The organism is uncultured Actinomyces sp., assembly GCA_900541895.1.
Classification (GTDB): Bacteria; Actinomycetota; Actinomycetes; order Actinomycetales; family Actinomycetaceae; genus Pauljensenia.
Genome location: UWSI01000012.1, coordinates 1 through 46854, shown reverse-complemented (window position 1 = coordinate 46854; position 46854 = coordinate 1). Strand labels below are relative to the sequence as shown.

Below are 46854 nucleotides of genomic sequence, written 5' to 3'. Positions count from 1 at the left end.
TAAATTATCGTTTTGCGCCGACCGAACGACCATCCACCCGGCAGTCACCGCGCAACACGAAGAACAATTCGACGCCACGCTGTACCTTTTGACGGAGTCACCGCGCATTCGCCTCCGTGGGTGGATGCGCACCTTCAGTAACGGGATAACCGAACGACGGTACAAGATTCGGTGGCGTATCGACTCATCGGATCAGAACGATGATCCCCTGGCAAAGTTCCACTTCGCCGTGCTACCGCGCCAAATCAGGCCACGAGCACATACTCCGGCACACCGTCACTTTGTATCAACTGGCGCGTACTACGTTTCATGACGATGACCGTGATTGCGGAATCCTTCTCCGCCTTCGCGCGCTCGTTGTTGGTGGTCAGGCCCTCGAACTCCTCGGTGATCGTGCCGTCGCCCTCGTGGAGCTGGAAGGGGTCCGTCAGGGGCATGCCCGGGAATTCGACGTAGCCTTTGTCCACACCCTGCTCGGCGCGCACCTGGTGCTACACCTGCTCGATGTTGATCGATGCGGTGTAGGACATCAGGACGAACTCGTTTGCGAAGATGTTGTTCTTGTATTTCTCTTCTAGGGCCTCGGGTGTGATGACGCCCAGCTGCAGCAGGCGTGCCACGAACGTGCCCGTCCCAACGAAGGGCTCGATGAAAGCCACGCCCGGATCCCCCAGGCTCTGCCCAAACGCTGTGCGCATTGCATCATCCGCACTGCGGATGATGCAGTCCACGCCCTCGCTCAAGCAGTGGGCATTTGAAAGAATCCGACAAATTGGCTCTTCATCAGTGCCCGCGCCTTCCTTCAGCCATTCCATTTCGCGTGCACGCACCGCCGCGTTCATCGTGCCGTCCACGTGCCTGCACTCAACACGAAGATTGTCGGTTGTATCGTCATTCTCCAGATTGCTCAGTCCATCGACCAAATCTGGGAATTGAGCTGCGACCTGTTTTGAAGCTTTGATGTCGCGGCAGAACGCAACCGCGCGACGCATGGGGGAGAGGTCGTCGCCGTAATCGGTGTCTGAGTCAGGGTGTTTCCTCTTAGCAAGCGCATTCCAGCAGCCCGTTAGCTTTGCGGCCGTATCGAGGTTCAGTTCGCCGCCCATCTCTGCAATTGCCTGGTAGTGCTTTGAAACTTCATCTTCGCTGACGGTGAGAATGATGACCTTGTAGTCGGTGAGTAGTCCTTCCTTCACAGCCTGACCAAAGCCCAGACGGAAGAACACCGGACCAAAGGTGTTCTGATCATCCATTGAGGTCAGGATCGCGTCCTTCTCCGACGCCTTATTCTTTGCGTTCTCCGCGAAAATACGCGGTGTCGCCGTCATATACAGGGTCTTTGAGCGGCGGATGAACTTATCGCTGTGGATCTTCGTGAAGGCGCTTTCGTCCTCGCCGGTCAGCGTTGCGCCTGTCGTGCGGTGGGCCTCGTCGCAGATGATCAGGTCGAAGTCACGCCAACTGTCACCAGTGATCTCTTGTGCATCGTGGATGAACTCGATGGATTGATAGGTCGCGAAAACAACCTGCAAACCCTCGGTTGCGTTATTTGCACACAGTGAATGAGCAAGGCGCTGTGCGTCAGTCGTCGCCGGGATCGGTAGATCGACCGTGGAATCGGCAGCAGTATCGTTTCGCGCGGCTGACGATACTTTCGTATCCGAACACACTGCCCACGCGGTAAACGCGCCATCGGCCTCGGCAGCCTAATCATCCAGCGTCTGATTGAGGAGTGCGAGCGAGGGGACTGTGAAAAGAATCCGCGCAGTGCCGCCTTCTCACTCCATGAACTCGCGAGCGATGGTGAGCGCAGTGAAGGTCTTGCCGGTGCCGCAAGCCATGACCATGGTTCCGCGGTCGTGTTTGGTGAACCCCTCCATGACTGCGGAACCTGCGCGTACCTGGTGATCTCGAGGAACTTTGCGCTCGCGGGTCTTGGGTGCCTGCATCGAGCCCAGTGAATACGTGCGCCAGTCGATGTCTGAATCGCGCAGATCCGCCAAGGTGATACGCGAGACAGGGATTTGCTGGCCTTCGATCGCGTCTTGGCGTTCTTACCCCAGTCGGTGCCAGAAGTGTCGACAACGATGCGGCGAGCGAAAGGTTCCTTGCCTGAAGCAGATAGGAAGGTGTCGATATCTGCTTTGCTGACCTTATGGCCCGGTGCGTAGAACTTGCACTGAATGGCCACCGGATCCTCGCCGTCGCGGACCGGGATCGCGACTAGGTCGATGCCAGTGTCACCCGTGCGGCGCTGGGGCTACTCTCCCCACAGGTAGACCTCTTTGAATTGGTGAGTGAAACGCGCGTCATGTAGCAGGAACTGACGGGTGAGTTCCTCGAAGAGCGTGCCCTTCGCGCGCTCGCTTGTCGCGCGCGCACGGTATTCGTTCAGCAGCGTGTCCAGTGCACTGGCTGAAGAAGATGGGGGAGCGGAAGGCTCAGTGACCGCCGATGCAGAAGGGGTAGAGCTCTCGTTGGGCGCTGGAACGCCATCAACGTCAAATGCGAGCTGGTCTGCGTTGGGATCACTGTGCATGGAGATGCCCTTCTGTGTGGCGGATAGGTGCCGGGTGAACATCGCTGATCACTGGCTGCATTCTTAGGGATTTCCCCGAAGGAGTGCTGCGTATTCTCAGATTAATGCATCTGAATGACGTAGATGTAATTTTTGCCTGCTGTATTTTGTACTTTTCGTATTGGGATTGCGCGGATTTGCACAGGTGTCAATCGCTGTTGTCAGCCGGATCAATCCAGCTGGTCATACTTCACGCTGCTCCCACGCGACTTTTCAACCGGATACTTCTGCGCCGTGACAGCAAGCTTTTCCAGCACGATCTGATCGGGCTCAAGCCCGACCTTCATTGCAAGGAAATAACAGTAGGTGAGGACATCGGCGAGCTCTTCCTTGACAGCCTGAGGATCTCCATTGGGCGTCCATTGGAAGCACTCTAAGAGTTCCGCTGCCTCGATCGAAATAGATTTCGCCAAGTTTTCGGGAGTGTGGAACTGGTCCCAGTCGCGCTCCCCAGAGAACGCGCGTAATTTCTGTGCAACCGCATCGTCAAGCATGCTTTCACTTTACTGCGCGCCACCCACATCTGCGGGCACGCGCACGATTCTTCTACTCAAAGACTAGTTGGTATCTTTTTCTTCGCGGATTTCTGAACGCGTCCTCGCCATAGAAATCGATTTGTCTGTCGCCCCACCAGGCAAGAAACTCCTCAGCGGTTTCGCCGTTGTATTTTTCGTCAGATTCGCAGTCAAATGAGGCGATGATTCCTTCGGTTGCTTCAGCCAGAGCTGCACAAACCAAACCGTAACCGGTTGAGGCAACAGGAGGGCCATCAGAGTTATTTTCGTCAAACCAGTAGTGGTCCTGTGCCAGAATTTTTGAAAGTCGAGTTGGGGGAACAATATCTTCGAGCTCTTCGACGATGTACCGATCGTCAGCTTCGATACAAGAACAACTATGCCAGGAATTCGAATCCCAGATCCCATCAATCAAATATTCGAAGCCTAGATACAAATCCGGCGTCCACACCGTGTCTTTTTCGACGTCCTTAATTGGTACCTTCGACGGAGAGGGATAGAAAGCTATAACCTCTATTGTTGAACCGATACCGTGACGGTTCAATAAAGTTTGAAATAACTCTTGTGTGCGCCCACGAATCTCCTCAACAAGAGGCAGGGCATTTACTGTCGGATAAACATCAATGGCTGTCGACATGGGATTATGCTACTCACCCCCGCCTTCAATTCGCGCCTGTTTGGCTCACAAGCGGAAAACAGATTTTAAGTCCAGCTTCCATCCGCTCCATTCGCCCCATGCCACCCGTACCCCCGAAAGCGCCGTCCTTCACCATCACAACGCTCGCTTGGAGGCTCCCACAACAGCACGTAACGAGCGGGAATAGGCTTAGAGGCCACCCCGATCGCAGCGCTAATTCGTCTGCGCAGCGCTTCCCAGTCATTGAAATCTAGCCAGTTGACTCGGAGGAAATGCCAGCCTTGGTCTTGTAGCGCCTGTTCGCGTTGAACCCACGAGCGTTTCGCGCGGTCGAATTCTCCCTGTGTCGAGCCCAGTTTCTCGATCCCATCGAACTCGATGACGAGTTTGCACTGCGAAATCGCGATGTCGGCAAAGAAGCGTCGTCCACCTGCAGATAGCTCATACTGCGTCGAAACTTCGTAGGGGCATAGCGCGCGAACCACCCAAGTCAGTGCGGCCTCGGCAGGATTGCTACACCCAGGATCGATCGTGGTCAGTATCCGTCGCGCGCGGGCAAAACCTCGACGTCCTTTCGCGTGTTCCAAGCGCGAAAGAAGCTTTTCGCGTATGACTTCGGCGCGCCCTCGGCACACATCTTGCGAGAAATTACTGAATCCAGACCACTTGTGGAGGGCGCTGCATCCCAGTGCAAATGCTTGCAGCACGTCATCGTGCATCGTGCAGCGGATCAACGCGTCGTAGGGGTGTTCGGTAAGCAAGCCTGAAACCTGCGTGCGTTCCGAGGTAATCGGGGGAGTGCGCCGATAGACTCGCAGGGCTGCGGGCACAGAAATTGTCTTGCATCTGCACGGAGGAATGAGCTGGCTTGTACGGCGCCCCGGCTGGTACAACTCAACGTTTGGGTTTGAGATCCAGCCTTGCACCCCGTGGAGTAGAAGCGCGGAGCTGCCAACGACAAGTGGTGTTGCTTGTCCTCGCTGTACTGACGCAATGATGCGTGCCAGCGCAATTGATTCCCAGATCTCCCAGGGCTTTGCTTGGCTGAGGTCGAATGGCAACCGGACGTAGGCGCCGCGGTGTAAGCGCAATTGCCCCTTGAGATGGGAACTTCGGCAGGAGCTCCCGCGATAGCTCAAGGTCACGTGCGGCAGTTGCATGCTCATAGTGGACAGTGTGGGGCGGGGGAGAGGGCTGCGTGTTTTCTGGCTGAAAACATGTGGATGAATCGTTGCAAACCCGCATTGTGGAAAAGTTTGTTGCGTGCGCAGCGGGTATTTCGAGCGGTGTTGGGTCGGTTTAGAGCTGTTTCGTGCTTCGTGTGTGGTGTCTACGGCGGAATGCGGTGACCTCGACTCAGATTGACACTGTTTGGCGCGATTGACACCGTTTGGAGGACGGGCATTGCGGTTTTTGGGCTATGCGATGCCGCCGAGTGGTGTCGATGCTGCCATGTGGTGCCAATGCTGCCGAGTGGTGTCGATAGGGGAGGCGTGGGGAGCTGAGTTCAGGAACGAGGCCCCGCCCCACAACCACCCCGAAATATGGACACCTTCTGCTGACCTGCCGCCCCCGCGCAACAATGGCAATATGACAAATCTGAAACTCGCAGTAATCCCCGGTGATGGCATCGGGCAGGAAATCGTCCCCGAAGGCATCAAAGCTCTGGAAGCTGTCATTCCCTCTGACGTCACGCTGCAGTACACAGAATTCGATCTTGGCGCACGGCGCTATCACCGCACCGGTGAGATCCTCACCGACACGGACCTCGAAGTTATCGACCAGCACGATGCCATCCTCTTGGGCGCGATTGGCGATCCCTCGGTCCCCTCAGGTGTCCTTGAGCGCGGCCTGCTCCTCAAGCTCCGATTCTCGCTCGACCACTATGTCAACCTGCGCCCTTCGCACTACTATCCGGGCGTCCCGACCCCGCTGGCTAACCCCGGCGACATTGATTTCATCGTCGTGCGAGAGGGCACTGAAAGCCTTTACGCCGGAAACGGCGGAACTCTGCGCAAGGGGACAATTCACGAGGTCGCGCAGGAGATCTCCGTGAACACAGCCTTTGGCGTTGAGCGCCTTGTGCGCTACGCATTCGAACAGGCAGCAGCTCGTCCGGCTCACCATCTCACGCTGGTCCACAAGCATAATGTTTTGGTTTTCGCCGGTGGCCTGTGGAGCCGTATCGTCGAGGAGGTGGGCCGCGAATACCCGCAGGTCCGTGTCGACTACTGCCACATTGACGCCGCAACGATCTACATGGTGACCGATCCGGGCCGCTTCGACGTCATCGTCACCGATAACCTCTTCGGCGACATCTTGACCGATGAGGCGGGAGCTGTCACCGGCGGCGTTGGCCTTTCGGCCTCGGGAAATATCAACCCCGAAGGTGCGCACCCCTCAATGTTCGAGCCCGTCCACGGCTCCGCGCCCGACATTGCAGGCCAGGGTAAGGCGGACCCGACCGCAACGATTGCTTCTGTTGCGCTCATGCTCAATCATCTCGGATACGCCGATCAGTCGCGCGCGATCATGGACGCGATTGAAGAGGACATGCGTAACCGCGCGGCCGCTAACGCTGCTGGTGATCCCTTGGTCCGTACGACCGAGCAAATCGGCAACGACCTGGTCGCGCTGATTCGCCGCTGACGAGGCCATGGCCGGGGGAGTGGGTGCGAAAGGCCCACCCCACCGGCACCGAGCACGCCGCCCCGGCACCGCGCACCCCACCCCAACTGGTCAGATGGCGGACCACCTAATGCCTGACCCCCGCAAGGGGAATATTCTGAATGTACTTCAGCTTTTGAGGAGGATACGATGACAGAAACGCAGCACACTCCCACCGAATTGGAGCGATTGGGGGAGGAGCCTCTGCCTTCGGCAGATGAACTGGCTGGTCGTTTCCCGCTGACCCAGAACCCGAATCCGACTCCGCAGGCGGATTACGAAAAGGCTATGGAGGAACTGAACTTCGGAACAGTTTTTACCGACCACATGGCACACATGCGTTGGACGCCCGAAACCGGATGGGGCCAGCGTGAGGTCATTCCCTTCGGTCCCCTTGACCTGTCTCCCGCGGCCGCTGTCCTTCACTACGGCCAGTCTGCTTTCGAAGGCATCAAGGCCTACCGTCACTCCGACGGCAGCATTTGGACCTTCCGTCCCGGCTTCAATGCCGCGCGCATGAACCACTCGAATTGGCGTCTGGCTATGCCACAGATGGATCGCGAGGACTTCGTGGGCGCGCTGGTGAACTACGTGCGTGCGGACGAAAAGTGGGTTCCGGGTGCTGAAGGATCCTCTCTCTACCTGCGTCCCTTCACTTTCGCCTCCGAGCCCTTCCTCGGCGTGCGCTCCGCTCACCAGGTTGATTTCTACGTCATCGGTTCCCCGGTTGGCCCCTACTTCAAGTCGGGCACTCAGACCGGCGTCTCCATCTGGGTTGAGAAGCACTATCACCGTGCCGGCCCCGGTGGAACCGGTTCGGCAAAGGCTGGTGGTAACTACGCGGCTTCGCTGCTCCCGCAGAACTTGGCCGCTGAGCGCGGTTTCAAGCAGGTCTGCTACCTGGATACCTACGAGCACAAGTACCTCGAAGAGCTCGGCGGTATGAATATGTTCGTCGTCATGGCCGATGGGAGCGTGCGTACCCCCAAGCTCACCGGCGTGATCCTCGAGGGTGGCACCCGTAGCGCGATTTGCCGCCTCCTGCGTTCGCGTGGTGTGCCGGTAACCGAGGAATCTATCGCTCTTGCCGACTTGGTTGAGGGCATTAAGAACGGTTCGGTCGCTGAGATCTTTGCCTGTGGTACCGCCGCTGTCGTGACCCCGATTGCGCGCCTTGCCTCGGATGATTTCGACGTCGAGCTTCCCGCGGGTCCCGTCACCCACCAGATCTGGAAGGACATCACGGACATCCAGATGGGCCGCGCAGAAGATCCCTTCGGCTGGATGTACCGTCTGGCCTGACCCGATTGCCGAGGCCGTGGCCACCTTCCCGCGCTGCTGAGCATGGGTGAATCCGCGGTTTTGCATCGTAAAACTTTAGTGTGAGGGGCGTTCGGAGTGATCCGAACGCCCCTCACACGTCTTCGCTATGTAGCTTTCCCTTCTATATGACTTTCTGTCATTAAGAAGCTAAGGTAGTCCTAAGTAGCGTCATAATGAAATGACGTCATATAGCCGAATGAGGAGAGCGAATCGATGGGACCCGAGCTCAACGCCTCGCCAAGCGCACTACCGCAGCCTTATCCCAAACAGCGGATATCGAACGTCATTGAGATCATCAAGAATCTGCTGCCTGCGATGTTCCTGATCATTTTCTACATCGAGCTCGGTTCGGTTATTGACTCCCTGATCAGTGGTAATGTCACTTTTCTGTCACTGGGATACCTTTCACTCTTTGCCTTAGCAGCAGGAATGATGGCTTTTAGCGCTTCCTTCTCGAGCGGTACACGCCTGCGCGCAGAAGAACCTCGTATTCGCCACGCCATGGTTGCCCAAGTTTTCCGCCTCGGAGTCAGTGAGCGGACAAAAGAACGCTCGGGTCGCATCGTCAATACCGCAACCGATGGTGTTGAGCGCAGCTCGAATTATCGCGGTACTTTCATCGCACCCATGCTGGCCTCGCTGATCACGCCGATCATGGTTGTTGCAGTCGTATGTGCTTTCGACTGGGTTTCTGCAGCGGTCCTGGCAATTTCCATCCCCGTTGTGCCCCTTACCGTTGGAGCTTTCCAAAAGGCATTCCGTTCGGTGTCCACCCGCTATCGCAGGGCCTCGCGCGCTCTTGCCGCCCAAGAACTTGACGCGATCCAAGGACTTTCAACGCTGTCCTACATCGGCGCAGGGAAGCGTGTGGGCCGCACCCTTGCACAGGCGGCGGAGAATGTTCGCCGCAAAGTCATGCGCTACCTTGCCGGAAACCAGATGGTCCTGCTGGTTGTCGATGGTGTCTTCTCACTGGGAATGATCACCGGTGCGACCGCACTTGCCTACTGGCGTCTGAGTGACGGTTGGTTCAGCGTCGGCCAAGCCATCACCCTTGTTCTGCTCTCCTCGATCATGCTCGACCCTCTGGATCGAATCGGCCAGTTCTTCTACATCGGCATGGGCGGTATCGCTGCAACCCGCGAAATTAAGCGCTTCACCAGCGAAACTCCTGAGGTCGTCGACCCGGCAGAAGGTGGTGCTTGTGCGCCCGCAGTCCTTCCCGCACCCGGGGAAGTGAGCATTGACGGCGTTTCTTTCGCTTACGAGGCCGACACCCCGATCCTGCGCGGAGCTACACTTCGCCTCGCCCCCGGTGAGCACATTGTAATCACCGGTACCTCGGGCGCCGGAAAGTCAACGCTCTCAAGCCTGATCCAGGCGAACCATCGCCCCAATAAGGGATCCATCTGCATTAATGGCGTTGACATCTCCCAGGTACCCCTACAATGGCTTCGCTCGCAAATCGCTGTCGTCGAACAAACCACCTACCTTTTCTCTGACACTTTGCGTGCGAACATCCTGATCGCCAACCCCGCAGCCAGTGACGAAGAGATCCTCACAGCACTGCGCATCGTCGGCCTCGACGATCTTCTGTCGCGACTTCCCGAGGGCTTGGATACCCGCGTTGGTGATAAAGGGCTGGCCCTCTCAGGAGGTGAAGCGCAGCGCGTCGCACTTGCTAGGGCGTTTGTCAAAGACGCCCCAATCCTTTTGCTCGATGAACCCACTGCGCATGTCGATCTGGAAAGTGAAAGACAGATTCTCAACGCTATCGATACCATCGCTCGCGGGCGTACGACCATCACGATTTCTCACCGAGGAGCAACGATCGCCCATGCAGACCGCCAAGTTGAACTGAAGGAAGGGGAACTTCGATGAACCCCCAGAGCTTCACGCGCATGGACCTCTCGCGCCGTCTCATTCGCGTCGCTCGTCCTGTCCTTTTCCCGCTTGTTTTCTCTCTGCTTGCACGCATTGTTGCTTTGGTTTTGGGGATCGCACTCTTTGCGGTGGGAACATGGGCATTGGGCTCCTATGCCTCGGATCCTGCTTCGCTCACCCTGTCAGGGGTGGTCTGGGCGCTGGTGATTATGTCCCTGCTCAAGGCCTTGTTCCGCTATCTCGAGCAATACGCGGGGCACTATGTGGCCTTCCGTTCTTTGGCCCTCCTGCGTAACTATTTCTTTGACTCTCTTGAGCCTCAAGCTCCGGCGATGACGGAAGGCGCCGATACCGGTGACCTGCTGTCGCGAGTCACGAAAGACGTCGATCGTGTTGAGGTCTTCTTCGCTCACACTCTGGTTCCTCTGGCAACGGCTGTGATTGTCCCGATTGGAACTGTTGTGTGGATGGGCGTGGCAATCTCGCCGCTTAATGCTCTTGTTCTCGCACCTTTCCTGATCTTTGTGGGGCTTTGCGTTCCGACCTTAGGTAGTAAGACCACCGACGAAGCTGCGCAAGTGCTTCGCGCAACACGTGGCAGGCTTTCGCACCACGTCACCGACTCGGTTCAGGGCGTGCGCGAAGTCATTGCTTTTGGAGCGCAAGAACGCCGAATCACCGAAATGGCTGACGAGCTGGAAGAGTACATTTTCCACGCTCAGTACAAGACGTCTTTCTGGATTGCTATTCGCCGAGGATTGAATCAAGCGCTGCTTCCCCTCGCAGTTGTTGCCCAGCTTCTTGTTGCCGTCTTTTCGCTTCGTTCGGGTGCTTTGAGCATTGCTCAGGTCACCATGTCTGTGGGTGTTGCTCTTGCTTCTTTCGCGCCGGTGTTGGCTGTCGAAGATCTGACGGCGGATTTGGATCAGGCATACGCCTCGGCAGCGCGGATCTTCGCTGTGACAGACCGCGAAGCACTGGTTCCTGATCCGCAAATCGCTCATTCCATCGACGGACACGGTGATCTTCAGATTACGGGCGTGGACTTTACCTACCCGCAGGTTGCTATAGCTTCAGGCCTTCACGATGATGCGGAGGAATACGAACACCTTCGTCCCCAAGTGCTTCACGACGTGAGCGTCACTATTCCTGCCGGCTCAACAACCGCAATCGTTGGTGCGTCGGGCTCGGGCAAGTCAACCCTTGCCGCGCTGCTTGCCCGCGTGTGGGATCCGGACTCCGGTTCGATCCGCATCGGGGGAGTAGACCTGCGTGAGGACACTCAAGATCACATTCGCTCTGTCATCACCTTGGCTCCGCAGCGTGCACACGTCTTTAACGACTCAATTCGCGCAAACCTTCTGCTCGCGCGCCCTGACGCTACCGATTCCCAGCTCCGCGAGGCCCTGGATGCGGTCGACCTCAGTGAATGGATCGCCGCGGAAAGTGAAGGGATTGACACCAAGGTCGGCGAAATGGGGGAGCGCATCTCCGGCGGACAGCGCCAGCGCCTGGCCCTTGCCCGCGCGCTCTTGCGCGAAACCCCCATCATGATCCTGGACGAGGCCACCTCCCAGGTTGACCGCGAAACCGAAGCTCGAGTTCTGGCGGGGATTCGCCGTCGCACCAGCGATAAGACCGTGATTGTTGTTGCACACCGCCTAGATACTATTCACGATGCTGATCAAATCATCGTTATGGATTCGGGGCGCATTGTTGAAGTTGGAACTTGGGACGAACTTTATGAATCCGGCGGCGCCCTGCGCGCTTTGGCGGACCGTGAAGAAGGTGCACGCTAAACTTTTCACAGATATCACGCGTTTTGTGAAGAGATAACGCCATAGTTCATCTGTGACAACTCGCGGATACGCCGCTGTTACAGAGAAGTTGAGGAGACCGGGATGCAGCAGCTTCAGGGCTGGCGCAAGTTTGACGATTGGGGCTCGCAGAGCGCAATCGCCGAATTCTTGGGTGAAACTCCAGGGCCTCGGCCTGTTTCTGAACTCTGGTTCGGTAATCACCCAGATGGTCCAACCCTCCTCCACGACGGTTCAACTCTGGGCGACCTCATCGCACAAGATCCGAAGAAGGCCCTGGGATCGGGAATCCTCTACGCCTTTGGAACAAATCTTCCCTTCCTGATGAAGGTCATCGCACCCGATGAGACGCTCTCTCTTCAGGTTCATCCCACAAAGGAAATCGCTCGAGAAGGCTACCTACGCGAGGAAGTGCTGGGAATCGAGCGCACCGCTCCCAACCGTTCCTATCGGGATATGAACCACAAGCCCGAAATGCTCTACGCCCTGACCGATTTCGAGGCCCTCATTGGTTTCCGGGTCCCTCGAAAGGCGCGCCGGCTTCTGGAAGGCCTCGAGGGTGAGCTGGCTGAGCTTCTTCGCCGACGACTCAAGCTCTCAACTGTGCGCGGGGGCCTGCGTTCCTTGGCCTCGTGGGTTTTCGATATCGACTCACCCGTCACCCCAGCCCTGGTTGAGGAATTCGTTGATGCTTGCCGCAGGCGTCTGGAATCGGGTCATTCCCCCTCGCTTCGCGCCGATCAATTGGTGTGCGAGTTGGAAGCAGCACACGGTGGCGATTCTGGAATTATCTTGGCATTCCTGATGAATCCCGTTTCGCTTCGTGCAGGTGAGGCTGCGTATATTCCGCCGCGCCAGATCCACGCCTACCAGCGCGGTCTAGGAATCGAGGTTATGGCGGCCTCGGATAACGTCATTCGAGCGGGACTGACCCACAAGCATGTTGACAGTGCACAACTCGTTGAAATTGCCGAGTTCTCTGCGCTTCCTCCAATTCGTCTGGCTCCCGAACATCCCAGCCCGCATTCGGATCGTTTCTTGGCTCCCGCTCAGGAATTTGAACTCACCGTGACGACCTGCACCCCTGACCTCAGCAATCTTCGAGTTCCGGGTGAGGGGCCTCGAATTGCCATGGTGACGCGTGGGCGTTTGAGTTTGTCGACCGAGGCCGGGGAGTGCACCCTGGGCCGCGGAGAGGCAGTGTTCATCTCCGCGTCCGAACATCAGCTGCGTATTGCAGGCGAGGGCGAACTGGTTCAGTGCTCCGCGCCGTGATTGGCTTTCACAGCTCACGCAAAGGGTGAGCAAAACTCTTCCATGCCTTGCGCCGTGATGCTACAGGCATGAGTAATCTTCTTGAACCTATTGTCCAAGCCGTTGTTTCGCTTGTGGGTGCACTTGGCGCCCCAGGAGTTGGAATTGCCGTCGCGGCAGAAAACCTATTCCCACCGATCCCGAGCGAAGTGATTCTGCCTTCCGCGGGCTTTGCTGCTGCCTCGGGAAGTATGGGATTGGTGAGCGCAATTGTGTGGGCAACGATCGGATCAGTTGTCGGTGCGCTCGCACTGTATGCGCTGGGTGCATGGTTTGGGCGTGCGCGTTTCTACTCCTTGGCCTCGAAGATTCCCTTCGTCAAGGAAGCTGATATCGAACGCGCCGAAGCATGGTTTGTGCGCCGAGGCCCGCTGGCAGTTCTTCTGGGACGTGTCGTTCCTGTTGTTCGTTCCTTGATTTCCATTCCGGCCGGTATTGAACGAATGAAACTTCTGCCCTTTACCCTGTACACGGCAATTGGCTCGGCCCTGTGGAATTCCGTTCTCATTGGTGCCGGATATGCGCTGGGCGCGAACTGGGCGATCGTCGAAGAATGGATTTCGCGATACCAACTTATCGTTTTTGGTCTGGCCGGCATTGCTCTGGTCGTGTGGATGGTCAGGAAGTGGACAGTCCGCAGACCCCGTGAAAGTGCAGTAAAAGCACGCCATTCTAGCGAAAACGTGCGCAAGGCCTCGTCCATCTCGTGAACCTAGCGAGCCGTTGCCCGGAGGTCGAACTAGGGTTGAAGGCGTTACAAATTCGTCATAGGGGAGAAATCCATGAGTAAGCCTTTGCGCTCAGCAACATCGACTCAAGGACGCAATATGGCCGGAGCGCGTGCGCTCTGGCGTGCGACCGGAATGACGGATGGGGATTTCGGCAAGCCGATTATCGCGATCGCCAACTCCTACACCCAATTCGTTCCCGGCCACGTCCACCTCAAGGACATGGGCGACTTGGTTGCCGGAGCGATTCGCGAAGCAGGCGGCGTTGCGAAGGAATTTAACACCATCGCTGTTGACGACGGCATCGCAATGGGTCACGACGGCATGCTCTACTCGCTGCCTTCACGTGAGGTAATCGCAGATTCGGTCGAGTACATGGTCAACGCTCACCGCGCCGATGCGCTGGTGTGTATCTCGAACTGCGACAAGATCACCCCCGGTATGCTCATCGCCGCCATGCGTTTGAACATCCCGACGATCTTCGTTTCGGGTGGCCCGATGGAATCCGGTGCTTCGATTGAAGGCGTTGTTGAACACCGTCTTGACCTCATTGACGCCATGGTCATGGCTGTCGATGACTCGGTCTCCGATGCCGAGCTGGCGCGCGTCGAAGCGAACGCCTGCCCGACCTGTGGATCCTGCGCTGGCATGTTCACCGCAAACTCCATGAACTGCTTGAACGAGGCCATTGGCCTGGCACTTCCCGGAAACGGCACCACCTTGGCCACCCAGGTTGAGCGCAAGAAGCTCTTCTTGGAAGCCGGCCACCGCATTGTTGATATGTGCCGTGCGTACTACGACAATGACGATGATTCGGTTCTTCCTCGTTCCATCGCCACCAAGCATGCCTTTGAGAACGCGATGAGCTTGGATGTTGCGATGGGGGGCTCGACCAACACCGTTCTTCACATTCTTGCGATCGCCCACGAGGCCGGGGTGGACTTCACCCTGGATGATATCGATGCGATTTCGCGTCGCGTTCCCTGCCTGTGCAAGGTGGCCCCGAACTCAACGAAGTACCACATCGAGCACGTCCACCGCGCCGGTGGCATTCCCGCACTCCTGGGTGAACTCAACCGCGCTGGTTTGCTGCAGCGCGATGTGCACTCCGTCCATGCTCCTTCCTTGGAAGAATGGCTTGCTCAGTGGGATATCCGCAGTGGCAGCGCGAGCGACGAGGCCAAGCATCGTTACCTTGCGGCGCCCGGTGGCGTGCGCACGACCCATGCTTTCTCGACCGCAAACCTTTTCGAGTCCTTGGAAACTGATTCCGAGAACGGCTGCATCCGCGATGTTGAGCACGCATACACAAAGGACGGTGGACTTGCGGTCCTTTACGGCAACATCGCCGAGAAGGGCGCGATCATTAAGAGCGCGGGTATCGATGAGTCGCTCTTCCACTTCGTTGGCCGTGCTTTCGTCGTGGAGTCTCAAGAAGAGGCCGTTGAATCGATTCTGAGCAAGAAGGTGCAGGAAGGCGACGTCGTCGTCATCACCTACGAAGGCCCCAAGGGCGGTCCGGGCATGCAGGAAATGCTCTACCCGACCTCGTACCTCAAGGGACTGGGTCTGGGTAAGAAGTGCGCACTGATCACCGATGGCCGTTTCTCTGGCGGTACCTCCGGTATCTCCATCGGTCACATCTCTCCCGAAGCCGCTGCCGGCGGTGCGATTGGCTTGGTTCGCACGGGTGATGAGATCGAGATCGACGTCAACAAGCGTCTGCTTCGTGTGAACGTTTCTGACGAGGAACTTGAGCGCCGCCGCGCGGAGATGGGCGCCACCCCGTGGAAGCCGTCCAAGCCTCGTTCGCGTCACGTCTCTGATGCCTTGAAGGTCTACGGAATGCTTGCAGCGTCTGCCGATAAGGGCGGCGTGCGTATTCTGCCCGATTGGGCTTGAGCGCGTGAAGGATAAAGCGATGACCTTAGCGACCTTTGGCCGTTGGGCCTATCTGCTTGTTGCAATCGCCGCCTGGGTGGGTGTCGTTTTCACTCTGGTTATCACCGGTGTGGATGGATATTCTCGCGAGGCCGTGGCCCGGTCTGGGATGTTCGGTGGAGCTCCCTTTGGCTGGGCCGGCTTCGGCCAGCGAATGATTGAATGCCTGTCCTATTTCACTGAGTGGTCAAATATTCTGGTCGCCATTGTCGCGACGTTGATCGTGTGGAAAGGTCCTGACATCGGTTCGTGGGGACGTGCACTTCAGTTGTGTGCCCTCATGATGATTACCGTGACGGCGATCGTCTACCACTTCTTGATTCGTCCCACTGAAGTACTCAGCGGCTGGTCGGTGTTCACGAACCCGCTCCAACACGTTGTTGTTCCGGCGCTAATGATTCTGGCAGCTCTACTGTGTGGACCTCGTGGCGGGTTAGATGCTTCGGTTGTCCTGAAAGCCCTGGTGATCCCAGTGATTTGGGTGGTCTACACCTTAATTCGCGGGGCTTTTGTCCACCAGTATCCGTACGATTTTGTGAACGTGAGCGTCCTGGGTTACCAGCAGGTGCTGATTAACATCGTTGCGATTTTGTGCGGTGCCCTGGTATTTCTTGCGGTTATCGCCGGAATTGACTGGGGTGTAGGGAAGGCTCTACCCGCGCGCAACTAAGCGACGCGGACCAAAGACTGCAGTCCCTACACGGACGATTGTTGCACCTTCTGCGATCGCCCATTCCAAATCGTGACTCATCCCCATGGACAGTTCCAGCTTGTTTGCCGGGATCGCAAGGTGTTGCGCGGCGGTGTTGCGGAGCTCTCGCAGGAGCGCGTAGCCGCGGCGAACATCTGCTTCAGCGGGGGAGTTCAGGCCAACGGTCATGAGGCCTGCGAGCCTGAGGTGCGTAGAGGCATCGACGGCCTCGGCAATCGAGGAAAAATCAGCAGGAGAGCAACCGTGTTTGGTGTCTTCACCTGAGACATTGACTTCGATGAATACCGGGAGTTCTGCGGCCGCTCGTGAATCGATTTTTTCTACCAGAGCTACAGAATCAATCGATTCAATCGCGTCGACACAGGAGAGAGCCTGATTGATCTTATTGGACTGGAGCGGCCCGATCAGGTGAATCTGAGCCCCCGGGACCTCACGGATCGCATCCACGGTTGCTTTCGCCTCTTGAACTCGGTTGTGTCCCAGCAGGATCGGCTGACCTAGGTCGCTCAGGGCCTGGGCCGCCTCGCGACATTCCTCGGGGCTGCGCGTCTTCACTGCGAGTTCTAATGCCACGCGATCGCTGCGGCCGGCGGCTTGGCGTGCGTGCTCAATTCGGTCAAGGGCCTGGGCAATTGCAGACGGGATGCTCATAGCTCAAGTGTAGACGGCTAACTCAGGGACGAATCAGGGGAAAAACAGAGCAAAAAGCGCAGCTGAATCCCGCAGTCACATGGCAGACTTGAGGTAAGTCGAAAGTGAAGTGGATTAGCGAAAGGATGCAGATGCGCTTCTTGCTGAATGTGATTTGGCTGGTTTTTGGTGGGTTCTGGCTGTTTGTGAACTATATTCTGGCCGGAATTGTTGCCTGTATTTTCATCATCACCATCCCTGCAGGAGTCGCATGCTTCCGTATTGCAAGCTATGTGCTGTGGCCGTTTGGAAAGCGCGTTGTTCCAATTCCTGGCGCAGGTGCGGGATCCGCGCTGATGAATTTCGTGTGGTTTATCATCGCAGGGTTCTGGCTGGCAATTGCGCATATCATCACCGCTTTTTTCCAGGCAATCACCATCATCGGTATCCCCTTGGCAATTGGCAATCTCAAGCTCATCCCGATCACCTGCTTCCCCTTCGGCAAGATGGTGATTGACGATCCCACTGCTGGGATCTGATCTCAGGTCTCTACACTGGAAGTATGGCTCGCAAACACTCTAAAGATCACGCTTCAGGCCCCACTCACGCAATTGAGGAATTGAACGAGGCCGGGGTTCCTTTCGTTGTTCACGAGTACGAGCATGATCCTTCCGCGCGTGCCTACGGTGAAGAAACCGTTGAGAAATTGGGGATCGACCCAGCAATTGCTTTCAAGACCTTGATGGTCAAGCTTGAGCCGACGGGGGAGTTCGTGGTGGGGTGTGTTCCCGCGCTTGCGCACCTGTCAATGAAGCTCATTGCCAAAGCCGCCGGAGCGAAGAACGCGGCTATGGCTGATCCTGCCGTTGCGCAGCGCCGTACGGGCTATGTCGTTGGCGGGATTAGTCCTTTGGGGCAAACGACAAAACATCGAATCTTCATTGATTCCTCATGTTTGGATCATGAAACGATGCTGGTATCGGGAGGCCGCAGGGGAGTGAGCGTAGAGCTGAGTCCGCTTGACCTAGCAGAAATTGTTGGTGCCGAGGTCGTCGATCTTGCAGCGCAAGCATAACTTTCCGGGTTTGTGCTCTGCTTCCTCTTAACGATCTTCGAATAACGTTATTTGGAATTAAAATTGCACGATTGTCTAATCGTGCAGATCTCTTGTAATGACAAACCGCATCATGTGTCATGCGTTGTGCTGACGTTGTAAGATTGATGCTGTACATCTATTTGTCGAAGGGGTGAGTCATGAAGACTGCAACACTCAACATGCGTGTGGACCCAAGCGTGAAAGAAGAGGCTGAACGGGTGTATGCCCAGTTTGGGATGAACCTCACTGACGCTGTAAACGTGTTTCTGCACAAGTCGATCATGGAAGGTGGTTTGCCCTTCGAACTGCGCCAGCCTCGTTTCAATGCCGAAACTGAAGCTGCGATGCGTGAAGCCCGCGAGATTGCTGCCGGACGTGTCGCTGCTAGTCGCTATGCCTCGGCATCGCAGGCGTTCGCTGATGTCGATGATGAGTGAATCTCAACAAGGGCGACGGTCCCTTGTGATGACAAGTCAGTTCAAGAAGGATTTGAAGCGGGCCCGTAAACGGGGGCTTCCTAACCGCCTTGCAAACCGTGGGAATTGAAATTGTCCGACAGTCGTGACCGAGTTCAACTTCTGTATCCGAGCTGCCTGATAGAGTAAAGAAATGACCTGTGAACCCGGGCTTGTTCCTGAACTTTCCGTCACCGACTACGAGGCCTCCCGGCATTTCTGGTGTGATCTGATCGGTTTTTCCCTCCGCTATGAGAGGCCCGAAGAGGGGTTTGGATACCTCGTCTTGGGTAGTGCGCACCTGATGCTCGACCAAATCAACCGGGGAAGAACGTGGGCGACCGGCGCACTTGAGCCACCACTTGGTCGCGGGATCAACTTCGAGGTACAAGTCGAGAACCTGGATACCGCATTGCAGCGCATCATGAGCGCAGGGTGGCCAATCTTTGTTGAACCCGAAGAGGAGTGGTATCGAGCAGGTGATATTGAGATCGGTGTCCGTCAGTTCTTGGTTCAGGATCCCGACGGCTATCTCTTGCGTCTTCAGCAGGAGATTGGCGAGCGTCCCGTGGGGGAGAAGTCGTCGCGATCTTTGTAGTAGTCAAGGCTGTCGATTAAGACTTGTCCCCGCTCGTGATCCTGCCAGATCCTAGGCAGAATGCTGTTGTGTGCTCACTGAGCGTATCGTCATAGATACTCGTTGAATCCGTCTATACCCCCTAATGTTGCATCGGAACAGGCCCGCCACTATAGTAGTAATCAACCGATTACAACAAGAGGAAAATGATGAAGATTCTCGTTATTCAGGGCAGTCCAGACGCTGAGAGCTACTCTCATCAACTTGCTTCCGCATACGCCGATGAGGCGCGCGTTGCTGGGCATGACGTGCGTATGATCGATCTGGCGACGGAGGATTTTGATCCTGTTCTGCGCTACGGATATCGCCAGCACATGGAAGATGAAAACGCACCTATGCGATACCAAGAGGACATCGCTTGGGCGGATCATCTCGTGTTCAGTTTCCCGATCTGGTGGTCAGCTGAGCCCGCAATTCTTAAAGGTTTCCTTGATCGCACTCTCACTCCCGGATTTGCGTACCGTTACATCGGTGCTAAGAGCCAGGGACTACTGGAAGGTAAGACCGCAGCGCTAATCGTCACGTCACGTGCGCCATCGTTCATTTACCGGCTCTTCGGAGGTCCGATTTCGCGGTGGAAGCAGATGATTCTGGGATTCGTTGGGATTCGACTCACTAAAACTCTAATGCTCGGCCGGATCGAGCAGGACGTGGATACTCCCTCATACCGCGCTGCATTCGTCGAAAAGGTTCGTGCTTACGCTCGCGGATAGACTGTATGTAACAGTGGCACTGAGAGGATGAGACATGGTTGCGACGCGTATGCCTGCGAATGAGCGCAAGGCGCTCATGCTAGAAGCTGCAGTGCGCGTGTTCGCTCGGGTCGGCTACGCTGCGGCCACGACCGACTCGATCGCGCGTGAGGCAAGTGTCAGTCAGGCATACGTCGTGCGTTTCTTCAGATCTAAGGAGACGCTCTTTGAAGAGGCTGCTACACATGTGGTTGAACAGCTGTGCCAACGCTTCGTCGAAGCCCCGGTGCCGCCGGATGCAAGTGAATTTGAACGCCGACAAGCGCTAGGGGATATGTACGCGGAGATCGTGAGAGACCGCGACACATTCATGATGATCGTACGTCTCTTCATGATGGGATCCGACCCGCGTTTTGGCCAGCTCGCCCGCGAGAGTTTTGCTCGCGTGTACCGTCTGCTTCGGGATGAAGGCGGAATGGATTCAGCCCAGGCCCGGCTCTTTCTTTCTCACGGTTTGCTGATCAACCTGGTGCTTTCTCTTCGTCTATGGGAAGGCGAGAAAGAACTATCGGATGAGATCCTCGAATTCCTTGGGGATGGTCGCGTGGAAAGTATTTATTTACTTCACGAGGGCGACACCTTGCCGGGTGAGGGAACCCCTACCGCGCGTCGACCGTGAGCACTGTCAGAACCGCCCGCTTTTCCTTGTCAGAGGCAGCCAAGTCCACGAGGGCGGCAATACGCCAGTCCATATTGCCTTCAGGATCCGTGATGGTCTGAGTTGCCAACCAGACCGAACCGGCGGGAGCCTCATCGACAGCCCGCGCAAGGGCCTCGAAACGACTGCGCTGATTGGCGTTATCCCTGGCAGAGAAGGGCATCAAGGCCAAGATGTCTTCGCCGCTGATCTGTTCCTCCAAGGCACAAAGCGCTTGGGAACGCGCGCCCTGATTGATATCGATCCAATCGTGCTCAGCCCAGTAGCGTTCCAGCGCATGATCCCAATCATCGCCGGTCCAAGGCGCCGCCTCAGCAAAGAGTCCATCACTATCTGCGGCCTGCGCGCTTGTTCGCTCAAGCCCATCGACATCATCACGACTCATCAACTCAACAAAATTAAAGAGCGCCCGACGTACGGCATTGCGGAAAGCATGACGATTTGCGGTGAAAGCAATAACTCCGGACTCATCGGCTCCGAATGCGCGCTCAAGTCCAACGGTAGAAGAAACCCCTTCGGCCTCGGTCAATTCCTCCCCGTTCATCATTGCTTCCCACTCATCCAGAAGAGAAGAATCAACACTGCGGATCAGATCAGCCAACCACGAAATCATGGACTCAAGTTCGTCAGTCATGATTTCTTCCGGGATCACTTGACGCATCATTCGATAGGCATCACTGAGATAGCGCAAAATGACGCCTTCTGAGCGCCCCACGTCGTAACGGGAAATAAGCTCGGTAAAGGTCATGGCGTTTTCAATCATTTCGCGGATGACCGACTTGGGAGAGAGTTCAAGATCTCCCACCCACGGGTTTGAACGCGCATAGACGCTGAAAGCGGGGGAGAGGAGTTCTTCCAAAGGCTTAGGCCACGAGATCTCCTCTAGAGCAGCCATGCGCTCGTCGTACTCCATCCCCTGCGCCTTCATGGACGCAACGGCCGCGGCTTTCGCCTGGTTTTCCTGCGCATACAGCAGGGGCCGGGGATCCTCAAGCACGGCCTCGACAATGGAAATCACGTCAAGGGCAAAGGTCGGCGAATCCGGATCAAGAAGCTCGAAAGCAGCCAAAGCAAAGGGAGAAAGCGGCTGATTGAGCGCAAAATCATCCGGAAGATCCGCGACCAACTGCAACCTAGAGACACCTAGCTCCTGAGCCCGAGCACTGGAGAGATGCTCAACAACCCCGGCTTGGAGTAGAGAGGTATAAATATCTGCAAGATGACGGATATGTGGGTTCGCTGGAAGTGGCTGGTCATCATTGTGAAGGGCCAAATGAACCAGGTGCTCTGCGGGATCTCGCCCAGCATCTGCTGCTCCACCCAACACGTTGAGAACAGTGGAGTGAGTCATCTCAAAGTGAGACTGCAGGGCTTCGGGAGCAGCATCACGCAAGCGCTCAAAAGTCGAACGAGACCAAGTGATCTGGCCTTCCTTTGGACCGCTGCGCTTCTTAGACGCCTTCTTCTTGGCTCTCTTCGCCTCGCGCTCGTCACGAGCCGCCTCCTGCGCAGCCGTTAAACGGGCGCGCTCGCGGGCTGTTTCCACTTCGTGCTCGGGGGCCAGAACGCGAACAAAACCAACGGTGTCAAAACCTGCACGCCCCGCGCGCCCGGCAATCTGGTGGAATTCACGCGAACGCAGGTGACGCATTTTGCTTCCGTCGAACTTCACCAGGGAGGTGAGCAAAACCGTGCGAATGGGGACATTGATACCGACTCCAAGGGTGTCAGTCCCACAGATAACCGGAAGCAGGCCCTGCTGTGTCAGGCGCTCAACAAGTCGACGATACCTGGGCAGCATTCCCGCGTGGTGAACGCCAATGCCGTGGGAGAGGAGTCCGCGCAAAGTCTGCCCAAAACCCTTTGTAAAACTCACTGACGAGAGCTCACGCGCGATTTGGCTGCGAACCTCGGGGGAAACAAGCTTGCGGTCCATCAATGACGAGGCGGTATCAACCGCATCTTTTTGTGAGAAATGAACGATGTAGATCGGGTGGCGCCCCTCTGACAGTAGGCGCTCGACCGTGTCCTGAAGAGTGTCCACAACATAGTCGTATTCCAAGGGAACAGGGCGCTGTGCGTCGGTAATTTCCACCGTCGGACGTCCCGTGCGTTCCGTCCATTGCTTGCGGAAAACAGTCGTATCTCCAAGCGTCGCGCTCATTGCAATGAACTGTGGACGAGTGAGTTCAAGGAGTGGAACCTGCCATGCCCAGCCTCGTTGCGGATCGGCGTAGAAATGGAACTCGTCCATGACGATCATGTCGGCGTCGAGCGTCGGTCCTTCACGCAGGGACTGATTTGCCAGAATTTCCGCGGTGCAGCAAATGATCGGAGCGTCTGCGTTCAACGAGACATCGCCCGTCACCATTCCGACATTGTCGGCGCCGAACAGCGACACCAAGTCGAAAAACTTTTCGGATACCAGCGCTTTCAGTGGCGCCGTGTAGTACGAGCGGCCGCCATGTGCCATGGACACAAAATGCGCAGCCAAAGCAATAATTGACTTGCCAGAACCCGTGGGCGTTGCTGCAATGACGTGGTTTCCCGACAAAATCTCAATCAAAGACTCATCTTGGTGCCGGTAGAGCGGACGCCCCGTTGATGATGCCCACGACGAAAATGCCTCATAAAGGGCATCATCATCGGTCAGTAAACCGCGATCTTCCAGATCGTCGAGGAGTTCATTTAACGGAGCGCTCATGCTTCTATCTTCCCAGACCTCCCCGCATTTGCGTCCAGTTTGCGGCTAAAAGCGAAGAAGATCGCCCCATCGCGATAGACTTCGAGGCGCTGACCCACAACCTTGTTGAAAGTAGATAGCGGAGGAACGAATGGCGGATCTGGCACAGTCCATCCAAAACATCGCTGACTGGATCACCTTGCACCTGACCGTGTGGATCCTGATTGGCACGGGACTTTACCTCACAGTGCGATCCCGATTCATGCAGATTCGTCAATTCCCCGAAATGATTCGCTCAATTTCGGGTTCTCGCGGCGGGGCGAAGGGTGGAATTTCTTCCTTCCAGGCATTCACGATCTCTCTGGCCGCACGCGTGGGCGTCGGCAACGTCTTTGGCGTGGCCGTTGCGCTGCTCATGGGCGGTCCAGGTGCGATCTTCTGGATGTGGGTTGTTGCACTGGTCGGTATGTCAACCGCCTTTTTCGAGGCCACGCTTGCGCAGATCTTCAAGGTTCGTTCGGCTGACGGAACTTTCCGCGGAGGCCCTGCCTACTACATTGCGCGAGGCATGAAGAATAAGGTATTGGCAAGCATTTTTGCTGTCATCACTGTTGTGACCTGTGCGTTCGTGATCACCTCCGTGCAGTCCAACGCGATCGCCACAACTCTTCTGGGTGCGCTCAGCCCCTCAAGCCGCGAGCCTCTTCCGGGACTTGGTGGCCTTTCCAGCGCACATCTGGTCATTGCAGCATTGCTCTTTGTGTTCTCCGCAATGGTGATTTTCGGTGGAATTAAGACCGTGGCTCGCGTGACCGAATGGATGGCACCGATCATGGCCACCGTCTACGTCATCATGGTTGCCGTGATCTGCGTGATGAACCTGCCCAAGTTTGGTTCTGTTCTGGGACAAATCTTCGCAAGTGCGTTTGCCCCGCAACCGACGCTTGCAGGCCTCGGCGGCGGGATTATCGCTGCGGTCATCAACGGTACGAAGCGCGGCCTCTTCTCGAACGAGGCCGGTCAGGGTACTGCTCCCAATGCGGCTGCAACCGCCACCGTCGCTCACCCCGTTCGCCAGGGCCTCATCCAGTCTCTGGGCGTTTTCGTTGACACGATCATCGTGTGTACCGCAACGGCTTTCGTCATCTTGATTGCTGGCGAAAAGGTCTGGTCAAACCCCGAGGCAAACCCCGCGAACCTCACGACACTTGCTGTGGCCGACCAGCTGGGGCAGTGGACCATCATGCCGATGTCGATTCTGATCTTCGTGCTTGCCTACTCGTCGATCATTGCGGCCTACGTCTATTCCGAAATCAATCTGTCCTTTGTCGTGAAGTCGAAGGCTGCGACTTGGACTGTTCGAGTGATCTCCGTTGCCTCGGTCGTGATCGGTTCGCTGACAACTCTGGATCTTGTATGGAATTCCGTCGATATCGCGATGGCCATCATGACCTTGACGAACTTGGTCGCCTTGATTGTCCTTGCCCCGTGGGGCCTGGGTGCTCTTCGCGACTACGAGGCCCAGCGTCGTCGCGGCATCGCAGATCCTGTCTTCGTTGCGCAGGGTAATGACCTTCTTCCGGGCGACCTTCCCGGTGATATTTGGGCTGCAGAACCCGCTTCGCGTTAGGCTACTGGCAAGACTTAGGAGGTCGCGATGCGCATTGCTCGTTTCTCGCAAGGAAGCTCTATTCACTACGGAGCTTTGGAAGATGAATCGACCCGGATTGTTGGTTTGAAGGGCGATCCTTTGTTCTCGCCGGTCGAGCCCTCTGGCCAGATCTTTGAACTGGATGAAGTTCGCTTGCTTTCTCCGGTGATCCCTCGGTCGAAAGTCATTGGTCTGGGCGGAAACTACCCGGCACCTGGCGAGCAGCGCAGTGAGGATCCGGCGCGTCCCTCCGTCTTCTTCAAGCCGAATACTGCCGTCATTGGCCCGGATGATCCGATCGTCTTTCCTTCCTGGGGCCAGGAAGTCTTTTACGAGGCCGAGCTAGCCGTGGTCATTAAGACCCTGGCAAAGGACGTCAGCATTGAAGACGCCTCTTCCGTGATCTTGGGTTACACCTGCGCGAATGACTTGACCGCTGCGGATGCAGCTCGCGATGACGGGGGAGCACTTGGTCGCGCGAAGAGTTGGGATACCGCGTGCCCGCTGGGTCCGTGGATCACTGTCGGCGGGGATTTTGATCCCGATAATGCTGAAATTTCGGTCCGCATCAATGGGGAAGAACGGGGGAGCGGAAGTACCTCTCAAATGGGATATTCCGTTGCGCGAATTGTTTCCTATGTGTCGGGGATCTGCACGCTTCTTCCCGGAGATGTCATCTTGACCGGTACGCCGGCCGGCGGACCGCTCAAGCACGGTGAACGCGTCGAGGTTGAGGTCGCAGGAATTGGGACGCTAACAAACCTGGCGATGTAGTCATTATTTCTTCTCGCAGTCTTTCTTTGGGGTGGCCGTTTAACACGGCCACCCCAAGGTTTTTGATGACCACATTCTGACGTCTAATCTGTTGAAATTTGGCAGAGAGCCGCTCAGTGGATGTAGCGTAAAAGCATGGCAGCTTTGTCAGGTTTGAGTGGATTCGAAAGATACTACGCTTCGGTGAAGACAAGGATGCCTGAGGAGGTGCCTGATGGACTTTGCTGATCGCCTCGCTGAGGTGCTTTATGACGCCTGGGGTATGAAGGTCGCTGGGAGCTTCGCCGCTACCGGTGGGCTTGTCTTCAACGCCGGAGTTTTTGCCGCTCCCCACGAAGAGGCCGATTACCAAGAGGGTAAATATTCCTTCTACTACTGCGAGCGCGCTTCCCGAGGTGCTCCTCTGTTCCAGACGACTAATCGGCACGTTTTCGACCACTGTGTCCTTCAGAACTATGGAAACCCTCTGCGCATTCGATACGGTTTTCCCAAATTGACACTGGGAGACAGTGCTTCGATCCGTTCGGGGTGGACAATGGTTCACACGGGTTCTTCACTTCGACATGATTACCTTGGAATTCGCTCGGGCGATGGGAACTTCTATCCCTGCGAAACGAGCGATTTTCGCCTGCTCGCAGGTCTTTCTCACGTTGTTAAGTATTCGCCTTTGGATGTGTTGGAGTGTTATTTGCGTCCGGATGCGGGACCGCTTTTATCGCAGTGGCTTTCGAAGCCCGCAAGATGACATTTTCGTGGCATATGATGGGAAACATCTCGCGGAAAGGTGAAATACATGGATTCAACGATGACTCCAGAGCCTAAGGAACCGCAGGGTCCTTGGCGTTGGTTGATGGATAGTGAAGAGGTGAGTTCTTCACTGCTGCGTTCCAGCATTGAGCAGTTCGCCAGCTTGGAGGCCTACACCTCTAAGTACGGCGACATGGTCGATATGATCGGCTACCCCTATCTTTCGCGCGTGTGGCAGGTTGACCCGAACGGCAAGCCCTATTCTTTCCAGCAGCGCTGCCTGGTAATCACCGATGTTCACTCGCCCTACTACGCGTACACGATTGCGAAGCTTCCCGAATATGCGTTGATCGTCACCGGAGTGACTGCACCGAACTTCGGCGCGAAAGGCGGCGCGCGGGAGGTGCGTTTTTTCTACGGCGGCGAGCTACTCACGGTTGCCGAGTGCGTTGAACTGGGAATCTTGAAGGGACGGTCTCTGTCATGAGTACTACCAGTCAACTGATCGAATTCGCTAAGTCCTCCGGTGCTTTCTGGATGAAGCGCGGCACTGGTATTGCACTGACGTGGGATGGCGGTATTTACTGGCATAACTTGTGGACCGAGCACGATGATCAGGGAACTTTGCTGTACAAATACGGTCCCAGTGAGCGCTGGGAGGACCGCTCGACTTTCGTTGCCTCTCCTTTCGAGGACTGGACCGCGAAAGGCGCGATTATCCACGTCGGCGAGTTCGCCCGTAGCTATTTTGGATGGGATCCGATCATCATTCCGCAGGTTGATTCTGATCCCGTTGCTCATCCTTACGTCTATGTGCAATTCTTCCCGTGGGTTGGAGGGCTTGAGCTGGGTGGAAAAGTCCTGCCTTTGACCGTGCGCACAATGTTCCCGACCCATCGAGAACTCACTGCGTTCGCGCATATTGCGACTCTTGATTCGCAGATGCTCCTTGATGCGTATATGTCTGAAGATGGTGGTGCCTTGCGGAATTGGGTTCGCCATAGTTAGTTTCTCGATTTTCGAGGCCGAGGCAGCCGGGTGGACATGTTGAGTTCGCCCGGCTGCTTTTTCGTCCTGTGAAGGTCTTTTGGACCTTCTTTTGAATCTTGAGATTGTGGGGGCGTGGTTGTAGCGTGGGAGCATGGACGAGAGCTTTGGTTCGGACCGTGTTGGAGGTCCGAATGGAAAGTTTCTTGGCGCTGTAGAAGGCGGGCGTGTTGCTTCGTTTGAGGAACGCGGGCTTGCGCCTGGATCAGTACATGAGCCCTACTATCAGTATGTATTTACTGGTCATATGCCTGAGGGCTGGCAGATTGAGCATGGAATCGCTGCATCGTGGGAAAGCGAGTGCGGTGGGGTACGTCAGTTGAGAATTCTTGATGAGCTTGGGAGTCCGGTAAAAATCTCGGACTTGATTAAAAGGGGTGTTTTAAAAGGCGTGGAGGTGCCTGTTGGGTTTTAGTGAGCGTCTTGGTCAGGTGATGCATGAGGTCTGGGGATGTGACGTGGTGGGTGATCTGGGGAAGGATGGTTATTTGGAGTTCTTTCCCACGGACATGGTCTCTGAACCGGAGGTAGTGCATCGTAAGGAGGGTTTGTTTGCCTATTACGAGTATGAGCGCGGGAATATCGGGGCACCGGTTTTTCGGTCGAGTAGTTTGCATGTGATGGAGCATTGTTTAACTCTGTGCTATGGGAATCCTCTTCGTAAAAGGTTAGGGTTTCAGCCTCTTCGTCTTGTTCGTAATTTGTCTATGCGTCCTGGATGGTCGTTGGTTCCGGTGGATTCAAAGCCTTGGCATGGGTTTGTGGGTATACGAAATAGTGAAGGTGTATTTTTCTCATGTAAGACGACGGATGACGATCTTCTTTCGGCGTTGTCGTATGTGGTTGAGTATTCGCCTTTGGATGTGTTGGAGTGCTACCTACGTCCGGATGCTGGTCCGCTCTTGAGTCAGTGGGTTGATCGTGAGTGGACGCCTGAGGAGGATGAATAGGGCTTCTTTGTTGAGGGGACAGTTTTCTGCGTGTGGAGGTGCCCGTTGGATTTTAGCGAGTGTTTCTCTCACGTCGCCGCAGCATCTCTTCCTTTCAAGGTGTGGGCAATCCCTCGAATCAATTTCGTGAGCATCTGCCCTTCGTGTGCTCGCTTTCCCTATAGTTCATAGTGTGGATTGAGAGCCACATGAACTGCGGTAACACGAATGCAGAGGAGCATTGTTCATGAGTGAGACCACTCAGGTTTCGTCTGGTCTAAACATCGAGATGGCCGGTCTTGATGTGATCCCCGAATCCGAAAGAAAAGGCACGCCATCGTCCTTATTCATGCCTTGGTTTGCCGCTAATATCTCTGTCCTCGGTATTTCCTGGGGTTCGTGGGTGCTGGGCTTCGGTCTTTCACTCACGCAGGCGATTCTTGTCAGTGTTGTTGGCGTCGCACTCTCATTCCTTCTGTGCGGATTGATCGCTATCGCCGGTAAGCGGGGTTCTGCACCGACCCTCGTGCTCTCTCGCGCGGCATTCGGATATAACGGAAACCGTATCTCTGCAGCAATCTCGTGGATCCTCACTGTTGGGTGGGAGACCTTCCTTGCCATCATGGCGGTTCAAGCAACCGCGACCGTCATGGGAGCGCTTGGTTTCAGCAACCACCTGCTTGCGCAGATCATCGCCTTGATCGTCGTTGTTGTCCTTGCAGCAGGAGCGGGCATCCTCGGATTTGAAGCGATCATGAAGGTGCAAACGTGGATCACCTGGGCGACGGCAATCCTCACGATCGTCTACCTTCTGCTCTCGGCCTCGACAATCAACTTCGCGGTCCTTTCTGCACGTCCCGCGGCTCCCTTCGCGATGCTCCTGGGTGCGATGTGCATGCTCATGGTTGGTTTTGGTTTTGGATGGATTAACGCAGCAGCGGACTATTCACGCTACCTTCCTCGCAAGGCCTCAACCGCCGGGGTCGTTGGTTGGACGACCGCAGGTGCCGCGCTGCCCGTCATTATCTTGGTGATCTTCGGTGTGCTGCTGGTTGGTTCCAACTACGACACTCTCTCTGAAGCCATCGGCAACGACCCGATCGGCGCGTTGACAACAATTCTTCCGACCTGGTTCCTGATTCCCTTTGCGATCGTTGCAATCCTTGGTCTTGTCGGTGGAATCGTTATGGATATCTATTCTTCTGGACTTTCCTTGTTGGCAACTGGCGTCCCGGTGACCCGCCCCGTTGCCACCGCAATCGACGGCACCATCATGACCATCGGAACGATCGTCGTTGTCTTCTTCGCCGATTCTTTCCTCACTCCTTTCACTGCCTTCCTTACAACCCTTGGCGTGGTCATTGCCACCTGGGGCGGCGTCATGCTTGCTGACATCGCGCTCCGTCATCAGGACTACGACGAGCCCTCACTCTTTACATCAACGGGACGCTACGGTTCCGTTAACTGGGGAGCAATCGTCACACTGGCTGTCGGTTCCTTCGTTGGCTGGGGCTTTGTTGTCAATGCGAATGCCTCGTGGCTTGCGTGGCAGGGTTATCTCCTTGGTCCGCTCGGAGGTCGAGAGGGCGATTGGGCCGGTTCCAACATCGGAATCCTTCTTGCCCTTCTCGTAGGCTTCTGCGGATATTGGCTGACCAGTGCGCGTCGCGTTCGTGCGCAGGAAGCCGCGCCTTCCCACACGCTCGGCTAACTTTTGAGGAAGGTGTGCTTTGACAGCTGATCCCCGTTTCTCTTCTGTTCTTTTCGATCCCGAGGCCACTGCCGCCGCGGAGCAGATTCGTTCCCTTTGCGGGGGAGTTCCCTTCGCATTGGTCGTCTTGGGATCGGGCTTAGCAGACGCGCTTAACGACCAGTGGGGAGTGCCATCGGCCTCGAAGCCTTTGGGCTCACTTCCCGGTGTGAATGCCCCGGTTGCGGATGGGCACCGCAATGAACTTCGTGTCTACATGCGCGAATGCGGCCCCGTTTTGGTTGCAACCGGACGAACTCATCTGTATGAGGGACACGCGCCTCTTGCTGTCACTGCGCTGATCCGTGCGGCTGCGTGCGCGGGTATCCAACGCGCCATTGTCACCAATGCGAATGGATGCCTGCGCGACTGGTCCTTGGGTGATGTCATGATCATTACGGATCATATGAATCTCAGCGGTTCCTCGCCATTTGATGGGCCCCTGTTTGTCGATATCTCACAGGTTTGGGACAGTGAGATGAACAAGAGGATGCGTGAACACTGCAGTCGAGAGGGGACTTACGCCTTCCTTCGCGGGCCTGAGTATCAAACAGGTGCAGAAAGTCGAGCCTTAGCGCAATTCGGCGTTGATTGCGTTGGGATGTCGACCGTTCTTGAGGCGATAACCGCTCACGCACTCGGAGTCCGTGTTGCCGGCATGTCTGTTGTCTCAGACCTGTCTTTCGCTCAGGCGCAAACCGACCCGCAGGACGTTGTGGACGCCGCGCGAAAGGCATCCACAACGGTCGTTGCTGGTATCGAGGCCGCTCTGGACGCGGAGTGAAGGACTAAAGAACGTCCAAAACCCGAGAAACCAATTCTTCAGTGACCTGTGGTGAACACGCCAGGTTCACGCGCACCCACTTCGAGTAACGCTCACCCAGGGTGACACCTTCATTTGTCGCGATGTGCGCGCGTTGGAGCAGGGTCTTGGAAGGATTCGGACCCAACTCTGGGTAGGCCTCGAAACCCCACCACGTCAGGTACGTTGCCTGCGGGGGACGGAAGTCGATCTCGGTGGGTGCCAGTGCCTCGGTAACGGTGCGGATATTGCCCTCGATCACGGACAGGACCTCGTGCTGCCAGTCATCACCGTTTGTGTAGGCCTCGATTGTCCCAAGTGCGCCGATTGTTGAGGTCGAATGGGGGAGCTTTTCCTGGCACACGCGATCCCAACGCGCTCGTAATTCTTGATCGGGCACGATTACCTGGGCATTAGGCAGCCCCGCAATATTCCAGCCCTTTGTTGCCGCAGTTGCGGTGATCGTATGCGCTGCAAATTCTGCGCCCAGTCGCGCATAGGAGGTAAAGCCTCGGCCACCCAAAACCAGGGGGGAGTGGATTTCATCCGCAAAAACCAAAGCGTCGTACTCAGACACCACCATCTGCAAAGCTCGCATCTCGGACTCTGTTAATACGCGCCCCACGGGATTCCACGGATTGCAGAGAATTACTAGGCCAGCCCCGGCCTCGAGACCTGCCTTAATTCCCTCAAGGTCAAGGGTCCAGCCGCCCGGGTATGCGTCATCGTGCAACGAGGGCACGTCGATGACCGGATGCCCCAGCGCGGGAGGAATTGTCAAGAAGGGCATGTACGCGGGAGTCGGCACGATAACCGCTGATCCGGGACGCACCATGTACTGGATCATCACTTCCAATGCCGGAAGGACAGCAGGCGTCATGCGAATTGAATCAACGTCAAGATCCCAGCCGAAGCGCTTCTTCTGGAATTGAGCAGTAGCTTGGGCAACCTCTGGCGCAAGCCAACGGGGGTTGTAGCCCAGCAAACCTTCGCGAATCGCGCGGGTCATTCGCTCCTCGACACAAGGCGCGGTACCGAAATCCATCTCTGCAACCCAAGCGCCCAAGACGTCGCTGCCGTCTGCGGGCTTAACTCCCGTCCACTTCAGTGAACCAACGCGACGGAGTTCCTCAGCGCTGCAAAAATCCATGCGAAAACTTCTTTCCAAACGTGCCCTCAAAGGCAAAGCGTGTGAGCTACCTCCCAGTGTAAGGGGAGTGATGATAATTCGGAATTCGCCTTCATGGAGTGAGCGAAGGTAACAGTGCGCGCATCCCTCGGTGGGGGAGAAGCCCCGCTCAGTCCTCGCACATCCATTGAATTGACGCAGGGCTAATAAGAAGGGGGCTAAACTAGGGGATTATGAGTGTGACAACCGCAAGTGGCGCCGATGTTCGCGTCCGATTCTGCCCTTCGCCAACTGGAACTCCTCACGTGGGAATGGTCCGCACCTGCCTCTTTAACTGGGCATATGCGCGCCACACCGGAGGCACCTTCGTCTTCCGTATTGAAGACACCGATGCTGCTCGCGATTCCCAGGAATCTTTCGATCAGATTCTTGATTCGCTGCGTTGGCTGGGCCTGGATTGGGATGAAGGCGTCGGTAAGGGAGGCCCGCACCCGCCGTACCGCCAGAGTGAGCGCATGGACATCTACCGCGATGTCGCCGCAAAGCTCCTCGAAGCCGGCTACGCCTACGAGTCTTACTCGACTCCTGAAGAGGTCGAAGCCCGCCACATTGCAAAGGGTGAGGATCCCAAGCTCGGTTACGACGGCTTTGACCGTGATCTGACCGAAGAACAGATTGCCGCCTACCGTGCCGAGGGACGCAAGCCGGTCCTGCGCATGCGTATGCCCGATGAAGACATTACCTTCACCGACCTGATTCGCGGAGAGATCACCTTCAAGCCCGGTTCGGTTCCGGACTACGTCATTGTCCGTGCCAATGGTCACCCGCTGTACACGCTGGTCAACCCCGTTGATGACGCGCTCATGGAAATCACGCACGTTCTGCGTGGTGAAGACCTGCTCTCTTCGACGCCTCGTCAGATCGTCCTCTACCGAGCACTGGAAGAACTGGGCATCGCTAAGTTCATGCCTCGCTTTGGTCACCTGCCCTACGTGATGGGTGAAGGAAATAAGAAGCTGTCCAAGCGTGACCCCGAATCGAACCTGCTCCTGCACCGCGAAGCCGGAATGATTCCCGAGGGCTTGAACAACTACCTGGCCCTGCTGGGTTGGTCGATCAGCCCTGATAATGATGTCTTCTCCATGGAAGAGATGGCCGCGGCCTTTGATATCGCCGATGTGAACCCGAACCCGGCACGCTTTGACCACAAGAAGTGCATCGCGATTAACGCCGAGCATATTCGTTTGCTTGCTCCGGATGATTTCCGAGGCCGTATCGTTCCCTTCCTTCACCGTGAGGGATTGGTGTCGGCTGACTCCTATGAGGAGCTGACCTCGGATGAGCAGAAGATTATGCAGCACGCCTCTCCGCTCATCCAGACCCGCATCCAGTTGCTGGGTGAGGCTCCTGGAATGCTGGGCTTCCTCTTCACTGAAGACGATGCGCTTGAGCTGGATGAAAAGTCCGTATCGAAGCTCAAGGAGAATGCTCCTGAGGTTCTGGATGCAACGATCCATTACATCGAGAACTATGACGGCCCCTTCACAACCGAGGCTCTCGAGCATGCCCTCCGTGAGCTGATTGTTGAAGGTATGGATATCAAGCCTCGCGTGGCCTTCGGTCCGATTCGCGTGGCCGTCACCGGTCGCCAGGTTTCCCCGCCGCTGTTTGAGTCCATGGAGATTTTGGGTCGCGAGAGCGTGTTGAACCGTCTGCATGCCTTGCGTAACCGACTGGGCTGAGCATCTGACTGATACCTGATCGCAGGTGCGTGGTGATCAAATATGATCAGTGCCACGTGCCTGCGATTTGGCATCTGAAGCGCATTTGAGTATTCTTTTCTCTTGTCGCCGCCTTGGGTTTTAGCCTGAGCGGATTGCGCCATGGGGTATGGTGTAATTGGCAGCACGAGTGATTCTGGTTCATTTAGTCTAGGTTCGAGTCCTGGTACCCCAGCCATCGCAAAGTTTTTTGCGAGAAGAAAGGCCCCCATCGTCTAGCGGCCTAGGACGACGCCCTCTCACGGCGTTAACACCGGTTCAAATCCGGTTGGGGGTACAAATCCTGTTCATGCCTCGGTATGACGGGAATAGCGCACGTAGTGGCGCGCCGCCCCCATCGTCTAGCGGCCTAGGACGACGCCCTCTCACGGCGTTAACACCGGTTCAAATCCGGTTGGGGGTACAGATACCAGCAGGGCTTCGGCCCTGTTTTTTGTTAGCTGCGCTGCTACCTTTGGCATCTGCAAGAATAAAAGCATGCGCATTGTTTTGGTCTCTGACACCTTCCGCCCGACTATGGGAGGAATTGAAACTCAGGTCGGTGCACTTGCCGATCATCTTCATGCCCGAGGCCACGATATCGTCGTTCTGACCTGCACTCCCGAGGGTGAGGCGCTGTCCACGTCCCCCTATCCGGTGCTGCGTTCCTCGTGGCGCAATCCTTTCAATGCGCCGATTGATCCCAAAGCCCCCCGTCGCTTTACCGACTTCATTCGGCGTTTTAATCCCGATGTTGTCCACTACCACATGGGTGAGCTGACTCCGGTTGTCCAGTCGGTCCTTCTCAACCTAAAGGATTCGAGGATTCCGCAGGTCGTCACCGTTCATTCTCTGTGGGACCCCCGCGTGACAATCCCGACCTTCCGTGCCATCGCACGACGTACAGGACTGTCGAAGGCGCCAATCATGTGGACAGGTGTCTCTGAGCTGGTCAATGAGCAAATCCGCCAGGTCTTGGGGCCAGACATCTGTGTTTCAACCTTGCATAATGGCGTAGATGTCGCGCCCTGGCAGCGCCCGCCTATTGCCCACCAAGGCATCGTCGCGGTGACCGCTACGCGTTTTGCTCCGCGTAAGCGCGTGGATGCCCTGATCGACATCCTTTCTGAAACCCGGCGCCGCTGGGATTCTTATTCCCGAGGCGACGCGGGTGATTTCCCCCTGCGTGCAGTAGTTGCGGGTGAAGGTCCGCTTTTTGACGGTGTTCAGCGCCGCGTTGAGCGCAGTGGGCTGAGGGATTGGGTGCTTCTTCCGGGACGTCTGAGTGCGACGCAGCTCCAGGACCTGTATGCGCGTTCGGATATTTTCCTTGCGCCTTCGGTGAAAGAATCCGCTTCTATCGCTGGACGCGAGGCCTTGGCCTCGGGGCTTGCAGTAATGACACGTTCACAGTCTGGACTTGCAGAAGTCGTTGAAAATGGCCTCAACGGTTGGTGTCTAGACATTGATGACGAGATGATCGAAGCGCTCGTATCTGTGCTTGAGGCTCCCGCACAGCTTGAACGTATTCACGAGCATAATCGCAGTGAAGATTTCCCCTTCACATGGGAGAAAGTCATTGAGGCGACGGAAAACTACTACCGCCGAGCTCAGGAACTGGCTTCGGCGGGGGCTTAGTCTTCCATTCCTTCTGCCGAACGCAAGAAATCGGAGAGTCTGTTAGCTGCAGCAACGGCAGAAGGGCCATGCTGACGGCCAGGCTGACGTCCCATGCGCTCAACAGGACCCGAAATGGTCACTGCGGCCAGCACACGACCCGAAGGTCCACGAACGGGGGCGGAAACTGAAGCAACGCCGGGCTCCCGTTCTGCAACCGACTGCGCCCAGCCTCGGCGACGAACTTGAGCAAGCATCGTCGCATTGAAAGAGGCGCCGTAAAGGCCTCGGTGAAGACGGTCGGGTTCTTCCCATGCAAGAAGGACTTGGGCAGCAGAACCTGCCTTCATGGTCAATGTCGCACCAACAGGGATGGAGTCACGAAGGCCCATCTCGCGTTCGGAAGCTGCAACGCACACTCTAAAGTCGCCTTGGCGGCGGAAAAGCTGAGTGGATTCCTTCGTGTGGTTGCGAAGTGCAACGAGGACTGGCATTGCAGCTGCGAGAAGGCGATCTTCACCCGCAGAGGAAGCAAGTTCTTGAAGGCGCGGTCCTAAGACGAAACGTCCCTGCATGTCGCGCGCAACGAAACGGTGATATTCCAGTGCAACTGCAAGGCGATGTGCAGTGGGGCGCGCCAAACCTGTTGTTGCAACCAATTGAGCCAGGGGGGCCGGACCTGCTTCAAGTGCGCTCAAAACCAATGCGGCTTTATCCAGAACGCCGACACCACTTCCAAAGGCTTCTGAGTCCTCCATGAAGACATTTTCACATCTCATTAAATGAGATATCAAGTCCAACTCTCTAGGAAGTGTCAATCATGGGAAGAAAGAAGTCGATGAAGGAGCGGGAAATGAGCGGAACGCTGGCCGAGAAGGTTTGGGCTGATCACGTCGTAGTGCACGGTGAAAACGGTGCGCCCGATCTTCTGTACATCGACTTGCACTTGGTCCACGAGGTGACCAGTCCGCAGGCATTCGATGGTCTGCGCATGGCCGGACGCCAGGTCCGTCGCCCTGACCTCACGATTGCAACCGAGGATCACAACACTCCTACGGTCAATATTGACCTGCCGATCGCTGATATCACCAGTCGCACGCAGATCGATACCCTGCGAAAGAATGCGAAGGAATTCGGTATCCGTCTGCATTCGCTGGGCGATGCCGACCAAGGAATCGTTCACGTTGTCGGTCCCCAATTGGGGCTCACCCAACCCGGTATGACCATTGTTTGCGGTGACTCGCATACATCAACCCACGGAGCATTCGGTGCGCTGGCAATGGGGATTGGCACCAGCCAGGTCGAGCATGTTCTGGCGACTCAAACACTGCCGATGGCTCCTTTTAAGACCATGGCTATCACCGTCAATGGCTCACTGCCAAAGGGGGCTACTGCGAAGGACATCATCCTTGCTGTGATCGCGAAGATTGGAACCGGTGGGGGACAGGGATACGTCCTTGAGTACCGTGGCCAGGCAATCCGCGAACTCTCGATGGAAGGTCGCATGACGATCTGCAATATGTCCATCGAAGCGGGTGCGCGAGCGGGAATGGTTGCCCCTGATGAAACAACCTTCGAATACCTGAAGGGGCGTCCGCACGCACCCGAAGGTGACGAATGGGATCATGCCCTGGAGTACTGGAAGACCTTGCACTCAGATGAAGATGCGGTCTTTGATGCTGAGGTGGTCCTAAATGCTGAGGACTTGGAGCCCTTTGTTACCTGGGGGACAAACCCCGGACAGGGTGTCCCGCTCTCGGGTAGCGTTCCCAACCCGGATGACTTTGAGGATGAAATCAAGCGAGCCGCAGCGCAGAAGGCTTTGGATTACATGGGGCTTGAAGCTGGCACTCCCATGCGCGATATCAAAATCGACACAGTTTTCTTGGGATCGTGCACAAATGGGCGCATTGAAGACCTGCGTGCCGCTGCAAAGATCATTGAGGGGCACACCAAGGCTCCGGGACTCAGGATGCTGGTTGTCCCCGGTTCTGCACGGGTGCGCCTGCAAGCCGAAGCTGAAGGCCTGGACAAGATCTTCACTGAGTTCGGTGCGGAATGGCGTAATGCCGGCTGCTCGATGTGTCTGGGAATGAACCCCGACCAGCTTGCTCCTCAGGAGCGTTCGGCCTCGACATCAAACCGGAACTTTGAGGGCCGCCAAGGAAAGCTTTCGCGGACCCACCTGGTCTCTCCTCTGGTCGCGGCAGCCACCGCTATTCGTGGCACTCTGTCCTCTCCGGCAGACTTGGACGACTAAGAATTCGCTGATACACATTCGAAGGAAAACTCATGGAAAAGTTCATTTCGCACACGGGTATTGGCGTTCCGCTGCGCCGTTCAAATGTTGACACCGACCAGATCATCCCCGCGGTTTTCTTGAAGCGCGTGACCAAGACTGGATTTGATGACGCTCTGTTCTATGCATGGCGTCGCGACCCAGAGTTCATCTTGAACCGTGAACCCTACAACCAGGGCAGCGTTCTGATCGCCGGACCTGATTTCGGCACTGGTTCCTCGCGTGAACACGCGGTCTGGGCACTGCGTGACTATGGCTTCAAGGTCGTTCTCGCACCGAAGTTTGCTGATATTTTCCGAGGAAATTCAGGCAAACAGGGTTTGGTGACGGGAATTATCAGCGAAGCAGACTGTGAAAAGCTCTGGGATCTGCTCGATGCGAATCCCGGCGCCGAAATCACCGTTTCGCTTGAGGATAAGACCGCGACTCTTGGTGACTTCACCTGCACTTTCGATATTGACGACTACGTGCGCTGGACGCTCATGGAAGGTCTGGATGATATTGCCCTGACACTTCGTCACGAGGCCGAGATCACCGCTTACGAAGAGCGTCGTCCCTCCTTTAAACCGAAGACTCTGCCGGCCAAGACCATGCCTTCGAAGCCGGTCGTTTCCGCCCGTCCCACCGAAGGTGAGTAATTCGCCACGCCCTCAAGATGCGTTAAGCGCACGCAGATGAGGGCGTGCTGCTCTAAAGTGGTCACAGAAGTCGACAGCTAGGAGAGCATCACTATGTCCTCGAAACTTCGAGTTGAAGGTGGCCACCCCCTTGAGGGGACCATTACCGTCCGCGGGGCGAAGAACTTTGTCCCCAAAGCAATGGTTGCGTCACTGCTCGCAGATACTCCCTCCGAGCTGTACAACGTTCCCTTGATTCGTGACGTCGACGTCGTATCTGACCTCCTTGCCCTTCACGGCGTCAAGGTTGATTACGACCAAGAACGCGGTTCGCTGCGGATGGATCCTTCGCAGGTACGTGTTGCTTCACGTTCTGATATCGACACACTTGCCGGGGCCTCGCGCATCCCGATCTTGTTCTGTGGCCCGCTTCTTCATCAGCTGGGTGAAGCTTTCATTCCTGAGCTGGGTGGCTGCGCAATTGGTGGCCGTCCCATCGACTTCCACCTGGAAACTCTGCGTAAGTTCGGTGCAATCGTTGATAAGCAGCCCGAAGGGGTTCATATCAAGCGTCCTACGTCCGGTCTCCACGGTGCGATTATCGAGCTGCCTTTCCCTTCCGTTGGCGCAACCGAGCAGACTCTGCTGACTGCGGTTCGCAACGATGGAATTACCACGCTGAAGGGCGCTGCCATCGAGCCTGAAATCATGGACCTCATCAATGTTTTGCAGAAGATGGGCGCCATTATTTCTGTCGACACTGACCGCACCATCCGCATTGAGGGTGTGGAGTCCCTGAGCGGGTACCGCCACACCGCTCTCCCTGATCGTATCGAGGCCGCCTCTTGGGGCGCTGCAGCTCTTGCGACCCGAGGTGATATTTACGTTCGGGGCGCGCATCAGCCAGATATGACGACCTTCCTCAATACTTTCCGAAAGGTCGGTGGCGCGTTTGATATCGATTCAGAAGGTATTCGTTTCTACCACCCCGGCGGCGAACTCCACTCCATCGCCCTGGAAACCGCGGTTCACCCCGGCTTCATGACCGACTGGCAGCAACCGCTGGTTGTCGCCCTTACTCAAGCAGAAGGACTATCGATCGTCCACGAGACGGTGTACGAAAACCGTTTTGGTTTTACCTCAGCACTGCGTCAGATGGGCGCAAATATCCAGGTGTATCGCGAGTGCTTGGGTGGAACACCCTGTCGTTTTGGCCAGAAAAACTACTACCACTCAGCAGTTATTTCGGGACCGACTCCGCTGCACGCAGCTGATATTGTCGTTCCGGATCTGCGCGGCGGATTCTCACACCTGATTGCAGCCTTGACCGCAACTGGTACATCGACTGTGTCAGGGATTGATGTCATTTCTCGCGGCTACGAACATTTTATTCGCAAGCTTCGTGAGCTCAATGCTCGCGTGGAATACGAAGACTGACGCACCTCTCGAAGGCCGCAGTCGTGGATCAGCCATCCCAGCCCAAACTGAAGCTATTTGTCTCCGCCCTTTCCGGGAAAGGTCGCGCGCTACGTCGAGCTCCCAAGGTAGCGGCACTTTTACGCTCCCAAGGATGGAACGTCGACGTTCGAGTCACCCACCGCTCGGATGATCCGGCAGCTTTGGCGGCAGCATGCACCAATCACTGGGTTGCAGTATTAGGTGGCGATGGCTACATCGCTCGCATTGCTACTCAGGTTGGGGCGCGCGGTGGAGTGGTGATTCCTCTTCCCGGAGGAAGAGGAAATGATCTGTGCCGTTGCCTTGGAATTGGGACTGACGCGGTCGCGCATGTGCGGAGCCTACCAACGGCCTCGGAAATCTGCGCTGAGGACGCGGGGGAGCATCCTCGGATCAGAGGCATCGACGCTATGCAGGTGCGCGCGCTCAATAGGGGCAATGACGGGCAAGATGCCGCCGGGCAGCGGCCACCCTCGCCTGGCAAGGACCTCGAAGGCAATGACCTCGAAGAAAAACCGGCTCAGGTGCTGGGAATCGTGTCTTTCGGCTTAGATGCTTTGGCGAACCAGATCGCAAATGACACATCTATTGCCTCGGGTACTTTCGCTTACGCTTGGGGGGCCTTGCGCGCCCTTCAGCAGTTCCAGCCCAAAACTATGGAAATAGAGGTAGATGGGACGCGAAGGCGAATCCGGGGGTGGCTTGTTTCCGTCTCTAATTCCGGATGGTTTGGAGGTGGGATCAATATTGTTCCCAGTTCCAATCCCAGTGACGGTTGTCTGGAACTTCTCACCGTGGACCCGGTACCGAAGCGCCACGCGATCCGCGTTCTTGCACGGGTTCTTGCAATGCGAAAAGTCGATGATCCGATCCTTCACGTCGAACAGGTCACCAGCGTCAAGATCTGGGAGAGTACCGGGTTAGTTGCAATGGGAGATGGCGACCACGTGGGAGAAGGGCCACTTGAAATCTCGGTCAGCCCTGAGGTTTTTCGCGTCTTTGTTTAAAGCCGTGGCAGTTAGCGCGAACTTGTTGCTTGTCCCAGCTGTCTTGTTGATCTTTGGCCCCAGCACCTTGCTTGGATAAACTACACACATGACTCACCGACTCACAGGTTTCTACCGTTTCGCGCGAGGCGTTTTCCGCAGCTTTATGGTCCCGTGGATGAAGATTGACGTCCAGGGTCTTGAAAATCTCCCCAAGGACCGCGGATACCTGCTGGTATGTAATCACCTGTCAAACATTGATGCGGTCTGTTTACTGTGGGTCATGATGAAAGCGGACGTTCCCGTGCGCATTATGGCCAAGTCAGAGCTATTCAAGGTCCCGCTTTTGGGTGGGGCCATGCGTCGGATGCAACTGCTTCCGGTCGATCGAAAGTCGAAGGAACCGGGGGCGATTTTGGCCTCGGCAGCGAAGGCACTTCGCGATGGCGAATGCGTGGCAATTTACCCCGAAGGCACCTTGACCACTGACCCTGAAGAGTGGCCGATGCGCATTAAGACCGGTGCGGCGCGTCTTGCTCTGGACACGGGGGTTGATGTTATTCCCTTCATCCACTGGGGAGAGCAAAAAATTATGCGTTCGGGATCGGCGCTGATCGATTTTCGTCCCCAACGCAAAGTGAGTGTCCACATTGGCCAGCCAATCGACCTGGATGACCTTCGCCATGACACCGGTTCTGCTGATCATCACGCTGTTGATGAAGCAACCGTACGTATTCAGCGCACGATGATTGATCAGGTTGCTGCTCTTCGCGGAGAAGATGCCCCGCAGGGCGTGTGGGATCGCAAACTGAAGAAACGGGTGGAGATCTAAACCCCTTACTTCTTACTTCGCGATATCAATCACCACGCGCGAGGGGTTGCTGAGCGCGCTCAAAGTCACCTCGCGCTTGTGATCCATTCCAATCACGATATGCGTATTTGCCTCAAAGCTTCCGTCTTCGCGTACGCGAATTGGCCCGACTTCCTTGGTTTTTTCGCCCTTGTAGTAGTCTTTTTGGAGTTCTTCGCTGACGGGCATGGCTCCGCCTTCCAAGGACAACTCAAGGTAAATTGGCGTCCCTAGATCAATTGGATCGCCTTTACCCTGGGTTGCTGGGGAAGTCGTCCACCCGCCTTGCCATCCCACATCGTCGCTTCCCGTGAACTCAACGACGACCCTGTAGAAAGTATCGTGCTCACCGACGCGCAGGTCGTGAAAGACCGGTGCGTGATTAGCGTCCTCTTTGCCCTGCGTGAGGGATGCCTTCCGCGAGGGAATTTCTTCCCGATTCTCAAGAGTAGGGCTGGAAGAGGGCGTGGCCTCGGGAGTGGGGGAGGAAGACGCGCTTTCGCTTGCCGAGGCCGTAGCTGAGCTGTTTGCCGAGGGCGCGGGAGTCGGGGAGCATCCGCTGAGCGTGGCTAGAAGGACTAGTGCGCATAGAGATGAAAAATGGTGCGCCTTCACGATCTCCTCCTTGAGCGATCTACGAGTTTGACTTCCCTCATCCTAATGGGGGCAGACTGCGTCGGGGAGTGAAACCTTGACCTTTGGCAAAGTCGATACCGGATTGAAACCCTGAGTGTGTTCAACATCGAATGACGCGGGCATGAGAAGAGCGACGGGATGGGCTGGCCACGCGGTAGGGTTGAGGCCATGAGTGAAGTCAAACGTCCTCGCGTCCTTGTCGTTTTCGGCGGACGCTCCAGTGAGCACCTGGTGTCCTGTGCGACCGCTGCCGGTGTTCTTCATGCGATTGATCGCGAACGCTTCGATGTGCTTGCGGTTGGAATCACCCGAGACGGCCAATGGGTGCACGTCGATAGCAAGCCTGAGCTTGTCGATCTGCGCACGGCCTCGAATACGACTATTGAGCCGGGACTCAGTCGCGTGAGCCTGCTTCCTGGCCTTGCTCGTTTGGTTGAAACTACCTACGACCGCACTCCCGAAGACGATGATGCTCGGATTGTCAGTGTTGAAGATCTGGGTGTTATCGATGTTGTGCTTCCGCTTCTGCACGGTCCTTATGGCGAAGACGGAACGATCCAGGGTCTCTTCGAGATGGCGAATGTCCGTTACGTCGGCTGTGGTGTGACGTCCAGCGCGGTTTCAATGGATAAGCACTTAACGAAGACTGTCCTTGCCGAGGCGGGGATTGCAGTCGGACGGTGGGAATTGGTGACCGAGAAAGAGTGGTCCCGCGATCCCCAGGAGGTGCGCTCACGGATTGAAGCTTTGGGCTTCCCAGTCTTTGTTAAACCGACTCGAGGTGGTTCGTCGGTTGGGATTTCGCGCGTGGATTCCCCTGATCAGCTGGACCTTGCCATCAAGGAAGCGGCCGCAAACGATCCGCGAATCATCGTCGAGGCGATGGCCTATGGTCGTGAGGTCGAGTGCGGGGTACGCGTTCCTGCGGGTGGCGATTCGATGGCTGCGCCTCTGGGTGAAATCGGTGTTCCTGAAGGCGAGTTCTACGACTACGCCCTGAAGTATGTCGATACCGATGCCATTTCCTTGATGTGCCCGGCGGATGTTCCAGAAGAAGACGCGGCTCGTATTCAAGAAACAGCACTCAAGGCTTTCGAGGCCTTGGAATGCGAGGGTCTGGCCCGTGTCGATTTCTTCTATAACGATGCAACCCACGAGATTATCGTGAATGAAGTGAACACCATGCCCGGCTTTACTCGTTTGTCGCTATATCCGCGTGTGTGGGGCGAAGCTGGATTGAGCTACACCGAATTGGTGACCTCCCTGTTAGAGGAAGCCATGAGCCGACCCTTGGGACTAAGGTAAGATATTTTTATGACGAAAAAACCCAAGGTTACCCTTGTCACCTCGGAGAATATGCCCGAACTTTTCTCCGATGAAAGTGGACTTCCTGACGCTCTTGCAGAGCGCGGAATGGACCCCCAGATTGCTATTTGGAATGATCCCACGGTCGATTGGGACGCAGCGGGGGTCTGCGTGATCCGATCCGTTTCGGATTACGCAACGCAGCGCCAGGAATTTATTAACTGGGCAAATTCAGTGCCGCGTCTGCTCAACCACGCAGATGTCATGGACTGGAACACTGACAAGCACTACATGAAGGATTTGGAGGCCCTGGGGCTTCCTGTTATTCCTACGACGTGGCTTGAGCCCTCGCACGGTTTTTCGAAGCATCAAGTTCACTCGCGCTTCCCGGCTTTGGGCGACTTCGTTGTAAAGCCTGCGGTTTCTTCGGGTGTGCGCGATATCGGTCGTTACACCGCTATCGACACCTCACAGCGTCAAGCAGCTTTGGCTCAAACCATGGAACTGCTTGATGAAGGCCGTTCCGTGATGCTTCAGCGCTACCTAGAAGATATCGACGTCCACGGCGAGGTTTCCCTGGTCTTCTTCAATGGTCTGCTGTCCCACGCAGTTGAGAAGCGCGCGGTTTTGCACCCCTCTTCGGTCACAGACCCATCCATGCACGAGGCCGTGGTGACCGCTCGTCCCGCAGACACCGCCACATGGCAGTGGGGTGAGCAGATCCGTCAGGTTCTGCATGAGTACATGCGTTCGCGTTTGGGACGCGATGAGCTACTTCTCTACAACCGCGTGGACCTGGTTCCCGATGGTGAAGGCTCCTTCCGAGTGATGGAGGTGTCCTTGGTGGACGCGGACCTCTACCTGGAGGCAACACCCGATGCTCTGGGTAACTTCGCTGACGCGATCTCTACCCGTGCATTCTGGTGAGATGTAGATCTTGTCCTTGCTCCTCCCTCGTTTCCTTGTGAAGCGGGGGAGGATGTCTATTCGTGGCAATCACCACGCTTCGCTTTTCGATTTCTCACTTGGCGTGCCCAGATGTTAGAGTTTCTCCGTTGCGTTTTTCGCAGCGCTCAATGGTGGCTGTAGTTCAGTTGGTAGAGCACCTGGTTGTGGTCCAGGACGTCGCGGGTTCGAGTCCCGTCAGCCACCCGGTATAACCCTCAGAACCCTAAGGTTCTGAGGGTTTTTCATATGTTTTGAGTGTTAGCATGTGAGCAATATGCGTGCGTAAGAGAGCTTCCCACACGTGCCGTGTGGCGGGGGTGCTCAGCGCTGGGAGGACAAACAAAGGAGTCTCAGATGCCTCAAGTCCGTGCCTATGCCTGTGATGATGCGCGATCGCAATATCACCCCATGATGATTGATATTCGTGAACCCGGACCGGGTGAAGTACTTTTCGACATTAAATATGCGGGAATTTGCCACTCTGATATCCACACTGCGCGCAGTGAATGGGGACCGATTCCCTATCCCTTCGTCGGCGGACATGAGATTTCTGGCGTTGTGACCAAAGTTGGCGAAGGCGTAACTAAATTCAAGGTAGGGGACCGCATCGGTGTTGGTTGTTTGCAGGGGTCGTGCAAGGAATGCGAATACTGCACCGATGGCCACGAGCAGTTCTGTGACAACCCCCGTGCCTATTGGACGTTCCGGGCGGGCCCAGATGGGAAGCCGACTTTTGGTGGCTATGCCCAGGCAATGACGGTGCGCGAAGACTTCGCTTGTCACGTACCGGATGCTGTGGCCTTGGAACATGCTGCACCACTGATGTGCGCCGGGATCACCATGTATTCACCGCTGCGGCGTTGGGGTGCGGGCCCGGGAAAGAAAGTTGCCATTGTCGGTATGGGCGGCTTGGGGCACATGGGCGTTCAGCTTGCCGCCGCAATGGGTGCAGAAGTTTCCGTGATCTCACATGGTCGTTCAAAGGAAGCCGATGCGCGTCAGTTTGGTGCCACCGCTTTCTATGCAACTGCAGAAGAAGGCACCATCGAATCACTGGCCTCGTCCTTTGACCTCATTATCTGCACGGTGAGCGCGGATGATCTGGATTACCCGGGACTGATCCATGCGCTCAAGCCTTTCGGCGTCTTTGTTGACGTTGGTTTGCCCGAGAACCCGATGGTGATCCCCATGCGAGCTGTGGTCAATGGAAACAAAGTCGTTGCAGGGTCGCAGATCGGTGGCATTGCTGAAACTCAGGAAATGCTGGAGTTCTGCGCCGAGCACGGCGTGCGTCCCGTGATTGAGATCATCGACGGCGATTCCATTACCGAGGACTATGACAAAGTTGTGGCCTCAAAGGTGCGCTACCGCTTCGTGATTGATACATCGACGTTCTAGGAACTGGTTACTGCTGTGATTTCGTGATGCACAGCATGGGTTACTCGTAGAAAAACTGCATCCTCGAAGGCTATATGTACTGTAAACTAGCCTTAACAGAGCCCCGGTCAGGCCTCTTTCCCTTTGGGTAATGCACAAATGACCGGGGCCATTTTTTACCAGCAAAGGTGCTGTTTGATGGATACCTCGATAGATAAAAAGTGGCTCAGCTACGGTGATCAGCTTGAGTTGCTCGTTCGGCGTGGTATGCGAATTGAGGACCAGAGCCGCGCAGAGAAATTACTTTCCTATGTGAGCTACTACCGTCTTTCGGGTTACTTCCGGTACTGGCAGAAAGACCCAAGCTACGGTGATGACTCCTTTATCGATGGAACAAGTTTTGAGAGGATTTACGGCCTCTATGAGGCGGAGAGAAAACTCTCTAGCGTTTCTAAGGAGTTGCTCGCAAAATGCGAGATCCTCCTGAGGACTCGCTTTGCTCATCACTATGGTGAATACTTTGCGCCGTCAAAATCCTTTGCCTACGGAAAGGGCTTCACACAACCTCCATCGGCCGATGAAGATCCGATTCAAGAACGAATACTGTCTGATCTAGATAGGAGTAAAGATTCATTGATCATTATCGAGATGGGGTTAAGCAAGGTTCGCATTTTGCACCTGAGGCGTATGACAGGATGCCAATTTGGGTTGCGGTTGAGGCACTGAGTTTTGGAACGCTTTCGCGAATGATTCAAGCGTCCGGTGAATCTGGAGTTCTGGATGCAATGGCAAGCTCTTTGGGAACTACTCGAAGAGTTTTACCTTCCCAAGTCCGCTCTTTCGTTTATCTGCGTAATCGAACTGCCCACTATGGTCGATTGTGGAACATCTCTGTCCGAGACAGTCCTGCGTTGCAGAAGACAAAGAGGCGAATACGGCGGGATTACAGGCCTTTCGCTGAACAATCAGTGTATGAGATTCTCGTTGCACTGCATGATCTTGGGAAGCGAGCTGGAATCTGTGAAGACTTGCTTGGGTTATACATCGAGCCCCTGCTTAAAAACCAACCGCTGCTCGCGTATGGGATTAGCACCCCAAAAAGATATGGCGAGGTGCCGCGTGAGGTTCTTTTGGGTGACGAGTGA

At 56.1% G+C, this 46854-nt stretch carries 45 protein-coding genes, 4 tRNA genes and 3 pseudogenes; 38 read left to right on the top strand and 14 right to left on the bottom strand.

All coding sequences use genetic code 11. The annotated features are described in order from the left end of the window. Nucleotides 1-245 precede the first annotated feature (245 nt). The 8 genes and pseudogenes from QZR18_RS04725 to QZR18_RS04690 form a co-directional block, all read right to left on the bottom strand. Complete coding sequence (locus QZR18_RS04725) at nucleotides 246-485, bottom strand: hypothetical protein (protein ID WP_295910494.1); 240 nt, start codon at nucleotides 483-485, stop codon at nucleotides 246-248. Between the two features lie 6 nt (nucleotides 486-491). Further along, nucleotides 492-1670: a DEAD/DEAH box helicase family protein gene (locus tag QZR18_RS04720; RefSeq protein WP_295910493.1), complete on the bottom strand. Its 1179-nt coding sequence runs from the start codon at nucleotides 1668-1670 to the stop codon at nucleotides 492-494. 108 nt (nucleotides 1671-1778) lie between these two features. Then, complete coding sequence (locus QZR18_RS04715) at nucleotides 1779-2003, bottom strand: DEAD/DEAH box helicase family protein (RefSeq protein ID WP_295910492.1); 225 nt, start codon at nucleotides 2001-2003, stop codon at nucleotides 1779-1781. Between the two features lie 83 nt (nucleotides 2004-2086). After that, nucleotides 2087-2218, bottom strand: a pseudogene (locus QZR18_RS04710) (hypothetical protein); the annotation flags it as partial. Between the two features lie 42 nt (nucleotides 2219-2260). Continuing rightward, complete coding sequence (locus QZR18_RS04705) at nucleotides 2261-2539, bottom strand: hypothetical protein (RefSeq protein WP_295910490.1); 279 nt, start codon at nucleotides 2537-2539, stop codon at nucleotides 2261-2263. 209 nt (nucleotides 2540-2748) lie between these two features. Continuing rightward, on the bottom strand, nucleotides 2749-3072 hold the full coding sequence (locus tag QZR18_RS04700) for a nucleotide pyrophosphohydrolase (RefSeq protein WP_178706896.1): 324 nt from the start codon (nucleotides 3070-3072) through the stop codon (nucleotides 2749-2751). 52 nt (nucleotides 3073-3124) lie between these two features. Next, nucleotides 3125-3730, bottom strand: a complete 606-nt coding sequence (locus QZR18_RS04695; protein WP_178706893.1) for a hypothetical protein — start codon at nucleotides 3728-3730, stop codon at nucleotides 3125-3127. A 65-nt stretch (nucleotides 3731-3795) separates the two neighbouring features. Next, nucleotides 3796-4896: a hypothetical protein gene (locus tag QZR18_RS04690; protein WP_295910487.1), complete on the bottom strand. Its 1101-nt coding sequence runs from the start codon at nucleotides 4894-4896 to the stop codon at nucleotides 3796-3798. A gap of 424 nt (nucleotides 4897-5320) precedes the next feature. Here QZR18_RS04690 and QZR18_RS04685 point away from each other — a divergent pair, with 424 nt between their 5' ends. The 3 genes and pseudogenes from QZR18_RS04685 to QZR18_RS04675 form a co-directional block, all read left to right on the top strand. Next, nucleotides 5321-6379 (top strand): 3-isopropylmalate dehydrogenase, encoded by a 1059-nt coding sequence (locus QZR18_RS04685; protein WP_048714375.1) that lies wholly within the window; start codon nucleotides 5321-5323, stop codon nucleotides 6377-6379. Nucleotides 6380-6547: 168 nt separating this feature from the next. After that, complete coding sequence (locus QZR18_RS04680) at nucleotides 6548-7699, top strand: branched-chain amino acid aminotransferase (RefSeq protein WP_178706890.1); 1152 nt, start codon at nucleotides 6548-6550, stop codon at nucleotides 7697-7699. 234 nt (nucleotides 7700-7933) lie between these two features. Further along, nucleotides 7934-9442: pseudogene (locus QZR18_RS04675) on the top strand (ABC transporter ATP-binding protein); the annotation flags it as partial. Here QZR18_RS04675 and QZR18_RS08295 read toward each other — a convergent pair. Then, nucleotides 9371-9559, bottom strand: coding sequence for a hypothetical protein (locus QZR18_RS08295; protein ID WP_366921410.1), 189 nt, complete (start codon nucleotides 9557-9559; stop codon nucleotides 9371-9373). The pseudogene QZR18_RS04675 and the gene QZR18_RS08295 sit on opposite strands and share 72 nt — an antisense overlap. Before the next feature lie 38 nt (nucleotides 9560-9597). Between QZR18_RS08295 and cydC the strand changes: the two genes are divergently transcribed. The 5 genes from cydC (at nucleotide 9598) to QZR18_RS04650 (ending at nucleotide 16074) form a co-directional block, all read left to right on the top strand. Continuing rightward, entirely contained in the window at nucleotides 9598-11403 is a 1806-nt protein-coding gene (gene cydC, locus QZR18_RS04670) for a thiol reductant ABC exporter subunit CydC (protein WP_178704697.1), read from the top strand. A gap of 102 nt (nucleotides 11404-11505) precedes the next feature. After that, nucleotides 11506-12696, top strand: a complete 1191-nt coding sequence (manA, locus tag QZR18_RS04665) for a mannose-6-phosphate isomerase, class I (RefSeq protein WP_178704700.1) — start codon at nucleotides 11506-11508, stop codon at nucleotides 12694-12696. A gap of 68 nt (nucleotides 12697-12764) precedes the next feature. Then, nucleotides 12765-13445 carry a DedA family protein gene (locus tag QZR18_RS04660; protein ID WP_178704701.1) on the top strand — a complete coding sequence of 227 codons (681 nt, stop codon included), beginning with the start codon at nucleotides 12765-12767 and terminating at the stop codon, nucleotides 13443-13445. A gap of 72 nt (nucleotides 13446-13517) precedes the next feature. Next, nucleotides 13518-15365 (top strand): dihydroxy-acid dehydratase, encoded by a 1848-nt coding sequence (ilvD, locus tag QZR18_RS04655; protein WP_034251717.1) that lies wholly within the window; start codon nucleotides 13518-13520, stop codon nucleotides 15363-15365. Between the two features lie 19 nt (nucleotides 15366-15384). Continuing rightward, entirely contained in the window at nucleotides 15385-16074 is a 690-nt protein-coding gene (locus QZR18_RS04650) for a Pr6Pr family membrane protein (RefSeq protein ID WP_178704704.1), read from the top strand. Here the strand turns inward: QZR18_RS04650 and QZR18_RS04645 are convergent. After that, nucleotides 16057-16767 (bottom strand): YggS family pyridoxal phosphate-dependent enzyme, encoded by a 711-nt coding sequence (locus tag QZR18_RS04645; RefSeq protein WP_178704707.1) that lies wholly within the window; start codon nucleotides 16765-16767, stop codon nucleotides 16057-16059. The two genes, QZR18_RS04650 and QZR18_RS04645, sit on opposite strands and share 18 nt — an antisense overlap. A 131-nt stretch (nucleotides 16768-16898) precedes the next feature. Between QZR18_RS04645 and QZR18_RS04640 the strand changes: the two genes are divergently transcribed. From QZR18_RS04640 to QZR18_RS04615, 6 genes are all read left to right on the top strand, one after another. After that, a complete protein-coding gene (locus tag QZR18_RS04640; protein ID WP_178704710.1) occupies nucleotides 16899-17285 on the top strand; it encodes a YccF domain-containing protein in 387 nt (128 codons plus the stop codon). A 23-nt stretch (nucleotides 17286-17308) separates the two neighbouring features. Then, nucleotides 17309-17821 carry a Cys-tRNA(Pro) deacylase gene (gene ybaK / locus QZR18_RS04635; RefSeq protein ID WP_009409047.1) on the top strand — a complete coding sequence of 171 codons (513 nt, stop codon included), beginning with the start codon at nucleotides 17309-17311 and terminating at the stop codon, nucleotides 17819-17821. Between the two features lie 179 nt (nucleotides 17822-18000). Continuing rightward, nucleotides 18001-18279 (top strand): type II toxin-antitoxin system RelB/DinJ family antitoxin, encoded by a 279-nt coding sequence (locus QZR18_RS04630; protein WP_178704713.1) that lies wholly within the window; start codon nucleotides 18001-18003, stop codon nucleotides 18277-18279. 172 nt (nucleotides 18280-18451) lie between these two features. Next, entirely contained in the window at nucleotides 18452-18895 is a 444-nt protein-coding gene (locus QZR18_RS04625; protein WP_178704716.1) for a VOC family protein, read from the top strand. Nucleotides 18896-19083: 188 nt separating this feature from the next. Beyond that, nucleotides 19084-19647, top strand: a complete 564-nt coding sequence (locus QZR18_RS04620; protein ID WP_034502614.1) for an NAD(P)H-dependent oxidoreductase — start codon at nucleotides 19084-19086, stop codon at nucleotides 19645-19647. Nucleotides 19648-19681: 34 nt separating this feature from the next. Beyond that, nucleotides 19682-20305 (top strand): TetR/AcrR family transcriptional regulator, encoded by a 624-nt coding sequence (locus QZR18_RS04615; RefSeq protein ID WP_178704719.1) that lies wholly within the window; start codon nucleotides 19682-19684, stop codon nucleotides 20303-20305. Here the strand turns inward: QZR18_RS04615 and QZR18_RS04610 are convergent. Then, entirely contained in the window at nucleotides 20286-23048 is a 2763-nt protein-coding gene (locus QZR18_RS04610) for an RNA helicase (RefSeq protein ID WP_178704722.1), read from the bottom strand. The two genes, QZR18_RS04615 and QZR18_RS04610, sit on opposite strands and share 20 nt — an antisense overlap. Nucleotides 23049-23178: 130 nt before the next feature. On the opposite strand from QZR18_RS04610, the gene QZR18_RS04605 reads away from it, so the two are divergent. From QZR18_RS04605 to QZR18_RS04565, 9 genes are all read left to right on the top strand, one after another. Then, nucleotides 23179-24657: a sodium:alanine symporter family protein gene (locus QZR18_RS04605; RefSeq protein WP_178704726.1), complete on the top strand. Its 1479-nt coding sequence runs from the start codon at nucleotides 23179-23181 to the stop codon at nucleotides 24655-24657. Between the two features lie 27 nt (nucleotides 24658-24684). After that, nucleotides 24685-25452 carry a fumarylacetoacetate hydrolase family protein gene (locus QZR18_RS04600; RefSeq protein ID WP_178704729.1) on the top strand — a complete coding sequence of 256 codons (768 nt, stop codon included), beginning with the start codon at nucleotides 24685-24687 and terminating at the stop codon, nucleotides 25450-25452. A 214-nt stretch (nucleotides 25453-25666) separates the two neighbouring features. Beyond that, entirely contained in the window at nucleotides 25667-26197 is a 531-nt protein-coding gene (locus QZR18_RS04595; RefSeq protein WP_178704732.1) for a hypothetical protein, read from the top strand. A 48-nt stretch (nucleotides 26198-26245) separates the two neighbouring features. Next, nucleotides 26246-26686: a glycohydrolase toxin TNT-related protein gene (locus QZR18_RS04590; protein ID WP_178704735.1), complete on the top strand. Its 441-nt coding sequence runs from the start codon at nucleotides 26246-26248 to the stop codon at nucleotides 26684-26686. Next, nucleotides 26683-27207, top strand: a complete 525-nt coding sequence (locus QZR18_RS04585) for a hypothetical protein (protein ID WP_178704739.1) — start codon at nucleotides 26683-26685, stop codon at nucleotides 27205-27207. The genes QZR18_RS04590 and QZR18_RS04585 overlap by 4 nt, the downstream gene beginning before the upstream one ends. A 133-nt stretch (nucleotides 27208-27340) precedes the next feature. Further along, nucleotides 27341-27661, top strand: coding sequence for a glycohydrolase toxin TNT-related protein (locus QZR18_RS04580; protein ID WP_178704742.1), 321 nt, complete (start codon nucleotides 27341-27343; stop codon nucleotides 27659-27661). 346 nt (nucleotides 27662-28007) lie between these two features. Beyond that, nucleotides 28008-28196, top strand: a complete 189-nt coding sequence (locus tag QZR18_RS04575) for a hypothetical protein (protein ID WP_178704745.1) — start codon at nucleotides 28008-28010, stop codon at nucleotides 28194-28196. Between the two features lie 226 nt (nucleotides 28197-28422). Then, nucleotides 28423-29886, top strand: coding sequence for a cytosine permease (locus QZR18_RS04570; RefSeq protein ID WP_178704748.1), 1464 nt, complete (start codon nucleotides 28423-28425; stop codon nucleotides 29884-29886). 19 nt (nucleotides 29887-29905) lie between these two features. Continuing rightward, complete coding sequence (locus QZR18_RS04565) at nucleotides 29906-30709, top strand: purine-nucleoside phosphorylase (RefSeq protein ID WP_178704751.1); 804 nt, start codon at nucleotides 29906-29908, stop codon at nucleotides 30707-30709. A gap of 4 nt (nucleotides 30710-30713) precedes the next feature. On the opposite strand, the gene QZR18_RS04560 is transcribed toward QZR18_RS04565, so the two are convergent. Continuing rightward, nucleotides 30714-31877, bottom strand: coding sequence for a MalY/PatB family protein (locus QZR18_RS04560; RefSeq protein ID WP_178704754.1), 1164 nt, complete (start codon nucleotides 31875-31877; stop codon nucleotides 30714-30716). Nucleotides 31878-32089: 212 nt separating this feature from the next. Here QZR18_RS04560 and gltX point away from each other — a divergent pair, with 212 nt between their 5' ends. The 5 genes from gltX to QZR18_RS04535 all read left to right on the top strand — a co-directional run bounded on the left by gltX (nucleotide 32090) and on the right by QZR18_RS04535 (nucleotide 35254). Next, nucleotides 32090-33598, top strand: a complete 1509-nt coding sequence (gene gltX, locus QZR18_RS04555) for a glutamate--tRNA ligase (protein WP_178704757.1) — start codon at nucleotides 32090-32092, stop codon at nucleotides 33596-33598. Between the two features lie 142 nt (nucleotides 33599-33740). Further along, nucleotides 33741-33815, top strand: a tRNA-Gln gene (locus QZR18_RS04550). 26 nt (nucleotides 33816-33841) lie between these two features. Beyond that, nucleotides 33842-33914 (top strand) — tRNA-Glu (locus tag QZR18_RS04545). Nucleotides 33915-33967: 53 nt separating this feature from the next. Next, a tRNA-Glu gene (locus QZR18_RS04540) sits at nucleotides 33968-34040 on the top strand. A 74-nt stretch (nucleotides 34041-34114) separates the two neighbouring features. Beyond that, a complete protein-coding gene (locus tag QZR18_RS04535; RefSeq protein ID WP_178704760.1) occupies nucleotides 34115-35254 on the top strand; it encodes a glycosyltransferase family 4 protein in 1140 nt (379 codons plus the stop codon). Here the strand turns inward: QZR18_RS04535 and QZR18_RS04530 are convergent. Beyond that, nucleotides 35251-35991: an IclR family transcriptional regulator gene (locus QZR18_RS04530; RefSeq protein ID WP_009409067.1), complete on the bottom strand. Its 741-nt coding sequence runs from the start codon at nucleotides 35989-35991 to the stop codon at nucleotides 35251-35253. The genes QZR18_RS04535 and QZR18_RS04530 overlap by 4 nt on opposite strands. Before the next feature lie 95 nt (nucleotides 35992-36086). Between QZR18_RS04530 and leuC the strand changes: the two genes are divergently transcribed. The 5 genes from leuC to QZR18_RS04505 all read left to right on the top strand — a co-directional run bounded on the left by leuC (nucleotide 36087) and on the right by QZR18_RS04505 (nucleotide 41425). Beyond that, complete coding sequence (gene leuC, locus QZR18_RS04525) at nucleotides 36087-37493, top strand: 3-isopropylmalate dehydratase large subunit (protein WP_178704763.1); 1407 nt, start codon at nucleotides 36087-36089, stop codon at nucleotides 37491-37493. Between the two features lie 32 nt (nucleotides 37494-37525). After that, nucleotides 37526-38170: a 3-isopropylmalate dehydratase small subunit gene (gene leuD, locus QZR18_RS04520; RefSeq protein ID WP_178704766.1), complete on the top strand. Its 645-nt coding sequence runs from the start codon at nucleotides 37526-37528 to the stop codon at nucleotides 38168-38170. 93 nt (nucleotides 38171-38263) lie between these two features. Then, nucleotides 38264-39586, top strand: coding sequence for a UDP-N-acetylglucosamine 1-carboxyvinyltransferase (gene murA, locus QZR18_RS04515; protein WP_291458952.1), 1323 nt, complete (start codon nucleotides 38264-38266; stop codon nucleotides 39584-39586). Between the two features lie 23 nt (nucleotides 39587-39609). After that, entirely contained in the window at nucleotides 39610-40614 is a 1005-nt protein-coding gene (locus QZR18_RS04510; RefSeq protein ID WP_178704772.1) for a diacylglycerol kinase family protein, read from the top strand. Nucleotides 40615-40702: 88 nt separating this feature from the next. Further along, entirely contained in the window at nucleotides 40703-41425 is a 723-nt protein-coding gene (locus tag QZR18_RS04505; protein ID WP_178704775.1) for a 1-acyl-sn-glycerol-3-phosphate acyltransferase, read from the top strand. 12 nt (nucleotides 41426-41437) lie between these two features. Here QZR18_RS04505 and QZR18_RS04500 read toward each other — a convergent pair whose 3' ends face one another. After that, the gene (locus QZR18_RS04500; protein ID WP_178704778.1) at nucleotides 41438-42058 is read right to left on the bottom strand and encodes a hypothetical protein; all 621 of its coding nucleotides are present in this window, start codon (nucleotides 42056-42058) and stop codon (nucleotides 41438-41440) included. 189 nt (nucleotides 42059-42247) lie between these two features. Between QZR18_RS04500 and QZR18_RS04495 the strand changes: the two genes are divergently transcribed. The 5 genes and pseudogenes from QZR18_RS04495 (at nucleotide 42248) to QZR18_RS08290 (ending at nucleotide 46854) form a co-directional block, all read left to right on the top strand. Next, entirely contained in the window at nucleotides 42248-43384 is a 1137-nt protein-coding gene (locus QZR18_RS04495) for a D-alanine--D-alanine ligase family protein (RefSeq protein ID WP_178704781.1), read from the top strand. Between the two features lie 9 nt (nucleotides 43385-43393). Continuing rightward, complete coding sequence (locus QZR18_RS04490; RefSeq protein ID WP_178704784.1) at nucleotides 43394-44311, top strand: RimK family alpha-L-glutamate ligase; 918 nt, start codon at nucleotides 43394-43396, stop codon at nucleotides 44309-44311. A gap of 152 nt (nucleotides 44312-44463) precedes the next feature. Continuing rightward, nucleotides 44464-44536: transfer RNA gene (locus tag QZR18_RS04485), tRNA-His, on the top strand. Nucleotides 44537-44686: 150 nt separating this feature from the next. Then, nucleotides 44687-45730, top strand: a complete 1044-nt coding sequence (locus QZR18_RS04480) for an NAD(P)-dependent alcohol dehydrogenase (RefSeq protein WP_178704787.1) — start codon at nucleotides 44687-44689, stop codon at nucleotides 45728-45730. 138 nt (nucleotides 45731-45868) lie between these two features. Next, nucleotides 45869-46854, top strand: a pseudogene (locus tag QZR18_RS08290) (Abi family protein).

Excerpts from the sequence above, each read along its gene's own strand:
- QZR18_RS04705 (WP_295910490.1), bottom strand. The coding sequence starts at position 2,539 with ATGCACAGTGATCCCAACGCAGACCAGCTCGCATTTGACGTTGATGGC.
- QZR18_RS04700 (WP_178706896.1), bottom strand. The coding sequence starts at position 3,072 with ATGCTTGACGATGCGGTTGCACAGAAATTACGCGCGTTCTCTGGGGAG.
- QZR18_RS04695 (WP_178706893.1), bottom strand. The coding sequence starts at position 3,730 with ATGTCGACAGCCATTGATGTTTATCCGACAGTAAATGCCCTGCCTCTT.
- QZR18_RS04690 (WP_295910487.1), bottom strand. The coding sequence starts at position 4,896 with ATGAGCATGCAACTGCCGCACGTGACCTTGAGCTATCGCGGGAGCTCC.
- QZR18_RS04685 (WP_048714375.1), top strand. The coding sequence starts at position 5,321 with ATGACAAATCTGAAACTCGCAGTAATCCCCGGTGATGGCATCGGGCAG.
- QZR18_RS04680 (WP_178706890.1), top strand. The coding sequence starts at position 6,548 with ATGACAGAAACGCAGCACACTCCCACCGAATTGGAGCGATTGGGGGAG.
- QZR18_RS08295 (WP_366921410.1), bottom strand. The coding sequence starts at position 9,559 with ATGGGCGATCGTTGCTCCTCGGTGAGAAATCGTGATGGTCGTACGCCC.
- cydC (WP_178704697.1), top strand. The coding sequence starts at position 9,598 with ATGAACCCCCAGAGCTTCACGCGCATGGACCTCTCGCGCCGTCTCATT.
- manA (WP_178704700.1), top strand. The coding sequence starts at position 11,506 with ATGCAGCAGCTTCAGGGCTGGCGCAAGTTTGACGATTGGGGCTCGCAG.
- QZR18_RS04660 (WP_178704701.1), top strand. The coding sequence starts at position 12,765 with ATGAGTAATCTTCTTGAACCTATTGTCCAAGCCGTTGTTTCGCTTGTG.
- ilvD (WP_034251717.1), top strand. The coding sequence starts at position 13,518 with ATGAGTAAGCCTTTGCGCTCAGCAACATCGACTCAAGGACGCAATATG.
- QZR18_RS04650 (WP_178704704.1), top strand. The coding sequence starts at position 15,385 with ATGACCTTAGCGACCTTTGGCCGTTGGGCCTATCTGCTTGTTGCAATC.
- QZR18_RS04645 (WP_178704707.1), bottom strand. The coding sequence starts at position 16,767 with ATGAGCATCCCGTCTGCAATTGCCCAGGCCCTTGACCGAATTGAGCAC.
- QZR18_RS04640 (WP_178704710.1), top strand. The coding sequence starts at position 16,899 with ATGCGCTTCTTGCTGAATGTGATTTGGCTGGTTTTTGGTGGGTTCTGG.
- ybaK (WP_009409047.1), top strand. The coding sequence starts at position 17,309 with ATGGCTCGCAAACACTCTAAAGATCACGCTTCAGGCCCCACTCACGCA.
- QZR18_RS04630 (WP_178704713.1), top strand. The coding sequence starts at position 18,001 with ATGAAGACTGCAACACTCAACATGCGTGTGGACCCAAGCGTGAAAGAA.
- QZR18_RS04625 (WP_178704716.1), top strand. The coding sequence starts at position 18,452 with ATGACCTGTGAACCCGGGCTTGTTCCTGAACTTTCCGTCACCGACTAC.
- QZR18_RS04620 (WP_034502614.1), top strand. The coding sequence starts at position 19,084 with ATGAAGATTCTCGTTATTCAGGGCAGTCCAGACGCTGAGAGCTACTCT.
- QZR18_RS04615 (WP_178704719.1), top strand. The coding sequence starts at position 19,682 with ATGGTTGCGACGCGTATGCCTGCGAATGAGCGCAAGGCGCTCATGCTA.
- QZR18_RS04610 (WP_178704722.1), bottom strand. The coding sequence starts at position 23,048 with ATGAGCGCTCCGTTAAATGAACTCCTCGACGATCTGGAAGATCGCGGT.
- QZR18_RS04605 (WP_178704726.1), top strand. The coding sequence starts at position 23,179 with ATGGCGGATCTGGCACAGTCCATCCAAAACATCGCTGACTGGATCACC.
- QZR18_RS04600 (WP_178704729.1), top strand. The coding sequence starts at position 24,685 with ATGCGCATTGCTCGTTTCTCGCAAGGAAGCTCTATTCACTACGGAGCT.
- QZR18_RS04595 (WP_178704732.1), top strand. The coding sequence starts at position 25,667 with ATGGACTTTGCTGATCGCCTCGCTGAGGTGCTTTATGACGCCTGGGGT.
- QZR18_RS04590 (WP_178704735.1), top strand. The coding sequence starts at position 26,246 with ATGGATTCAACGATGACTCCAGAGCCTAAGGAACCGCAGGGTCCTTGG.
- QZR18_RS04585 (WP_178704739.1), top strand. The coding sequence starts at position 26,683 with ATGAGTACTACCAGTCAACTGATCGAATTCGCTAAGTCCTCCGGTGCT.
- QZR18_RS04580 (WP_178704742.1), top strand. The coding sequence starts at position 27,341 with ATGGACGAGAGCTTTGGTTCGGACCGTGTTGGAGGTCCGAATGGAAAG.
- QZR18_RS04570 (WP_178704748.1), top strand. The coding sequence starts at position 28,423 with ATGAGTGAGACCACTCAGGTTTCGTCTGGTCTAAACATCGAGATGGCC.
- QZR18_RS04560 (WP_178704754.1), bottom strand. The coding sequence starts at position 31,877 with ATGGATTTTTGCAGCGCTGAGGAACTCCGTCGCGTTGGTTCACTGAAG.
- gltX (WP_178704757.1), top strand. The coding sequence starts at position 32,090 with ATGAGTGTGACAACCGCAAGTGGCGCCGATGTTCGCGTCCGATTCTGC.
- QZR18_RS04535 (WP_178704760.1), top strand. The coding sequence starts at position 34,115 with ATGCGCATTGTTTTGGTCTCTGACACCTTCCGCCCGACTATGGGAGGA.
- QZR18_RS04530 (WP_009409067.1), bottom strand. The coding sequence starts at position 35,991 with ATGGAGGACTCAGAAGCCTTTGGAAGTGGTGTCGGCGTTCTGGATAAA.
- leuC (WP_178704763.1), top strand. The coding sequence starts at position 36,087 with ATGAGCGGAACGCTGGCCGAGAAGGTTTGGGCTGATCACGTCGTAGTG.
- leuD (WP_178704766.1), top strand. The coding sequence starts at position 37,526 with ATGGAAAAGTTCATTTCGCACACGGGTATTGGCGTTCCGCTGCGCCGT.
- murA (WP_291458952.1), top strand. The coding sequence starts at position 38,264 with ATGTCCTCGAAACTTCGAGTTGAAGGTGGCCACCCCCTTGAGGGGACC.
- QZR18_RS04505 (WP_178704775.1), top strand. The coding sequence starts at position 40,703 with ATGACTCACCGACTCACAGGTTTCTACCGTTTCGCGCGAGGCGTTTTC.
- QZR18_RS04495 (WP_178704781.1), top strand. The coding sequence starts at position 42,248 with ATGAGTGAAGTCAAACGTCCTCGCGTCCTTGTCGTTTTCGGCGGACGC.
- QZR18_RS04490 (WP_178704784.1), top strand. The coding sequence starts at position 43,394 with ATGACGAAAAAACCCAAGGTTACCCTTGTCACCTCGGAGAATATGCCC.
- QZR18_RS04480 (WP_178704787.1), top strand. The coding sequence starts at position 44,687 with ATGCCTCAAGTCCGTGCCTATGCCTGTGATGATGCGCGATCGCAATAT.